Genomic DNA, 56,316 nt, shown 5'->3' with positions numbered 1-56,316 from the left:
ATCCTGTTTAAGAAACGAATAAATCATAGCAAGTTTCATTGTCTTCATCCTTAATTACGATGGTTTCTCACCCATATGCATAGCTGCTACTCCCCCTGTAAAAGACTTTACCTGAATGTGAACTAGCCCTGCATGTTTAAACATCTCAGCTAATTCATTCTTGCCTGGAAAATCTCTTGCAGATTCATGAAGCCAGCTATACTCTTTATAGCTACGAGCAAATAGCTTGCCAAACAAAGGCATCACATAACCAAAATAAAAATAGTACATTCTTCTAAATACAGGGTTAGTCGGTTGAGATGTTTCTAAACAAACGACTTTTCCTCCCGGTTTAACTACTCTGTACATTTCCTTTAAAACTTGTTGATAATCAGGAACATTCCGCAAACCAAATCCAATAGTGACAAAATCAAACTGATTATCTTCAAAGGGGAGACTCATAGCATTACCATGTTCAAATTCTACATGCTTTAAACGTGCAGCCAATTTTTTCTTTATCGCTACCGATAGCATATTCACACTGAAATCAAGCCCTATTGCTTTACCTGTCGATCCTACTTGATCAGCTAAGGACATAGTCCAGTCTCCTGTACCACAACACACATCCAGTGTATAGTCGCCTTCTTTCACGTTCATTCGTTTCATGACATCACTTCGCCACAAGCGATGCTGTTGAAATGAAATGATAGAGTTCATCGCGTCGTATCTGTTATATATCTTCTCAAAAACGTGGTGCACACGCTCTTCTTTAGACTGTTGGTACTGCATTTCTTACCCTTCCTCTGCCAGATGCGTTTTATAGAATCTATGGTATATAGCGGAATCTATATAGCTTTTTAACCAGTTGAAATGAAGAGGGAGCTGAGAGACCCTTATTTCTATTTTTGAGATTTGATTGTGAATCAACTGTTCAAGGTTAAACATCAGCTGACTGTTCGTCTCAAAAGAATCTGGTTTGTTAATCAATAATTGGATGACCGGAGAAAAACGTCCCTCTTCATAACTGCTTTTCTCTTCCATTAGGCGTTTAGCAAAAAGCCAGTCTCCAGCCATATCATTAATCGTCGTTTTCTGTACGTAATGAGCAACGCGCTGGATGAGAAGTGATTCGATCTTCTTTAATGAAGTGAAAAACTCTTGAAAAGATTCAACATCTTTATAATAAAGATCCATCTTAAGCTCATTAATTTCTTTGATTGCACCTGCAAGCGTACGAACCATAGGTATATCATTTAGTTGAGACAATACATAGTAATAGAGACCGCTGTAATAATCACCCGCTAACACAGTTAGCTGTCTCGTTCGGACCGTTTCATACTCATCTTCTTCGTCTGAGAGTGTGACAAGATCATGAGTGTCAAGTGCGATTTGAACAAGCATTGTCGTAACTATATAGCTTTCTTTCTTCCGTGCAGAGAGAGTTGTGTGATCCATAATGGAGATTAATATAGCAAGCTTGTCCTCATCAATTATGGGATCTGCTATATACTTAGCCAAAAAAGGATGGCGAACCTTGGCAGCTATTGTGTTTTTTAACTGATCGATACGCATTTCTGATAGATTCACCTTTCATCACCTAATCCCTTTCTTCTGCACGTCTAAAATACAATTATTATAGCATAAAGAAATGCTTAATGCGTAGTATGTTATGTATTCAGCAGAGCCGCTTACTCTGCTTCATTTTTCATTTCGCCATGGCTGGTCTGAATCACGGCTTTTCCCCTAACCTTTACGGCAGATGTATGTTCAGTAAACTGAGCAATCATGACTTCATTTCGATCTAATTTTTCTGAGTGATGAAATCGTGTGTCAGTACCACGTGTTAAACCAATAACGTTCACTCCATCTTCTAAAGCTTTAATAACAAAGAAATCATTCTCTGATGCAGCCATAATAAGAACTCCTTTCCATTATCTTAACTATCTCTTACTCCCTTTATTATGTCAAAAATTCTACTTATTTACCATTGAAAAAGGGGTGCTTTTAAAAAGCACCCCTTGAGCCCTATGTAGCTATTATTTAACAGCATCTTTTAGGGCTTTACCAGGTTTGAAAGCAGGAACTTTGCTTGCAGAGATTTCAATCTCTTCACCTGTTTGTGGGTTACGGCCTTTACGAGCCGCACGTTCACGTACTTCAAAGTTACCGAATCCAATCAATTGTACTTTCTCACCATCTTTTAGTGAATCCATGATAGATTCGAATACAGAATCAACCGCTTGAGTTGCGTCTTTTTTAGAAAGCTCAGCTTTCTCAGAAACTGCATTGATCAGGTCTGTCTTGTTCATGACATTCACCTCCTTCCAAGAAGGTTGGTCTTTTAAGTGATTATTTCCACTTAAAGTGCCTCATAAGCCATCAACATGTGATGACAAGCCTTATATTAAACGACTTTGTAAGGAAATTCAATAGAGAAAACTTTTAAGAATGCCTATTTCTAGCGATTCCTTCCCATTTTCGGAAGTAATCCATGTCTTATTACGATAAACATCTCGTTTTAATAAAAAGCGCCGAAACCTTGATATATCAAGGTTTCGACGCTTTAATTACTTAAATTTCTCTTTTTATTTAGTTTACATAAACATACCCAGAAAAACTTTAATTTATTTTTCTAAAAAAAATCAAAACGGCCCTTTTAGGAGCCGTTATAAGATGATGGCAATCATTCCGCCGGATCCTTCGTTGATGATTCTTTCCAGCGTTTCTTTTAATTTGTATCGTGCATTTTCTGGCATTAAGGAAAGCTTAGCTTGAATTCCTTCCCTGACAATAGAACTCAATGAACGACCGAAAATATCTGAATTCCAAATAGATAATGGATCTTCTTCAAAGTCCTGCATTAAATAACGCACAAGTTCTTCACTTTGCTTTTCAGTGCCAATGATTGGAGAAAATTCTGATTGAACATCAACCTTTACCATATGAATAGAAGGAGCTACAGCTTTTAATCTGACACCAAATCGAGAGCCTTGACGAATAATCTCGGGTTCATCTAGTGCCATATCCTCCAGCGAAGGTGCTGCTATGCCATAGCCGGTTTGCTTCACCATTTGCAAGGCGTCTGCTACTACATCATACTCCCGCTTCGCATGTGAAAAATCCTGCATTATTTCGAGGAGATGGTCTTTCCCTCTGATTTCTTCGCCTACAATTTCTTTTAAAATATGATCATACAAATAGTCAGGAGCTTGTAAGTCAATTTCTGCAATGCCTTCCCCAAGGTCCATACCCGAAATATGAGCCCCTGTAATATGCTCATATTGTTCAAAGTTGCCAATCACATGATCAACATCACGTAAGCGTTTAATATCTTGAACCGTCTCCTCTATGGCTGTCTGCAGGTGCTTCCTTAGCCAGTGACGTGAATCAAGAACCATTACCCAGCTAGGCAGATTTACGTTAACTTCAAGTACTGGAAACTCAAAAAGTGCTTCCCGTAAGACGCTGTGTACATCTTGTTCTCTCATACTTTCTACAGATAAGGCAAGGACGGGAATATCATATTTCTCTTGAAGTTGATTTTTTAATCTTTCAGTTCGATCGCTATGCGGCTGTGCTGAATTCACCACCATAATAAATGGTTTACCTACTTCTCTAAGCTCTTCCACTACTTTTTCTTCAGCTTCTACATAATCTTCACGAGAAATTTCACCGATTGTACCGTCAGTTGTCACTACAATACCGATCGTAGAATGTTCTTGAATTACCTTTTGAGTTCCAATTTCTGCTGCTTCGTGAAACGGGATTGCTTCCTCATACCATGGGGTGTGAATCATTCGCGGACCACTTTCATCTTCATATCCTACAGCACCCTTCACGGCATACCCCACACAATCAACCATACGAACACGAACATCTAGATGCTCATCAAATTGAATGTTAGCTGCTTGATTAGGAACAAATTTAGGTTCTGTGGTCATAATTGTTTTACCTGCCGCACTTTGTGGCAGTTCGTCCATCGCTCTTTCTCTTTCAGAATCATCTTCCATATGTGGAATAACAACGAGTTCCATGAACTTTTTTATAAATGTAGATTTCCCTGTACGAACAGCACCTACAACTCCCAGATAAATATCTCCATTCGTGCGCTTGGAGATATCACTGAAAATATCAACCTTTTCCAAAAGATCCCCTCCCAGATAAATTTCACAAATTACAAGCTTGGACACTCTCATTCTATGACATGACCATAATGAATTATGCTTGATTTCGTGAAGTAATCTAAGTTTGCTAAAGTCCTAATAAAAAAACTACGCTTTTTGTAGGGAGGGAAACCTTCCTTTATTTGCGATATCTTGCTCCTACCCGCGCCCAGAAGTCATCACTTTTATTATGAATACTACTCTCAAACCATTTTCTCTACCTATTACACCAAGTGTATAAATGATGAGACAAAAAATGCTTGGAGAGAAACTTAATGTATCTCTCCAAGCTGAAAATTCTTTTACAAACCTTGCTAAATATTACTCAGATGTCTTAAACACAGGTTCCCCGTCTTCAATTGTATAAGCAGGAGAATATGCAGGAGCAAACGGTGTATGATCAGTTAATAAATAACGGATGTCATCACCTTCGTCGTAAGAGTGCTCTTCTTGATCTAATAATTGATATAATTCTTTACGGTAATCAACAAGAAGCTCCCCCCGTTCATTAATATAAACAGGAAGCTGCTGATCAGAATAGGGGCTGTCCACTGTAGGCGGACTTTCAAGCCCCATCTCTTCATATTTCAGATCGTAAACATTTTTAGCCACTTTATTATTAAGGGGTGGGTATTCATTCTCATTTTCGTAGAAATCCACTTTTAATTGCAGAGAACGTAAAGCTTCCGTCAACCGTAAATCAACTACTTTTACAGTCGGCTTCTCATCTGGGTGAACAATAATGTATTGATAATGTCCGCCATTTTCAAACGAATTACCAGGAGCTTCTCCGATCAATCCGCGTTCTCGAAGCTTAGAAAAGTCCACAGGATACTTCAAAAAAGGGGGGGTATCTTCTTCTCTGGTCTTAATAGGAAGCAGCCCGGACTCTTGTTCCTGGAATTGTATCACAGACGCTTGTACCGATTCTAGCTGTTCTTGGTTTGTCGCACTATTCTTGTTTAATTCTGATTCTGGATAAAGACATCCACTTAGTACAAACAATAGCAGAGGGATACTCACCCATTTCAGCAAATTCATGATGATCCTCCTTCTAGCCTGTCGGCCCGCTAAATACGATGTACAGTATAACCAGGCCGCCAAAGATCATAAATAGATATGCAAATACAGCGGTTATAATTGATACAATACCTGATAATTTAAAACGGCTGAGATAAATCAAACCGGTTGCAAGAAATAACGAGATGATTCCTGCAAAAGATATGTACATTTTCAGCATTGCTACTGACATAAAACTTCCTCCTAAATTCCCAATGAACACGATGGTATTATACCATAGGTGTCCTTTCTTAAGAAGTCAAAAAAAATCCGGAGCTTGATTGCCCCGGTTGACTAAATAATTCCCGTTAATAGCTCATACGTATTAATTGCTACGGATTATAGTATGCGCAATTTTGGAGGACTGTCTCCTTAAAACGCCTACATATGGTTAACCTTTAAAATATTTACTTAAAGTATTCATATCCAAAGGTATATTTTGATTTACAATGGCCTCAACAATTTTATCCTCTTTTTGTTTCGAAACAGGCTTATTAGCAACACGAGCTAGTTGTTTTACTAAGCGCCTTACCACTTTTTCATCGCTAAAGTCCGCATTTTTTACTGAATCAGCTACTTGATATACGTCCTCTGGGTTAATATTAGCTTTATTTTGCAAATGATCAAAAATGTTTTTTTGAAAATTACTCACTACCAATTACCTCCTCGCGCATTTTGTTCTTGGTAGTATATGCACGAGGAGAATAATGTGTTAGTTATTCATTTGATCATCAAGGATATTTGTTAGATCTTCCATTTCATGCCTTCTAATACGGGTCATAAGCTGCGTAACTACATCGCGGGGATCAGCATCCTCAAACAATATCTGGTATATTCCAGACGTGATGGGCATGTCAACTTCTTGTTTTTTTGATAACTGGAAGGCTGCTTTCGTCGTTCTTACTCCTTCTACCACCATCCCCATCTCTTCAAGGACTTGATCTAAATCGGCTCCCTTACCAAGTTTATTACCTGCTCTCCAATTACGACTGTGTGCACTTGTACAAGTAACGATAAGATCGCCTATACCAGTCAAACCCGAAAAAGTTAGTGGATTGGCACCCATAGACGTCCCTAATCTAGCAATCTCTGCTAACCCACGAGTAATAAGTGCCGCTTTTGCATTGTCACCAAATCCTAGTCCATCTGAAATACCAGCCCCAAGAGCGATAATATTCTTCAAAGCTCCTCCAAGTTCAACCCCCACCAAATCTGGTGAAGTATAAACCCTGAACTTTTCATTAATAAAGAGATCTTGAACTGTGGCTGCAACTTCTAAATTTTGAGAAGAAACGGTAACCGTCGTTGGATGTTTAAGGCTTACCTCTTCCGCATGACTTGGGCCAGACAATACAACAATATCCTTATAATATTTTTTGGGGACTTCCTCTGCGATAATCTCCGAAACACGTTTGTAAGTTTCCGGTTCAATACCTTTGGCGGCATGAGTGATGGTGACTTCTTGCGTTAAATACCCCACCAGTTCTTTACAAACTTCACGCATGGCTTTTGTAGGTACAACAAGCAAGATATGCTCGACCCCCTGTACCACACTTTCCATGTCAGAACTTGCGTGAATAGAATCGAGGATTTCAATCCCACTTAAATATTTTTCATTTTTATGGGTAGTGTTGATTTCATGAGCGTGTTCTTCGCGATGTGACCACAATTGAACTTCGTTTCCATTATCGGCTAATACAATAGCGAGAGCCGTACCCCAGCTTCCCGCACCTAAAACTGCTACTTTACCCATTTCATAGTCTCCTCTCATACTAGCTACGTTTTCTTGCAATAATTTTAATTGGAGTTCCTTCGAATCCAAACGCTTCTCTTATACGGTTTTCTAGAAAGCGCTCGTACGTGAAATGCATAAGTTCAGGTTCATTAACAAATACCACAAAAGCCGGGGGCTTAACCGCCACTTGTGTAGCATAAAAAATTTTCAGTTTTTGTCCTTTGATGGATGGAGCAGGATTCATAGCAAGTGCATCCATAATTACTTCATTTAAAATATTTGTTTGTACTCTGCGGGCATGATTCTCACTTGCTTCAATAACCTTAGGCAGAAGCGTGTGAGTCCTCTTCTTAGTTTTTGCCGACAAAAAGGCTATTGGCGCGTAATCTAAAAAGCGGAAATTAGAGCGCACATCGTCTTCAAATTCCTTCATCGCTTTTTCATTAGATTCTACAGTGTCCCATTTATTTACTACAATGATGACAGCTTTTCCAGCTTCGTGGGCATACCCGGCAATCTTTTTATCCTGTTCTTGTATACCGGTCTCCGCATCAATTAAGCTTAAAACAACATCTGATCGTTCAATTGCTTTTAACGCCCTCATAATGCTGTATTTCTCCGTAGACTCGTAAACTTTTCCTCTTTTTCTCATACCCGCTGTATCGATAATAATAAAATCACGATCATCTTTTGAGAAAGGCGTATCAATGGCATCTCTTGTTGTACCGGCAATATCACTTACAATTACTCTCTCTTGACCTAAAATACTGTTAACGAGTGATGATTTACCAACATTTGGCCGCCCAATTAAACTGAAACGGACAATATCATCATCAACTTCTTCAATTTCACGTTCAGGAAAATGTTCGATTACAGCATCAAGCATATCTCCTAGACCGAGACCATGAGTACCCGAGATTGGATAAGGTTCCCCGAATCCTAAAGAATAAAATTCATAAATATCTTCTCTCATCTCTGGATTATCTACTTTATTCACTGCGAGAACCACAGGTTTATTAGATTTAAACAAAATTTTAGCTACTTCTTCATCGGCTCCTGTAATTCCATCTCTTCCATTTACCATAAACACAATCACATCAGCTTCATCGATAGCTACTTGAGCTTGCGCTCTCATTTGAACTAGTAGCGGCTCATCCCCTAATTCAATACCGCCTGTATCAATTAAGTTAAACGTAGTATTTAACCACTCAGCCTCAGCGTAAATTCGATCTCTTGTCACTCCAGGAGTGTCTTCAACGATTGAGATACGATCTCCTACTAATCGATTAAATATAGTGGACTTACCAACGTTTGGCCGCCCTACTATGGCTGCTATAGATTTTCGCATGAAAGGATCATCCTTTCCCTATCTTATTTATCAGTTATTGAGATTTCTATTATACATGCAAATAAAAAAATACTGCTGTTCTTTGGAACTGCTAGTTCAAGCATACTTCCATAAAGAATAGCAGAAATGACCTAACTTATTTATATTAGCAAATTCCTTAGCCATATACAATTTAATTTTTGTTTACTATAACGATGAAACTTTAGGCATCCCTTTCTTTTTCCTTTTTACGCGCCTTGAAACTTTCTTAACATAGGCTATCCCATTTATAGTAAATATAGCCATCATCCCTTTAAATAAAGTAATATGAAACTCAATGAAATCAGGCATAAAATCTAAATACAAAACATGGCTCACTGTGTAAGAAGTAATTACCCCAAACGAATTCATGAGTATCCATAATCCTAGCTGACTGTTTAAAGAAAACCCCAAATAATAAATAATACCCACTAAAAGCAAGGTGCTTAATTGGACACCGGGGAAAAGGTACCACACAGGATTACTTAATAAAAACAATTGATAGATCGACCAGCAGCAGGTGAAAAGGATCGGCCATAAATGTTGAAAAATTGACCGGGATTCTGCCCATAAATAAACACCAAAAAGAGACTGAATAAAAAAAGATATCCAAAATGGTCTCTGACCTTCTATGTAGTTCGTAATCATAATCATTTGAATTAGAACAAAGAGAAGTAATGCGTTTTTATTACTCGATTTCGCATTTAAGAAGAACGCAATAATAACGAAAACTACCCATGCATACCAATAGTAAGTGCTAGCCATAATGTCCTCTCCTTACTTCCATTATGGCTGTTTGCTCTTCTGTTTAAACATTAATTCGTTGCTGTGCCCACTCTTTCGTAGCTCCATTTAAAGTAAAAGCAGCGGTTCCTAATTCTTCAACATTTTTAGAATTTGTTAACATCATTACCATTTTTAATTCCTTTTTAATATGTTCTATTTGTTCAATTAAAGATTCATATCCTTCCTCTACCAATACTTTTAGCAATACGCCGGCCATGCCAAAGGATTTGGCACCTAGAACAATTGTTTTGGCACCATCAACCCCATGACGTATACCTCCTGAACCTAAAATTGTAAGGTCGTAATCTTCTTCTAATTGTTTTGCTTCTAAAAGAGACATTGGTGTAGGTATTCCCCAATTATCGAAGGAAGCAAAAGGCTTAGTACGTCGCATATTTTCAACTTTTGAGAAGTTCGTGCCCCCTCTTCCTCCTACATCTATATAACGGACACCCAGTTCTATAAGCTTTTGAATGGCTTCGCGAGACATTCCATAACCAACTTCTTTAACTATAACAGGCACCTCTGATTGGTTAACTATAGTCTCTATTTTATGTAAACGCCCTGAAAAATCACGGTCTCCTTCCGGCATTATTAATTCTTGAAGGGTATTCAAATGAATTTGAAGTGCATTTGCATCAATCATCTCTACAGCTGATTTGGCTTGTTCAAGAGAAGCTTCACTACCCACATTTGCAAATAGGACGCCTTCTTTATTTTCTCTTCTAGCGATTTCATAGCTTAATCTTTCAGAAGGATCTTTTATAGCTGACATTTGTGAGCCCACTGCCATACCGATCCCGGTTTCAGCAGCGGCTCTAGCTAAATTGCGATTTATTGATAATGTTTGTTCTCCGCCGCCGCCAGTCATTGCATTTACAAAAATAGGAGAACTTAAAGTAAGTTCTCCCACATGTGCGCTTAAATGAAGTTGATCAAAGTTTAAACCAGTTAAACTTTGATGCACAATGTTTACATCATCAAAGTGATTATAAACATTATGTTCATGACTAAGTGCGTGGCGGATATGATCGAGCTTCCTTTTGGCCCTCGACATAACCATCACCGCCTGTTATTTTTTGTATTTATCTAATTGATCGCCAATCATATCACTAAGAGAAAATCCAGCATTGTCTTCCTCTTTTTCGTACTGTTTTACTTCTTCCCTGCTTTGTTCACGCTCAAGTTCTTTCATGCTTAACGACAACCTTTTCGCATCTTCATCAACATCAAGAACTTTAACACTCACGGTTTGTCCTTCTTCTAATACTTCACCAGGCGTTCCAATATGGCGATTAGAAATTTGGGAAATATGAACAAGACCTTCGACACCTGGAAAAACCTCAACAAACGCACCGAAGCTTACAAGACGGCGTACTGTTCCTTCTACTACTTCACCAGACTGAACGCGGCTGGAAATATCATGCCATGGTCCAGGCTGAGTAGCTTTAAGAGATAGGGAGATTCTTTCATTATCACGATCAACTGACAATACTTTCACTTTTATGGTCTGACCTTCTTCTACCACATCTGAAGCTTTCTCGACGTGTTCATGAGAAAGCTGCGAGATATGTACAAGACCGTCAATACCACCAAGGTTAACGAAAGCCCCAAAGTCAGTCAGTCGTTGTACTGTTCCCTCAATTACTTGTCCCTCTTCAAGTGATTGAAGAACTTCTTGCTTTTTAGAAGATTCTTCAGCTTCTACAACTGCACGGTGTGAGAGAATCACGCGGTTCTGGTCGCGATCCAGCTCTACCACTCTCAGGGTTAATTCTTTACCTTTATAATTTTCAAAATCTTCAACATAATAAGTTTCAACTAAGGAAGCGGGAATGAAGCCTCGCAGTCCGATATCTACTACAAGTCCACCTTTAACAACGTCTTTAACTTCAGCAGTAAAAGTTTCACCGCTTTCATATTTATCTTCAAGGTCCTGCCAAGCGTTATCAGCATCTACAGCCCTTTTGGACAGGACAATCTCATCATCTTCTACCTTTTTCACTTGAAGTTTAAGTTCGTCACCTTCGCTAACGACGTCTGAGGCTTTTTCTACATGCAGACTGGATAATTCACTAATAGGAACGATTCCTTCAACTTTATATCCTACATCTACAAGGACTTGTTTTTCTTCAATTTTCACGACTTTACCAGTCACGATATCCCCTGCAGAAAATTCTTTCATACCTGATACTTCATGGTTCATTTCATCCATGCCAAGCTACCTCCTTCAATTTCCGACACAACCTAATTACAGAAATGCCCTTTTGTCTAACTTCTAATATTTGAAGCGGTTTGTCAAGTATTTACCCTTTTTCGCTGTGGATTTTATGCAATTGTCTGATTTCTTCCATAATTAGATCTGTAACGACTTGTGCAGATGCTTTTTCATCACGATAAGGCTGCAGATCAATTGGCTTTCCATAAGCTACTTTAAGCGGTTTAAACTTGCGGTACGGGCCAATAATCGCACACGGGACAATTGCCGCTTCTGAACGAAGAGCAAAGAAACCTGCTCCAGCTAGTCCTTTACCAATTTCTCCGTTCCTTTGTCTAGTACCCTCTGGGAACAATCCTAAAGCATGATTTTGCTTAAGAATATCTAGTCCTTTACGTAGAGCGTTACGATCTCTCATTCCTCTTTTGATTGGAAACGCATGCACTCTTTTCAAAATTCCCCCAATAAGCTTGTTTTTAAACAATTCTTCTTTAGCTAAGAAATAAATATTTCTGTTATTTGTAATACCTACAATAGGAGGATCAAAATTTGAAATATGATTACTGCAAATAATAACTGGCCCATCTTTTGGAATGTTCTCTCTTCCTACCACCTTTATGCGGTAAAGAGGATAAAAGATAATAGCACAGAGAGCTTTTCCAAATTTATATAAATTCACGTATACTACCTCCCTGCCTGCTCAACTATGTGAATAATTCTATCAACGACTTCTTCAATCGACAACGAAGTTGTATCTACTTCTATTGCATCTGCAGCTTTCACCAAAGGCGCTATTTCCCGTTGTGAGTCGATCTCATCTCTTTTTCGTATCTCTTCCATTAATTCATTCAAGTTAGATGAAAAGCCATTCTCTATATTTTCTTTATGACGACGTTCTGCTCTTTCTCTAACAGAAGCGATCATAAAAATTTTCACTTCTGCATCGGGAATGACATGCGTGCCAATATCACGTCCGTCCATCACAACTCCTCTTTGTTCTACAAGGTTTTGTTGTCTGGTTACCATTTCTTTTCTCACTTTAGGGTGCTTTGCTACGTAAGAAACACTAGATGTTACTTCATGTGTACGAATATCTTTAGTAACATCAAGGTCATCCAGTTTTACATGTTGTCCATCCGCCTCTTGAACTAGTTCAATACTCGTTTGTTTGAGAAGCTCCTCAAGAGCTTCTTCCTGATTAAGATCGACTGCATGCTTTAAGGCTTTCAATGTAATCGCTCGATACATAGCACCTGTATCTATATAAATATAAGATAATTGTTCAGCAACCTTTTTAGCGACTGTACTTTTTCCTGCTGCTGCTGGTCCATCAATAGCTATGGCGAGTTTACGTGTCATCTTTCTTCCTCCAATATTTACAATGCTACATACGAAAACGCACCATTATATAAGAAAGCGCGTTTTGTTTCCAACCTTTGAAATTGTTGTATTTATGTACACCGTTTTCTATAATACACTCGTAAAGAATAACATAAAAAGCTAATCAATATCTATACAAATCGCTATAGTCTTTTTGTTTTACGCATTTGCATTTGTTGTTCAAAACAATATTGAATGATGAGTTGACGAAACTTTTCATTAAGTTCAACGAACTCTACCGAAACAGCGGAAACATGACTTTCTTTATTGAATGAGGATCTTACGACAGATCCAAGCACATCTATATAATAGTATTCTCCACTATTCATAGGTAGGACTAGGGTAAAATCAAATAATTGATTATTAGTTAATGAAGTGCCATTCGGCTCATAAATTGCCATGCCGCCTCCACTAAGATCACGGGTTACCGTAGTAAACTGTACTGGGCTATTCCTTCCCTTTACGGCAACATTAATTGCCGTATCTATTCGAACATACTGCCTTCTTTGAACTCTAACCAGTTCGTCTTCCCCTGGAAAGCTAAGCACAAGGACAGGGATATTTTTTTTTCGACGACCAAGCACTTCTGTTTCAAACCAATATGCGGATCCGTCCTCCCCTAAAAAACTTGCTTGAAACTGAGCACCTTCAAAGAAAAAAGCGGTTTTCTGGGTAATAAGTTTCACGGGGTAATCAATAAAGATTTGTTGATCTGCATGATCAACTAACCTGCATTTAAATTTTTCTATGTCTTCTTGTTTTTCTGCATGTAATTCAAGAGTGATTGGTGTTCCCACTTTCAACATGGTTTCCCCTCTTTCCTTTTCACATATAAGTAATTATTTTTCTTAATTATCTCAAAAATAAGATAGTAAGAAAAGCATAGAACTTTAGATCCATAAACTTGACCAGTTATAAATTTGATTTATACGCTTTCTTCTTTATATACGGAAGCGTTTAAGTTTTAATGAAAACTAAAAAAGCTGCGAGAAGCAGCTTTTTAAGATATATCTGTATTAAATTTAGCCTCACTAGTGTTTAACGTTTCTACTTTTTCTTCTTCTCCATTATCGGAATTTATAAATATCCGATAAGTTTCATCATCTTTTGTCGTTAAAAATTCATAGCAGAGGACGAGCTCTTGAGCATCATTTTCTATAACGGCCAAATAGTTCTCTTGCACTTCCAGATTAGGATTAATCATCTCTTTCGCTTCTTCTTCCGAGAGAACAGGCTCTTCATTAATCGATTCGTTTGGACGACTATAATACTGAAGAGCATCCAGACCTAGCATTTCGCCATTATCTAAAGCCACTTTCACTTGAACAGTGCTTGGATAATAACGGATATCGTCCTCGGTATATACATACCTAAAAACGCCTACATTATCATATTGACTGCTTTCAATCAGTTCCATGTTTTCTAAATCAAGTTTATCCACATATTCTTTAGCTTTATTAGAAGCTTCATTTAAACTAATCTTTGTATCTTCTACATCCCTTGCTACCATGATAGTCAACGGATACCCACCTTGCTTGGACATGTCCATGTACCCGTTTTTCTTATCTTTATGAAAAGAAGCCGTTACTGTTGGTATGTCAGCCCCCTTACCAGAGTCAGTAATCGTAAACTCAGAAGGATCTACTTCGCCGAACCACTCCTGAGCAATCTGGATGGCTTTATCTTTGTTGATCTTTTCCCCTTTTAAGTGAGAAAGATCTTTCTCATCAGGTCTAGAAGATATGCCTGTCTCCATATTTGTCTGCTGATATCCATCCACGGATTTCTCTACCGTTTTAAAACCATTAATAATCGTGTTGTCTCCAGTTTCATCATTGGTGGCTAATGCTAGTTCTACATCCATCCACCTAAGGTTGTCTTTTAAAACCATATTTTGAACTTTTCTAAGTTCATTTTTTATATCACCCGATTGCTTATATAATTCTTCTAACCCTGCTATTTCGTCTTCGGATAAAGGCTCTTTATCTAAATCCCTGATCGCCGTATTATAAGCAAAGTCTCCAATATCAAATAAGAATTCTTCCGTTTTATTAAAAGGAAGAAGCGTTAATGGTAATTGACCAACATCAGAGCTTGCTTCAGAAGTAATTCTCCAGATTTCAGCCATTTGTGGAGAAAGTTGCTTCCTTGTGTTCATAGCGAGTGTTGCCCCAATTTTATCATGAAGAGTATCCACATCAGAAGTCAACTCATGAAAAGCGCGCTGATAACTGTTCTCTGCTTGAATAAGTATCGCATTTTTATCCTGATGCTCTTTGTACGCAAATGCCGCAGCCCCAATGACTAAAAGTGTTAATAACGAAATCGTAATCCAGCGAAACATCACTCCACCTCCTATTTACAAAAGATATGTTTTCCGATTTTCTTAATTTGCGGCCTAGACCAAATCCAACCTGAAGTGGCTGTATTTGGATTGAAGTAATAGGTTGCATTTCCTGAAGGGTCCCAGCCATTAATCGCGTCAATTACCGCTTTTTCAGCTGTGTCATTAGGAGTCAGCCAAATCTGACCATCGGCCACCGCTGTAAATGCTCTAGGTTCAAAGATTACACCTGAGATTGAATTAGGGAAGGTAGCACTGTCTAAACGGTTCAGGATAACTGCCGCTACGGCAACCTGGCCTTCATAGGGTTCACCGCGTGCCTCACCATAAACCGCGTTCGCCATTAACTTAATATCGTTTTGAGAGTAACCTCCAGGGACATTAACGGCCGTTGGTTCTGAAGGAGTGGTCTCCTGTCCCCCCTCACCACTGCTTTGGCCTTGACCTTGCTTATTCGTTTGACCCTCTCCTGAGGGTAAGTACTGTTCATATCCTTTTGAAGCTTTAACTAGTTTGTTTTTCATTTCCGGTCCTACTAGACCGTCAATCTCCATTCCAAACTCATATTGGAAATTCCTTACTGCCCAGTAGGTACTCCATCCAAATACACCATCTACTTCTTTGCTGTAAAACCCAAGATGTTTTAACCTCGCTTGAAGTTCTATCACATCTTGACCAACTGCTCCCTGCTGTATTACCTGATTTGTAAAGGCATGAATCTTACCACTATGATTCATTTCAGGCACAGGTAATATTAGAAGCGTGAATAATAAAGCAAACATTACAGTTTTCTTCCTAGCCATCTCATTTACACCCCTGACCCATCTTTTATTTATAGAGGTAGTTTTGTACAAATAGAGAACAATATACATAAGCTAATAAAAAAGCCGCCTCAAGAAGGCAGCTAATGATCAGGATCCGGGGATAAAAGATTATCATGATGCTTATTAGCAAGGTTAATTTTACGAACACTTATTAACCATAAAAAAATCATGAACGGAATAATCAAGTATAACCAAATCGAACTGACGATAAAGTAATCGTATAAACTATGTAAAACTACTGGAATAATTAATGCTAAAGAAATGGAAAGCCGCCTATAACGCAAGGAAAACTTAGCTTTACCCATGTAAAAACCCATGAGCAATCCAAATAAAGCATGAGAAGATACAGGGAAAACGGCTCTGAGCAGAGCAATTTCTATTCCATTAGCGAATAGATAAATAATATTTTCTAATGTAGCAAAACCTAAACTTATAGCCACCCCATAAATAATGCCATCATAATGGTGGTCAAAGTCAGCGTGCCGATAGGCTACAAACAGAAAGAAAAACCATTTAAAAAACTCTTCTAATAACCCCGCTAAAAAAATTGACTTCATTATAGGCGACTGGAATATGGCTTCGCTTTCAAAAGCGTACTGAATAAACATAAGCGGGAAGACTAGAATAGCTCCTAAAATAAACATCCTTATAATGAGAGGAAGAGGTTCTAATTCAATACGTTTACTTAAATAAATAAAAGTCATCAATGCTACTGCAGGTGCGACAGCAGCTGTTAAAATGGCCAATGGTCATCTCCCCCTTCTCTTTTCTTCCGCTGAATTTCATCGTATCATGGAAAGGTAAGAAAAGGAATATTTGAACTAGCAGGAGGTTCTTATGAAAACAATTTTAGTAATACATACTGGTGGAACAATTTCTATGAAAGAAAATAAAGAGACAGGCGAAGTAAATACAGGGGATCAACACCCTTTAGAGGAGATCACTTCATTTTTAAGTGGAAGCACAAAGATCGAAGATGAAATCTTATTTTATTTACCTTCCCCTCATATCCGTCCTGATCACATGTTAAAACTAGGGCAATTCATTCATGAAAAATTAGCTGCTCAACATTATGACGGAATCGTCGTTACTCATGGAACAGATACTCTGGAAGAAACAGCTTATTTTTTAGATCTGTTTTTACAAACAAGAAAGCCTGTTATTGTCACGGGGGCTATGAGGTCAAGTAATGAAATTGGCTCAGATGGCCTTTACAATTTATTAAGTGCGATAAAAGTAGCCAGCTGCGATGAAGCTCAAGATAAAGGAGTGCTTGTCGTGATGAATGATGAAATTCATACTTCACGCAATGTAACGAAAACATCGACAAGTAATGTTGCAACGTTCCAAAGTCCCCAATATGGCCCTATTGGTATTACGACAAAAAATGAAGTTTTCTTTCATCATAAATCAACAAGTCACGATTCTTACCCTATTCAGCAGCTTACAAAAAAAGTTGTCCTTATAAAAGCTTATGCAGGTATGGATGGCTCTATTATAGAAGCCGCACGAAAGAGCGGTGCTGATGGAATGGTTATTGAAGCGCTGGGGCAAGGAAACCTTCCTCCGGAAACAATTCCGTCTATTAAAGAGACCATACAAAAAGGGCTCCCTGTCGTTCTCGTTTCTAGATGTTATCAAGGTATCGTCCAAGATACCTATAGTTACGAAGGTGGAGGGCGCAGGCTTAGAGAAATGGGAGTCATTTTCGCCAATGGCTTAACAGGTCCTAAAGCAAGAATTAAACTAATGGTTGCTTTAGAGATGACGAATAACCCATTAGAATTAAATCCTATGTTTGGTTATTAGGAGGCTGGAACAAAACTGAATAAGGCATAAAATAATCCGAACGATTTTATTAAAATCAGTTCGGATTATTTATGTGCCAAGGAAGGAGTTTACCTTTGCCCCGTCAAAATACTTCGCGTTCCATGGTCACGGCCTCAGTTTCTTTTTACGCACCGGGTACCAGATACCGAAATTCACACTTAGCACTTCGCTCTTTTAGGGCTTTTCGGTACCTGGTACCCTTATGAGTTTTTTATCGTTCGTTTCTTATATCCCAGCCCCTTCTTTATCACAAATGGAGCGGGCAATCTGCCCTCCATGGAACCGGCCGTTTTCAATAAATATTTCATTATTATTATATCCTGCTGCGATAACCCCGGAGATATAAATATCTCGAATATTCGTTTCCATCGTATTTTCATTAAATGACGGACGTCCTGTCTCCTCATTTATATCCACACCCATTGAGGTTAGAAACTGATGATTTGGACGGTAACCAGTCATTGCAAAAACGAAATCATTACTCAATCGTTTTTCTTCGCCCTTACAAGTATAAACGACTTCTGTCTCAGTGATTCCCTTTAAATGAGCACAGAATTCCATACTTACGATTTCTTTTCTCACTAAAGCTTCAAATTGAGGCAGAATCCAAGGTTTTATACTCTTTGAATAATCTTCTCCTCTGTATAAGACAGTAACATTTGCTCCAGCTTTTACAAGTTCTAACGTGGCATCAGCAGCGGAGTTCTTCCCGCCGACGACGACCACATTTTTATTAAAATAAGGGTGAGCTTCTTTAAAGTAATGCATTACTTTATCTAATTCTTCACCCTCAACACCTAAAGGGTTCGGTTGGTCATAATAACCTGTGGCTACAATCACATATTTCGCATGGTACAGCTTGTCTTCATGATCATTTTTTAAAGTCTTGAGATAAAATCCATTTTCTGCTTTCGTAACATTCGTTACTTTTTCAAAAGAATGGATGCGTAATGTTTCGCGTTCAGCTACAGCACGATAATAAGCCAATGCTTCGTTTCTTACAGGTTTTTGTCTTTCTGTAATAAACGGAATCTGCCCAATCTCTAATTTTTCACTAGAACTGAAAAAAGTTTGATGAGTTGGGTAATGATAAATCGAATTTACCACATTACCTTTTTCTATAAGTAAAGCATCGATACCTAATTTTTTTAATTCTATTGCTGCACTCATTCCACAAGGACCTGAGCCAATAATGATGACTTTTTCTTCTAGCACCTTCGTCACTCCTCTTTATTGCCAACACGTAAAAATCTCCTACCATATAAATGATAGGAGATTTAATCTTTAGAATCAACCTATATCCATCCTCTAAACCTAGAGGCCTCAGCCATTTTACGCACGCCCACCATATAAGCAGCAAGCCTCATATCAACCCGTCGGTTTTCTGCTGTTCTAAAAACATTATCAAAGCCTTTAACAATAACTTTGTGTAATTTCTCTTCCACTTCTTCTTCCGTCCAATAATATCCCTGGTTATTTTGAACCCACTCAAAATAAGAAACTGTAACGCCACCTGCAGATGCTAATACATCTGGTACAAGCAGTTTACCACGGTCAGAAAGAATTTTTGTAGCCTCTAAAGTAGTAGGTCCGTTTGCTGCTTCCACTACAATATCTGCTTTTATCTTGCCTGCGTTCTCTTCGGTAATTTGGTTTTCAATCGCTGCTGGCACTAAAATATCACAATCGAGTTCTAATAACTCTTGATTTGTAATTGTATTCTTAAACAAGTTAGTAACCGTACCAAAACTGTCTCTTCGATCAAGTAAGTAATCAATATCTAAACCATCAGGGTCGTGCAATCCTCCATGAGCATCGGAAATACCTACTACATTTGCTCCTTTATCGTGCATGAACTTTGCTAAAAAGCTCCCTGCATTGCCGAATCCCTGCACAACCACACGTGCACCTTCGATTTGAATCCCTTTCTTTTTAGCAGCTTCTTCTATGCAGATCGTCACCCCTTTTGCCGTTGCGGATTCTCGACCATGTGAACCACCTAAAACTAAAGGCTTCCCTGTAATAAATCCAGGATTATTGAATTCATCTATTCGACTATATTCATCCATCATCCAAGCCATAATTTGCGAATTTGTAAACACATCAGGGGCGGGTATATCTTTAGTCGGGCCTACAATCTGACTAATCGCTCTTACATAGCCTCGACTTACCCCTTCTAACTCTCTAAAAGACATGTCTCTAGGGTCACACACAATACCGCCTTTACCGCCACCGTAAGGCAAGTCTACAATTCCTGCTTTTAAGCTCATCCAAATAGATAGTGCTTTTACTTCCTTTTCAGAAACGTTCGGATGAAACCGCACGCCCCCTTTAGTGGGACCGACCGCATCATTATGCTGAGCTCTAAAACCGGTGAAGATTTTTATAGAATCGTCGTCCATTCTAACAGGAATTCTTACTGTCATCATTCTTACAGGTTCTTTCAGCAGATCGTAAACCTCATTAGGATAACCCAATTTATCCAGGGCTTTTTTCACTACTTTTTGCGTGGATTTTAAAACGTCTAACTTATCATTTTGATCATTTGTATTGACGTCAGCTTTATCGGCTACCATCGATTTACCTCCTATGTGAAACCAGTCGCTAAGGGTGCTCTTTCAGTCAATAGTATACACGTAACCTATCGTTATGCCTAGCTTTCTCTCTTATTTTTTAAAAAGAAATGAAAGCGATTACAAACCCTGACTCTTATTTGGTAAAGATAAATTAACAAATTGCTCAACCAAGTCATCGTAGCTCCATCCGACTACTTGAGCGGAATCTGGAAAAAGGCTTGTAGGTGTCATACCAGGTAATGTATTTACTTCTAATATAATAGGTGTATTATTCTCATTAATAATAAAATCTACTCGGGAATATACGCTGCATCCTAACAATTGATGAGCTTGAACTGCATAATTCTGTAATTGTTCTGTTAATTCGTCAGAAACCTTAGCCGGGACAATATGTTCACTGCCACCTGGCTTGTATTTTGAATCGAAATCATAATAATCACTTTTTGGAATAATTTCGATCACAGGCAATGCTGTCTCTTCTCCTTGCTTACCGACTACAGGTACGGTAACCTCCCTGCCCCTTACGTATTCCTCTACTAAAATGACAGTATCGGATGCAGCCGCGACTTCTATAGCTTTATCAATTTGACTATCTTCTTTAACGATTGTCAGACCTAATGTAGAACCTTCTTGATTCGGCTTTACAACAAAAGGTGTAGTAAAGCTTGCTTTAACTTCTTCTGCAATTACTGAATAGTTCTCGTATCTGTTTATTTCATAAGAATGGCTTAAAGCGGTAGGAATGTCATTTGTTTCAAAAATTTGCTTTGACTTCGCTTTATCCATAGCTAAAGCAGAAGAAAGTACTCCTGAGCCCACATACGGGATATCGAGCATGTCTAACAGCCCTTGAATTCTTCCATCTTCACCAAAGCGGCCGTGCAGGCCGATAAACACTAAATCCACCTTCAAGTGAATGAGTTGTTCTATTTTGCTTGGATCAAAATCAATTCCTATTACTTCATGTCCTTTATTTTTTAAAGCCTGAATAATTCCTTTACCTGTTGATAAAGATACTTCTCTTTCTCCGGAGACTCCCCCGTATAACACTGCAACTTTCATGCTATGAACACTCCATTCTTCAGTCCAAAGTTTCACCTTATTTTAACACGTTCTTTACCCCGCTTCTAATTTAAATCAAACAAAAAGAACGAAAGCATGTGCTTCGTTCTAACTTTATCTTATGATGGGGAAAAGTATTGTTTAATAATTTGTATTGCATTTTTTTCCATGATGGGCTGACCATATTCAATTAAACGATGAGAAGTAACCGCTGAGGCTGAGGAAAATTCAGATAATAAAGCGATAACTTGTTCGGCATCTAAGTGAAAAATAGATTCGTCGTCAAGCACCATGTAATAAAGGTCATTGTAAAGGTACACATCCCCCTGACGCACTTCTAAAGCAAACAAGTGCAATCCCGCCTGAATAATATCTTCAAAGTCATCAAATGCAAATATCATCTCTTTACTTTCATCTAAAGTTACTTTCATTTCAATATAACCATCATCTTCGTCTATTTCTTCCTTAGATTTCGTTACAACTACGAGCATTCCTTGTGCCTGCAGCAAATACACTTGAACGAGAAGCATCCCATTTAATTCAACACCCAATTCTACACCGGCGTCATACATCATATCACTAAATACACGGTGCACCCTTGGAAGATCACTCCAAAGTTCTTCCTTTGTCAAGCCTCTGTCTAACAAATCATCAAAGGTTAAGAAGATTTTAAATTTCTCGTTAGACATTCTTTCGACTCGCATGTATACGCCCCCTTTTTATTAAGGATATCTGTTATCTATATCTTATGATGACCGCTCTAAATATGGCACTTATTTTAGAATTATATCCGCGATTTCACTGAGGGGCAATCATTTCTTAATTTACTATAGACTTCTCTGAAGCCAGCTTTCCCATTCGTCCTTAGTACTCCCGACAATATAGGGCTGAAGCCTTTTTCTATCTAATTCTGGCAAAGTTTCATAAGCATATCCACCTAGTCCGATTCTTAAATCTGCGTACTTCTCGTCTAAATCTTCAACCAGTCTGATGGCCATAGCTATATTTTTTTTCATTGTACAGGACATGAACACAAAGGCAGGTTCAACTTCATCAATTACTACCTCAATATCTCCTCCGGCAATGCTTTGTCCCAGGTATACAACTTCATATCCCCTCCGCTTTAAAAACAAGGCAAAAATTAGCAACCCTAACTCGTGACGTTCGTTTGGACCGCACAAAAGTAAAGCTTTTGGTTGAATACCTTCGATAGGCACAGCTAACAGCAGCATCCCCATGCGAGAACGCAAAAAGTTGCTGGCAAAGTGTTCATGTGCACTCGTGATTTCATTATTTTCCCACATATCCCCTATTTTGACTAATAAAGGCCCTATCATATCAATGGCTACCGTTTCAGGAGTAAATAAACTAAAAGCTTCGTCAAGCTTTAATTGGGCAGCACGTTCATCGAAAGATAACAAACTTTGAAGCAGGTGATCTCCAGTGGCAGATAAATGATTCTTTTCTTCTTGAATTCGTGGAGGCTCAGAAAGGCTTTCACTGTTTTCCAACAAGGAGACCGCTTGAGATATCGTAAACCCTTTATTAACTTTATCTATAAGCCATTTTAATGTTTGAATATGATCGTCAGTATATAAGCGATGACCAGCGTTGTTTCGTGCAGGCCGGATAATTTGGTATCTACGTTCCCAAGCTCTCAGTGTGCCCGCTTGAATGCCCAGCATATTGGAAACTGCTTTAATATTATATTTCGCTTTTGGTGTTGGCATTATCTTCCCTCCACTAGAAGGTTTTACATTAATTATAGTGTTTGTTTTATCATTGTGTAAAGTTTGTATATTCTTCGTATAACACCAATTCAACCGTGTCCTTGAATTAAGTCTTAAACCGAATAGGACAAGTTTTTACATCATATGGTGAAGGTATGACTGTTAAGAAAGGTGATGGATATGTATACCCCTATAAAATGGTATCATCCGTATGCTAGCACAGCTGATCCTTGCCCGCCGATCGAATGGAAGTATTATCAAACGCCTCCGAATTTATATTTAGGTTTTCAGCCTACTGGTCTTCCTCAGTTTCCTTTGAAGGAAGCACTATTTAAAGGAACTTTGTGGCCGGTTTTATTTGATCCGTACCCGACGCCGATTCGAGGTGAAAGCAAGTGAAGCCGAGTCGAGAGCAAATGAAACAAATGGAACAAATCCAACAAGTAGATTTCGCGTTAGTCGAACTCACTTTATATTTGGATACACATCCACAAGATTATAACGCCATACAACAGTTTAACCAGTTAGCAGCACAAAGTAAACAATTAAAGTCACAGTATGAACAGCAATTCGGACCGTTGAGGCAGTTCGGAGGAAGTTTTTCCTCCTATCCATGGAGCTGGAACGAGCCCCCTTGGCCCTGGCAGATGTAAATATTAAAAAGGAGGATCCTTATGTGGTATTACGAAAAAAAGTTACAATATCCGGTAAAGGTAAGTGAGTGTAATCCGCGATTAGCCAAGTATCTCATTGAACAATACGGTGGTGCAGATGGTGAATTATCTGCAGCCCTTCGATACTTAAACCAAAGATATTCAATACCAGATAAAGTGATCGGGCTGCTTACCGATATCGGTACAGAAGAATTTGCCCACCTCGAGATGATTGCTGCCATGGTTTATAAGTTAACGAAAGACGCTACACCGGAGCAACTCAAAGAAGCAGGTTTAGGAGCTCATTACGCCAACCATGATCATGCTTTATTTTATCACGATGCGGCAGGTAATCCCTGGACGGCAACCTATATTCAAGCCAAAGGAGATCCTATTGCTGATTTATACGAAGATATCGCTGCTGAAGAAAAAGCAAGAGCAACCTATCAATGGATCATCAATATGTCAGATGATCCATGCTTAAATGACAGTTTGAAATTTTTAAGAGAGAGGGAAATTGTACATTCCCAACGTTTTAGAGAAGCAGTGGAGATATTAAAACAAGAACAAAACCGCAAGCATATTTTCTAATAACAAGCCTTAAGAAAACTTATTCCACATTCCCACAGGATTCTAGCGGTTTTTTGAACTGATATGATATTTAATTTATGCTCCCTAATTGGGAGCTGTTTTATTTTATAGATATCTCCTCAATGTAAGAAACGGGATCCTCATTCTTTAGTTTATATTTGTCTACCCAGCTGCTCCAATAAGGATGAGTAAGAATCAGTAATATTAAGATTATAAAGATACCCAGTAAGCTCTTAAACCATAATAGACTAAACCTCCATCTTGCACTAGCTTTCTCCTTTCTATGTGTCTCAGATCGAGAAGGTAAGTCTAAAACTGTTTCTACTTTTTCACCATGTTCAGTCGTATCAATTTTGTCACTCACTGTTTCTCCCCCCATTTCGCAACGAAATCCACACGCCTAAAATAAAGTCGATGAGAAAATGAGCCGTGATGGTCACGAGTAAGTTCCCTGTAATTTCATACATGTAACCAAGAAAATAACTAACAAATAAAACAGAAATTAATAAAACCAATTTTTTCAAATACCTGAAATGTATGAGTGCAAATAAAGTGCTTGCTGTGAAATAGCCAAATGATGTCTGGATGACACCTCTAAATAAAGCTTCTTCACAAACCGCAATAAGCAGTGTTAACCAAAAAATGTTTAGTATGCTGTGATTTTGAAATACTTTTTGGTTAATTCCGCCATCATCGTAAAAACGTTCAGGAAGAAATCTCATTAGTGTGAAGTCAATAGATAAAATTAAAGCAGCTGGAAGCGCTCCTAACAATATAACCTCCGTTATTTGTATAGAAATAAGAGAAAGCCATGTTTTGAGCGGAGCTTGAAACAATATTAAACTCGCCAGGACAGCAACAAGTAATAAAATGATCTGAGTAATGATTAAGTGTTTGGTAATTTGACGAGTAGAGAGCTGGTTTATAAAATCACTTTGACTACGTTTCGTCATTGGTAGTCTCCTGAAGAAATAATGCTCTAAGCCTGTCTTGCCAATTTTCAATTGTATCCACTGAGCTTACACGCTCTTCATATATTTCGAGATCATCTATAGAAAAACCACAGTAATCACAGCACGTCACAATAGGTCTTGATATTTCATTTTGAAAAGGAGCGTACAACTGCTTTCGTCGACAACCACTACAATGAATCCAGTTGACCATCTGTTTATATTTATTATTTTTATAGAGCCATCGTTCTTTTAAGCGCTTGCTTATCTTAGCGCGTAATCCTATTAAATCTGGATGGCGTTGAATCATTCGATTACTTACTACATGATGGTATTCCAAATGATATTTCAGAAAATTCCATTGCGACTCTGCCAGTTGTAAAATTTCAGTCATCTCTTCATCTATGAGCAATTCGTTTTTATGTGCAAGCCAGCGCAATAAGCGCTCTACGTCCTCCTCTTGTGGCAGTTCCTTCTCTAAAAGCCTCTGAGGAAGCACCTGATCATTAGGGGTGTGCAGTACTAGACTTGCACATGGTTTTCCGTCTCTTCCAGCTCGACCGATTTCTTGAATAAATGACTCAATTTGAGTTGGAAAATGATAGTGAATGACTCTGCGAATATTGGGTTTGTTTACCCCCATGCCAAAAGCACTTGTGCAGCAAATAACATCAAGTTCATCTTTCATAAATTGTTGTTGGACAAGCAATCGATCCATGGTTTCCATCCCGCCATGATAAAAAGCAATTCGTTGATCGAGCGAAAGAGTCAATTCTGCTGCAACCTGTTCAGCTGCTTTACGGCTAGAAAAATAAATCATAGTCGGAGCGGGTTTGTTTGAGACAATTGACTTAATTCTTTCCACTTTCTCTTGGTGCCAAAGAACATCCTCCACCGCAAAACTCATATTTGATTTGTCCATTCTATAAATATGAGAAACCATGTCAAGCTTTTTCAGCTGACATTTAATATCTTCCTGTACTTCCGGCGTAGCAGTTGCACTTAGCGCAAGAATAGTAGGATCTCCAAATTCTTTTACCACTTGGCTTAACTTCAAGTAATCTGTCCTGAATTCATGTCCCCATTGGGAAATACAGTGTGCTTCATCAATAACAAACAATTCGACATATAGTTTTTTTAATTCATGAATAATTGTACGATTTTGCAGCATTTCCGGAGACAAGTAAATGAGACGATAGTTATGTAAAGATTGGAAAACTGCCTTTCTTTCTTTTAGCTCCATAAAGCTATTAAGAGCAACTACAGATTTAAAACCTTTAGCTTTTAATTGTTTAACTTGATCAACCATTAAAGAAATCAACGGCGACACTACAATAGTGGTACCTTTCTGCAGTAAAGAAGGTAACTGAAAACAAAGTGATTTACCGACACCAGTGGGAAGAATTCCTAATACATCTTTTCCCTCTAGTACATCTTCAATAATCTCCTGTTGTCCTTCTCTAAAACTCGAATACCCAAAATGCTGTTTTAAATAATCAAGAAGTCGATGGCTGCCCATGAGTATTCTTCTCCTTTTGTGCATAATTTGTTCTGGCAAGTACTAATCTCAGTTCGAAATAACTATATTTTTTATTCAATGATTCATATAAGTTTTTTAGTTTATTGGTTTTTAATTCATCTTGCATCCGGCCAATAGTTTGTTGATCCTCAATCGTTATAAAAGGTGTGATATCAAACGCCGGCATCACTAATGCGGCTTCTACCACGTGATCCTGTATGGTGCTCAATTTCAATCTTCGCTTTTTACAAATTTCTTCAAGCTCAAAACCTCGTCTGAGCCATTCATAGGTTTGTTTAGCCGAGTCAGTGATGAGCTCACTCGTCTGTAACCCTTCCATACCTAAAAAAAGAGCAGGATACGAGCCAGGATGTTTTATGACCTTCTGAAAGATATAAAACCATGTATGCCGAATATTTAAATCAACATTTTCTTTAATCATTTGATATTGTAAAGCTAGCTGCTCTCTCGTTCTTCCTGTCAAATTGCCGCCCGTTAACCGAGCTGTAAACAGTTCAGCTTCTTTATCATGGACAGTAAGTAGTAATGCGTTTATTTCTTCAAAAAGAGAATTTGCTAAATCGTTAAGACGATTCTCTCTATATTTTATTTTCACCCATTGCTGTATGGCTGAATCTTCTTCAATAGGAAGAAAGGATAAGTTGTTTATTTTAGTACAAGTGACGGTTTGAATAAGCAACCGTAACCTTTTTTCGAATATAGTTACGTGGCGATGATACACCATACCGTTAAAATAGTGGTTCTTATTAATAATAGAAGAAGATAAGTGATTCACGCCCGCATCTTTTATTACTGGCATACCTTCTTCGTTTACTTCTATCCATCCCTTATTAACCATCTGCTCCATTACATTATTTACTTGTTCTTTATTCAGTTGGGGGTATACACCAAATAAGCGGTCTAATTCATAGATTCTAGCATCTTGTAATGTTTGTGAAGAGCGCTTCCCTTGAATCAAATGATAGACACCTGAAATAGAACGCTCTCCTCTTAACGAAAGAATACATTTCAACAAGATTGCTTCAAACATGTAACGTCCTCTTTTCCTTAGGTATTGAAATGTCTCGTTTACCAATTTACAATAAACCTATGGCATTGATCCTCTAAGTCAATCTTCATGAGGTAAAACATAAAGGAGGTTCATGAATTTGGCTAAATATACGATAGTAGATCAAGACACTTGTATTGCATGCGGGGCCTGTGGTGCAGCCGCTCCAGATATATTTGACTATGACGATGAAGGGTTAGCCTATGTCGTTCTAGATGAAAATAAAGGCTTGGAAGAAGTTCCAGAGTATTTGGAGGATGACATGGAAGATGCTTACGAAGGTTGTCCAACAGACTCAATCAAGATTGAAGAGAAGCCCTTTAACGGAGATCCGCTGAGATTTGAGTGAACGAAAAAGTCCCTTTCTTTAGAGAGGGGTTTTTTTACTGCTCCCACTCATTAAAGCCCAGTCTTTTTATGACCTTTATAGGTGAATCTTCCAGAGCCGTTCTTAATATCCGGCTCTCAGAGAACAAAGCACATACCGTGACAGCTGTAGACCAACCTGCTACTAGTCGACCTTTTTCAATTTGAACAAGCGTTTTTTTCGACAGTCCGATCATTTGGGACATAGAGCTTTGGGTAAAGCCTGCCTCAACCCGTACAAGTTTTAGTTTGAGCGAAACTATTTTTCTTATCTCGCAGCGATCCATTCTTACCTTCTCCTTCTTAACTCCTTTTATTTTATCAGATACGCTTCTATTATTCTATGGATCATAAAAAAGGCCGCCTCTAATGGGCAGCCTTCTGCGAAAGATTTCTTTTTTGATACCGGTTAAATAAGGTACCTAGAACAGGTGATAATAGGGCAATGAATACGGTATTAGCAATCGCGTGATTAACATCCATAGGAAGACCAGCTAAATAATATCCCCAGAATGGCTGGCCTGCCGTGTACATTGTCACTGATATCATAAAACCAAAAAAGATTCCGCTAAAAAAACCGTATACGGCTAAGCACCATAATGGAATGGTAGACCAATACTTACCTAGCAACCCGGCAATCATTCCTATAACAGACCATGAAACGACTTGCCAAATCGACCATATTCCCATCCCTAAGATAATATTCGATAAAAAAGTGGTTAAAAATGCCATAATAACAGCCGCAAAAGGACCTAGCCAAAATCCCGTCAATATAACAATAGCTGTAACGGGCTGAATATTGGGTAAATGACCCATTGCTATTCTTCCAGCGACTGCTAGCGCAGCCAGCATTGCGATTAACGTAATTTTATAAGTCTTCATTTACATCATTCCCATGATTGAAAATCGAAGTTAATTTCGTCTCCTTCTTCCACTTCATATTCATTAGCTCCTACTGAAGCTTCTTCCCCGTTTATCGTATACATCCATGCTTTTTGTTCTCCATCTTCAGCACTTATACCTTCAATACTATTAATAAAACCTTCTTCTTGCTCAATTTCATAATTATCTTCCATAACATCCATTAGAATTGTGCCTTCTTCCACCGAATGTTCTTCTGTAGAAATTACCTCTTCCCCTTCATCTTCTGAAACTTCCACTTCAATAGTAACTTCTTCCTGCTGATTCGCTTCCTCTGAAGGCTCGTTACTCGTCTCTTCTTCTGCCTGACATCCTACTAAAAAAGCAGCAGCTACGAGTGAAAACAATAATGCTTGAATACTTTTTCCCATTGTTGATCTTCCTTTCTATAATTACTGTTTCAACGCTTTTATAGATATGTACAACGCTAAAAAGCCTGCCCTTTTCGACAAAGGGCAGGCTAAAGACAAACCAAGTGGAATAAATCATAAATTCATACCTTATGGCTGCCTCAAACGCTCAATCCCCGAAGCCTTGAAACGAGTGATCTTGGCAGGTCTACTGACTTGTGTGTCTTTCTACTAAGAAACCTTCCCATAATAAAGTTACAGTGGTTATTTCCGTTCGTCTACACTTACAGTTGCGAGGACAGCTCTGGAATTACACCAGATTCCCTTTTCAGCCTAGTTCAGGCACCAACATCATGCTATGAAGTTCTTTATCTAGATTACATGAACCTGTCGAGAATAGCAATCTAATTTTCTGAATCATCCTTTTCATTAGGAATTTGCACAGTAAATGTTGTTCCTTCATTTATTTTACTATGAACTTGAATATTACCTTTATGAGCTTCCACAATATTTTTGGCAATGGCCAGCCCCAGCCCTGTACCCTTTTGCGAGGATTCTCTCTTTCGGGATTTATCCGCTTTATAAAATCGCTCAAATATAAATGGTAAGTCTTCATCAGGAATTCCATATCCTGAGTCAGTCACTTGTATAAATAATTCCTTGTCTGTTTTCACATCCACTGACACGTAGCCCTTTACGCTTGTATGTCGAATCGCATTATCTATCAAATTCGTTAATACTTGCTCGATACGGTCAGCATCAATTCGTATAAAGGGTTCATTTACTGATATATGATGCTCAAGCTTTACTTGTTTCTCATCAGCTAACCCTTTAAATTTGCGTAAAACCTTTTCAACAAAAGGTTCAACTTCTATTTCTTCTACACGCAAGGAGATGTGACCGGCTTCCATCCTGGCCAGATCTAACAATTCATTAACTAACCTGCCTATTCTGAGCGATTCATCGTGAATAATAGCAGCCAGTTCATTTTTATCTTCTCTTGATTCAGCAATATCATCTACGATTGCTTCACTATATCCTTGGAGCATAGAAATTGGAGTTCGCAGCTCATGAGAAACATTGGCAATAAAGTCTTTTCTTAATTTATCTAACCTTCGTTCTTCTGTCATATCACGAAGAACAGCTACAGCTCCTCTAATATGATTTTGATCATAAAGGGGAGTCATAATAATTACCCAGGAGCGCCCCTGTAGCATTACCTCTGTCATCTGCTCATGTTCTAATTCAATTACCTTCTCAAAGAGTTTCCTCATCGGAGAAGGCAAAGCTTTTCTAGATGATTCATCTTCTATTAATTGCTCTTCATTTTCAAATGACCAAGCATCTAAATATTGATCAGCTGGAGGATTAGAGACGAGAATATCTCCTTGTCGATTCATAGTGAGTACACCATCTGCCATTGAACGCAGAATGCCCGAAAGCTGTTCCTTCTCATGATTCAGTGCATCAATATGGAATTTCAACTGTCTTCCCATTCGATTAAAAGCCATGGCCAATTCACCAATTTCATCATGAGTACGAATCGGTATTTTTGTATTAAACTCTCCTTTTGTTAATTCAAGAGCCCCTTTTCGCATTTTGATTAAAGGAGAGGTAATCCTCGTTGACAGAAAAAAGGCAAAGATCGTTGTTAAAATAATTGCAATCCCAGCTCCCAAAAAGATGATTTTAGTCGTTTGCTCGGAAGTTTCTTCAATTGTATTTAAAGACTGATATACAAAAACAGCCCCTTCTTCCTCATTAAGGGGGGTGCCAACGACTAATAATCCCATTTCCGAACTGCCTACATCAGCCACTTTCATTACTTCTTCACGATCCCTCACTACAGTAGCTAATTCTGCATCATCCATAAACCAATTATAATCTAGTTGAGGTAAAGCAGAATCATTTGAGGTTGAAGTCATTAAATCTTCTTCCCCATTCGTAATAACTATCTCACTAGACGGGTCCTTAATTAAATCTGTCATTGAGAGAATTAATTGTTCTTCCTCGTATTCAGAGACCACATCCGAAACTTTAGCTGCATCTTGTAGAAGCTCCTTTTCAGCCTCCAGCACATGATAATTTTCAAAGAACTCTAGTAAAAGGACGGTTAGTATAAACAAGACAAAGCATACAAGAAGTAAAATAGTGAACCAGAGCTTGCCTACAACACTTCGCCAAAACATTAGTCCCCACTAACCTCGAATTTGTAACCTACCCCCCACACAGTTACGATCATACCTGCCGCTTTAGAGGACACTTTGCTTAATTTTTCTCTTAACCTTTTGACGTGTGTGTCGACTGTACGTAAGTCACCAAAAAATTCATACTGCCATACTTCTTTTAACAATTGTTCACGATCAAATACTTTATCAGGTGACTGTGCCATATAATTCAATAATTCGTATTCTTTAGGGGTTAGGGAAACTTCCGTCCCTTCTGCCGTTACTCGGTGGGCATCATTATCAATCGTCATATGTGGAAAAACCAGTACATTTCTTGCAGCTGTATCCGTTTCAAGAAACTTCGTTGAAGAAGCCCTGCGCAAAAGCGCTTTCACGCGTAATACGACTTCCCGCGGACTAAAAGGCTTTACAATGTAATCATCTGTGCCCACTTCAAATCCTTGTACACGATTAGCTTCTTCGCCTTTAGCAGTCAGCATAATTACAGGAGTAGCTTTCTTTTCACGCAGCTCTTTACATACTTCCACCCCGTCTTTCCCTGGCATCATAATATCTAATAATATGACATCATAGTCCTCGTTAAGTGCTTTACTAAGGGCTTCATGACCATCCTCAGCTTCATCAATTACATAGTTTTCTCTTTCTAAGTACATCTTTATCAGCCGGCGAATACGATCCTCATCATCTACGACTAAAATTCTGGCTTCCTTATCCATCTGTTAGCCCCCTCAAATAAACTTCTTCTTCCTTATTATAATAAATGGCAGGTGGGATAAACAAATCCTACCTGCCACATAACTATTATGCATAAGAATGTAAACCCGAAATAATTAAATTAACCGCGAGCAGGTTGAACATAATAATCGCGAAACCTCCAACGGCTAACCACGCAGATTTCGTTCCTTGCCAGCCCCTTGAAAGGCGTAAATGTAAATAAGCGGCATAGAAGAAGAATGTTATCAATGCCCATACCTCTTTAGGGTCCCAGCCCCAAAAGCGGTCCCATGCTTCCTGAGCCCAAATCATTGCAAAGATAAGAGCTCCTAAAGTAAAGACAGGGAAACCGATGGCTACAGCTCGATAACCAACTTCATCAATAATCTCAGGGTTAGCTTTTTTCAATAGCGGCTGTAGTACTGAGCCAATACGTCTTCTAAACAGCAAGCGCAGTAGACCGTAGATAACTAATCCACCTAACAGCGACCAAATCATTGTATTAAATTTAATAGAAGCATCTACACCACGCATCCATTCAGGTGATAAAAACAACGGATTCATTGCATCCTCTGTAAGTAATTCTCCATCATAAGGCCCTGCAATAGCAGGCATTTCATAAGTGACTTCTACTGTTTGACCTTCTATTGGTGCTTCAAATGATGCTTCATAGTTCAATGCGCTGAAAACCGAAGATAAAACAATAAAAGCAAGCGTAGTTGCTACCATGTAAATGACAAACTCAAGCCAAAACGTTTGTTTTGTCTTCTTCGTCTGGTCTACTTGACGTATCAAGAAGATTAATCCAGCAACAAAGCTGATTGATAAAATAGCCTGTCCTAGAGCAGCCGTCGTTACGTGAATATATAACCAGTGTGACTGTAAAGATGGCACCAGCGGCGAAATCTCAGTAGGAAACATACTGGCAAACGCTATAACTATAAGAGCAATAGGTAAAGCAATAACACCTAATATATTAATCTTATAGATGAAATACATAACGATAAACGCAAAAACGAGCATCATCCCAAAGAACGTAATAAATTCAAACAGATTACTAACAGGGGCGTGTCCCGCGGCACCCCATCTTGTGAAAAAATAACCCAATTGTGTTAAAAAACCAATAATCGTAATAGTTATTGCAACTTTACCTACTAAACCAGTTTCTGTATTTTTTTTATCTCGAATAGTGCCCGCAAAGAAAAATGTAGCAATCAAATAGATAAAAAAAGCAGCATAAAGCAAGTTACTGCTAATGGAACTTAAATCACCCATGGCCTTTCCTCCTTATTTGTATCATACAGGCTAACCTTTTAGTTCTTGTTGATCGGTTGGAGAATTGACTCCAGTATCTTCGATCACCTTGTCTATCTCCCTCTTTAGGGCTACCCAGTTTTTGTTCGTATGACCAGCAATCCAAACTCCATTTCCTTTAGGTTTTATCCAAATCCTGCGGTGGTTCCAATACATGCCTTGAATAACACCAATCATGAATATAGCCCCTCCTAAAGCGATAAATGGAAGAGTATAATCTTTTCTTACGGTTAGTCCTGTAACATCTCTTACCTCAAAGTCTACTAAACCAACTTTATGCTCATTTTCTCCAGATCCATCAACATTTGCTCCAATTCCAGCAAAACTTACTTCAGGCTCTGATTCTCCAGGCGGATAAACATTAAACACAAACGCCGGGTTTTTAGGAAACTTAGATTTTGACACAGGCTCACCATCATCTAACTCATATTCAGGAAAATAAGAATCGAGCACAACTCTATATCCATCGTCTAACTCATATTCAGACTGAGGATCGCTTAAATCCACTGTAAATTCCCCATATGTGGTATCCTCGTCATTCATATCATGTAATTTGAAGGTCATATCTTTAAATTCATTTTGTTGATAACTGGCTTGATAAAGCGTGTAGTTCTCAAACTTTATAGGATGATTCACTCTCGCTTGATCTTGCTGAATTTCTTTCAATTCGGGGTCGGTTCCTACCACAATGTCATCCGTTCTTTCATAAATCGTCGCATTTGTTTGATATGTCTTAGGTACAGGCTGGCCGTTTCTCTGAATTGCTTCTTGGAAACGTTCATCATTTTCATCATAGTTTTCTAATATGAACTCTTCATTTTTAATGTAATACTGACCATCTGTCCCATTAATAACTTTTGTTTCTCCCTCTCTCACCCAGATGAAATCATCGGTATATAGAGCGGGAACAAATCTAAGTAAAGTACCAAGCAAAAAGATAATCAACCCTATATGGTTGACATAGGGCCCCCATCTTGAAAATCGATTCTTTTCGGCTAACAAATTACCATTATCTTCACTTACTTTAAATCGATGTTTCTTCAAATTTTGTTTAAGTAACTCTATATCCACTTCAGTTGTTTCTGATTTCCCAAAGATCCGCTGTTTTTTTAAGAACAAGTCATGGCGTTCAGGCTTTTGAGTTCTTAACGTTTTATAAAGTGGAATAAATCGGTCTAAACTGGCAATAACAATCGAGATGCCGATCAATGCGAGCAGTATCATATACCACCAAGAGGTATATAAATTATGAAACCCTAATTGATAATAAATTTGACCTGCCAAACCATATTGATCTCGATAGTGTGTGGCAGCATTTGAACCTGGAGGAATATACATCTCCTGGGGGAAAATGGTGCCCACTGCAGATGCAATTAACGTTATTACAATCAACCATACACCGACTTTAACTGAGGAAAAAAAGTTCCATACTTTATCAACAAACGTTCGATTATACGTTTGTGAACGCCTGGCACTCCCATCATATCTCATGTTTAGCAGCTGCTGGTTCTCGTTCCCATTTAGATGCTGGTTGTCTTCAACGGGTTTCCCGCACGACTCACATAGCACCGTTCCCTCAGGGTTCACATGTCCGCATTCACATGTAATCTTCTTCATATTAAAACCTCACAATTTGATCCGAACTTAACTCTCTGGTGTAATTTCATTCAGATAGCCTTCGAGTCTGTCTAAGGTTAAAGGACCGACTACCTGTTCTTCTACTTCCCCTTCAGGGTTAATAAATAATGTAGAAGGCAATTGCCCCACATTATATTCATCCATTACCTGCCCATCTTTATCGTGTAAAATAGGAAAACTCAGTCCATACCGATCAAGAAATCGTTGCACAACAAGGTCTGTGGAGTCGAGATTAATCGCCAGTATTTCTACACCTTGTTTCTTGTAGTCCTCGTACAGTTCTTCCATGTATGGCATCTCATCTTTACACGGCTCACAATACGTCGCCCAAAAATTAATCATGACACCTTGCCCTTCATAATCACTTAAAGATACCGTTTCTTCGGTTCCAAATTTCTTCAGCTTGAAATCCGGCGGCTCTTCACCTTCAGCCACCACGCTTTTATCGCTGTTGTTGTTAGATATAAGCGCAAATACAATAAGTCCAACCATGACAGCCAGCATGACTGAGCGAAAAACAAGCCGTTTCTTTTTCTTTTTTAATGTGCTTCCCTTCATAGCTTTCACTCCCAGACCATTATATCATTGATGAGCTATGGAAATTTTGAAAATTATTTAACATTTTCTTCAGCTGCTTGACGTAATTGTTTTACTTCATGAGGTTTTAATGGTCGACAATCACCTGCGTTCATGCCGTGTAAAGAAATACTTCCAAAGCGTTCTCTCTTCAGTTTATCTACAGGATACCCTAACGCGTCAAACATTTTACGTACTTGACGGTTTTTTCCTTCATGCAGAATAAGTTTTACAATTGCCGTATTCTTTTTGGAGTCAGTTGACATTATTTTCGAATGCACAGCCTTCATATATTCCCCATCAATGGTTAAGCCCTTTTTTAAATTTTTTAACTCGTCTGCAGATGGAATCCCTTTAGTCTTAGCTATATAAACTTTGTCAATTTCATGACTGGGGTGCATCAGCAAATTTGCAAACTCTCCATCATTTGTGAGGAGAAGAACACCTGAGGTATCATAATCCAAACGCCCGATAGGAAAAATTCTTTCTTCTACTTCCGGTAAGTAATCGGTTACTACTTTACGCCCTTTATCGTCTTTTACACTTGAAATAACGCCTCTGGGTTTATAAAGTAAATAGTAGACAGGGACTTCTTTTACTAAAGGAACTCCTTCAACTTCCACATCATCGTTCGGACTAACTTTAGTGCCTAATTCCTTGACTACATCACCATTTACTTTTACTTTGCCTTGTTTAATCATTTCTTCTGCTTTTCTCCGTGATGCGACCCCTGCATGGGCCATCACTTTTTGCAGACGTTCCAATTTGGACATAGGAAAGTCCTCCTAATTCTTTTTATCGTAAACATCAGGAAGCCACGCTAGGAAAGTCCAGCGCGGCTTAATCTCGTCACTATTATACATACTTTAACACAAATTGCACAAAGATATTATTCGATTAGCTAAATAAAATAATAACAATTACTATAGAGGCTATTATACCAACCAAGTCGGCTAGAAGTCCAACCTTTAAAGCGTCCCCCATTTTTCGAATTCCTACCGCTCCAAAGTATACTGTAATGATATAAAGTGTCGTATCTGTGCTTCCCTGCATTACAGACGCCATTTGCCCAATCAGTGAATCAGGTCCAAACGTGCGGATGAGTTCCGTGGTCATACTTAAAGCAGCTGTTCCAGAGATGGGGCGTATCATCGCTAAAGGTAAAACTTGTTCTGGAACACCAAGCATCGTCATTAAAGGTTTAAATATGCTGAGCAAAGCATCCATAGCACCAGAAGCTTGAAAAATAGCAATAGAAACCATCATTCCTAATAAAAACGGTAAGAGGGAGACAGCAAGCTGTACACCTTCCTTACTTCCTTCTACAAACACTTCATATGCCGGCACGCGTTTAATGGTAGCTGTGACTAATATAATGAGTATAATCGCGGGGATTAGCCAGACACTCATCATATTCGCCCTAACCTTTGGCGTCGATAATAAAAGAAGCGGTCAATTAAAAGCGCAGCAAAAGTAGATATTGCAGTAGCAAGAACAGTTGCTCCAATAATACTAGTAGGATCAATAGAGTCATACTTCATACGAATGGCGATCACAGTAGTTGGCACAATCGTTAATGATGACGTATTAATGGCTAATAATGTGATCATGGACCTGCTCGCTTCATTATTGCCCGAGAGCCGTTTGAGTTCCTTCATCGCTTTAAGCCCCATGGGTGTTGCAGCATTTCCTAAGCCAAACATGTTAGCCGTCATATTTGATAATATATATCCAATAGCAGGGTCATTTGAAGGAACTTCTGGGAAAATTTTTTTGACAATCGGTTTAAATAGCTTTGCCAACCCTTTTAATAGACCTGCCTCCTCAGCTATTTTCATTAATCCAAGCCAAAAAACAAGTACCCCTAATAAACTAAGAGCAATCATGACGCTTTCATCAACAGCTTCAAAAATAGCTTTATTTACTTCGTTCATGGTTCCATTAAATCCAGCATAAATAATACCGCTGCCTGCCAAAATCACCCAGATTAAGTTGACCATGGCTCCACCCCCAACATTCGTCTGAAAAATGATAAACTGCTAGGCAGCCAAGGTTGTACGGGACGTTTAGACAGCACAAACGATTCAGCCACTAATTGATCATTTAATCGATAGGCTCTAACGCCTTCATACGAATCATCAAGTGTATTAGGTTCATAAACGGCTGTGATTTGATTTTTTTCTTGCTGCGTTAATGGAAGATGAATATCCTTTGGAAGATAACTGCGTTTGCCATGTACCTTAGTATAGCCTTCTTCCTGTAACTTATAGGTTTCAAAATTTTCAAATCCCCACTCATACATCCGCTCATGATCGTTCCAATCGCTTGGTGCATTTAACGTTACAGCTATTAATTCCATTCCATCCTTTTCAGCACTGCTTACCAGGGTTCTTCCCGCTCTTTTTGTAAATCCTGTTTTACCACCTGTCGTGTGGTCGTACAACATGGTTAGTAACTTGTTTTTATTCTGCCAGGAATATGTACGATTTTCAGATTTGTAAGAAGTACTTCCTGTTACCTCTCTAAATGTATCATTTTTCATAGAGTACGCCATTAAAAGGCCCAGGTCATAGGCGCTTGAGACATGATTCTCCCCATCCAGTCCATGTGGATTTTCAAAATTAGATGATTCCATGCCAAGCCAAGCTGCTTTTTCATTCATTAGATAAGTAAATCCTTCAATACTTCCTCCCACATGTTCCGCTATAGCTACTGCAGAATCATTTCCCGAACGCAGCATTAACCCATAAACCAAGTCTTCAAGCTTTATTTTTTCGCCCTCTGTTAAATAAATAGATGATCCCTCTGTGCGTATGGCACTTTCACTTACAATTACCTCTTCGTCCATCTTACCGGATTCGATAGCAATGATAGCTGTCAGAATTTTTGTAGTACTCGCAATTAAAGAAGGAGTATAACTATCTTTTTCAAATAATACTCTGCCTGATTGTGCATCCATAAGCACAGCGTGCTCTGCAGAAACATCTAATCGAGGTGAGGAATAGGCATGCTTCGGTTTTATCATACATACGCAAATAAATACGATGAGTATCGTATAAATGATCGTTTTCAAAAGAGATCTTCCTCCAATCTTCTACTCTTGCTTATCCTTATGCAAAAGAGTACAAGCTTATGAAAACGAAAAAAACTGCGAGCAATATTCGCAGTCTTCTGAGTGAAAGGTAAAAGCAGATAAACAATCGGTTAAGATTGGTTAAAAAAAGCTAAAGTGGATTCAAGCTCGACTTCTCCAAACTCCTGGATGTCCCGATATAGGTTTTGAATGGCGTGCAGGTTAAGGTCCTCAAATACGAGTAAGATTTCTTCTTTTTTTAATAAAATGCTTTGTCGATGTTTGTATTCAGGATATTTAATAAGGCAAGCTAATGAAACAATCGGTACAATGGTTTCTTTAGGAATTGAAAATCGATTTGTAATTTCTTCTTGTGTACTTTCTGGATATCTTACTTCAAATGATTCTTTCTTACCTTTATCTTCGTAAAAAACAATAGAAGAACATATAGAAACATCATTCTTGCTGCACTCACCATAGACCTTAATAAATTTTAAAATACTTTTCCCTCCGTTCTAAGTTTCACCGTTAAAACGTTAGCTTTCTTCGTCAGAGAAGTTTTCAAAGAACAAGTCAGCTTCATCTTCTACATTCTCATCTTCACGAAAATCTTCTATTGGTGGCAGCTCCTCAATTGAAGATAAGCCAAAATAGGTAAGAAAAGCAGTTGATGTTCCAAATAACACAGGCCGGCCAACCGCTTCTTTTCTCCCTCTTTCTTCAATTAAACCTCGATTTACAAGTGTCTGTACAGCACGATCACTTTTAACTCCTCGAAGTTCATCAATCTCAATCCTAGTGATAGGCTGACGGTACGCAATAATAGCTAATACCTCAAGGGATGCTTGGGAAAGTCTCGTGGATCCTTTCGTGTTGAGCAATTGATCATAGTAAGCTGCATGCTCTGGTTTAGTAGTAAGATGAAGAGTACCATTTGACTCCATCATTTTGATTCCACGTCCTGGACTTTCATAGTCTTTATAAAGAGAGGCGAGCAGTTCATTAAGCGTCCGAGACGTACAATCTATTATTTGAATTAATTTATTTTTGGATATTCCTTCTTCACCAACAGCAAATAGCAGACCTTCTATAAGTGCTTTTCTTTCGTTATTATTCATTATGTTCCTCCATCGATCTAACATAAAACCTAAGTACTGAATATATTTCGCCAGTTTTATTAAACATCTTTATCTTTCGGGTTCTTTTCTTCGAACGTACGAAAGATCATTAATTCATCAAAATGATTAGATTGCGTACAAACAATATCATTGCTTTTCATTAACTCTAATATCGCGATAAATGATACAACTACGTGAGACCTCGAATGTTCTTCAAACAAGTCATAAAATCGAGTGCCCTCTTTTGAAATCTCAACTTTTTTAAGAATGTCATCCATTCTTAATTGAATAGACACTTCATCCCGTTTTATTTTTGTTTCATTAGTTGTATTTTGCTTACTATTTTTTAATAATCGTTGAACAGCTTCTACCATTTCAAAAACAGAGGCTTCTCCTTCGGTAATTGGTACTTCATCTTCTTCGTTATGTTCAATAACCATTTGAGGACGTGTGTATATTCGATTTTCTTCTAACTCTTTATTCTTTAAATCTTCAGCTGCTTTTTTATATTTTTTATACTCGATAAGTCTATTAATTAATTCTTCCCGGGGGTCCTCAACTTCTTCATCTACAAACTCATCATTCAGCGATGGAGATGGTAGCAGCATTTGGCTCTTGATTGCTAATAATGTAGCTGCCATTACCAGATACTCGCTTGCAACATTCAATTCTAATTCTTGCATCGCATGAATGTAATTCATATATTGCTCTGTTATAGTTGAAACTGGGATATCATATATATCAATTTCATATCGATTAATTAAATGAAGTAAAAGGTCGAGCGGGCCTTCGAACCCTTCGAGTTTAACATGATAACGATCTGTCATAGTATTCTGTCCTTTGTCTTCAGAAGTTTGCTTACTGCAATAATAGTATCAGAAATTGGGCAAACCGTTAATACGATCTCGCAAATTAAGAAGGGAGTAGGAAAATGTACCCTAAGTATTACATTGAATTTCTCGCTCATTTTCACGGAACTCGTGATTACTTTGAATGTCACGAGGTATTAGAGGAATACTGGAAAGAGGTGGAAGCGGGCTGTCGAAATTCAGTGTGGGTTTTATTTATTCAATTTGCTGTTTCGCTCTATCATTATAGAAGAGGAAATTTAAAGGGAGCCTTTATTCTTATCAATAAGGCAATCGAAAAACTTGCTTCTAACTATGAACGCATCTATTCACTTGGGATAGACGCCCAAGAATTTCAAAAGTTGGCTTTTTCTATAAAAAATAACATCGAAAGAAATAAACCTTATAAAAGCGTAATGCTGCCAATAAATGACCCTGAATTACTCAATAATGTACAAATGTTATGCATGAATTGGAATGTTCCATATGGCCAGCCTAGTGATTTAAATCATGAGGAATTAATTCACCGACACAAAAAATGGAATAGAACTTAAAAGGAGACGCCCTAGTTTAGGCGTCTCCTTTTATACCTTTGATGAGGAGCTTTCCATTTCACATTTTTCACAAAAAGCTTCCGTAGTTTCATCTGGTCGGACCTGATATTCTTTTTCCAATTGCTCCTGTAGAGCTAATATCATCTTCTTCCCTATCCCTAAATTACGGTGAGAAGGATTAACAGAAACATGCTGTACATAAGCTACTTCACCTTCTATACGGACACCTACAGTTCCGAGTATATCTTCCTCTTTCCATAAATAAAGGTGCCAGTTCGGATTCTGTTCGTACTCCTGTATAGTGTTTTGAAGCCTCCGTACATCTTTACACTCAGGCATAAAAGATAGAAGACCCATTGCAATTTTTTCAAATGATTTTTTAAATCGAATTAACATAATAACCCCTCGTATTGCTCAATAAAATTTTGTGAACCGATTCATACGCTAGTGATTACATGACTATACCGAACCAATAATACAATCCCCAGGAAAAACTCATAATGAATAATATCGTAAAAAGGATCCAATTTCTCTTTTTCATCGCCAGCCCCCACTATCCTTCATTCAAGCCTAGGCAATAGGATACTGTAAAACTAGTTAAGATTCAACCCAATATTTGTTTAAATTCTTCAAGATCAGATAACCGTCAGATTTACGGTCACCAATCCGAAAAGGAATAAGGTTTACAACGGCCAGATAAAGATTAAACAAGAAAAATAAATGAATCACTTCTATTTCAATATTAATAGGGATAATAAGCGCTAGACCAAAGGTGATACCATTTGCTAAAGGTCCCCCACTGCTTATCAAGACTTTCTGTAAATTGGTGAAATCAGGTTCCTTTACATTTATGGAGTAGCCTCCAATAAAAAATAGACTACCTATAATTATGTGCAATTTTTGGAATTTAATACGTATTATAGAACGTCCGGTTCCAACGGTCAATACCGCATAGCGAGCTCCACATAGAGCTCCTGCTAAAACATGACCAAGTTCATGTATAACTAAAGTCAATGGGGCAGCAACCAACACTAAAAAGAATAATGATTCTATCATGTTAATAATCGATATAGACTTTTATTTACTCTTCTTTAACCCTTACTCGCTGCATCACATCACCCGGGCGTACACGGTCCACGGTTTCAACACCCTCGATCACTTTTCCAAAAACCGTGTGTCTGCCGTCTAAATGAGGCTGTGGTGAATGACAGATAAAAAATTGACTGCCTCCTGTATCTTTTCCAGCATGAGCCATTGAGAGAGTTCCCCGTTCATGTTTATGAGGGTTTCCTTCGGTTTCACACTTAATGGTATAGCCAGGCCCTCCTGTACCGTTTCCATTCGGATCTCCACCCTGAATCACAAAATCCGGAATAACACGGTGAAAGGTTAACCCATCATAAAATTCGCTGTTAGCAAGCTTTTCAAAGTTTTCAACTGTGTTAGGAGCTGCTTCATCGTAAAGTTCAACTTTTAGTTGTTCACCATTTTCAAATTCAATCGTTGCTTGTTTCATAATTTTTCTCCTCCTGCTTCGTATAAGATAAGTCTAGTCTTGTTATTTCCTCAAAGTCTTCCCGTCTCACAACAAGTTGATGCTCTCCGTTTTCAACGAACACTACTGCCGCTTTACCGAAGCGATTATAATTATTAGCCATAGCATACCCATAAGCACCTGTACTAAATACAGCCATTAAATCATGGGGTTCAACTTTAGGGAGCTTCACATCCCATAATAGCATATCTCCCGATTCACAGCACTTACCAGCAATAGCATATTCCATTTCAGCACGTTCGTGCATTTTGTCAGCTAGAACGGCATCGTATTTAGCTTGGTATAGGGCTGGTCTTATGTTATCAGTCATTCCGCCATCTACAGATACATAGGTCCTTACTCCCGGAATATCTTTAATGGAGCCCGTCGTGTATAAAGTAACTCCTGCATCTCCTACAATAGCTCTACCTGGTTCTATCCAGATTTCAGGCATCGGATAATTAAGCTTCTCAGATTGAAGTTTCACTTCATCTATTAAGGCAATAGCATATTGATCGAGCTCTAGAGGGTCATCTTCTTCTGTATATTGAATTCCAAAACCGCCGCCAAGGTTTAGAACATCAGCATTATAGTCAAAACGCTCACGCCAGTCTTTCATTGTATTAAACAGTTTTTGTGTAGCCAAAGTAAAACCGCTTGTTTCAAATATTTGTGAGCCTATATGACAATGCAGGCCTTTCACAGTTACTTGATCGTTCGCGTTTAATAGTTGAAATGCCTTTTCAGCTTGACCACTAGATAAGTCGAAACCAAATTTGGAGTCTTCTTGCCCAGTTAGAATATAATCGTGGGTATGAGCTTCAATTCCAGGAGTTACGCGCAGGAGTACATCCATTGATTTTTCTTTTTCTGCTAATACGTCAGTTAACAGTGCGATTTCATAAAAGTTATCAACCACGATACAGCCTATATTATACTCTACGGCCATTTGAAGTTCTGCAAGGCTCTTATTATTCCCATGCATGTGAATTTTCTCTACTGGAAAGCCCGCAAGTATGGCAGTATGTAATTCACCTTCAGATACTACGTCTAAACTTAAACCCTCTTGATCCGCTACCTCTAACATAGCAATAGATGAGAAGGCTTTACTTGCATAGGCTACTTGCGCAGGGATATTATGATTCTTAAATGTTTGAACAAATGCTCTTGCATTTTGCCGAATTCTTTCCACGTCATATACATATACAGGGGTTCCATAAGTTTTTGCAATCACAGAAGCAGGGATCCCTCCAATAAGAAGCTTACCTTGATCATTGATTTCACGCCTCATGTTGCTCCGCCTTTCCAAAATGTAAATTATATTAGTATTTCGTAAATTTTAAATGATTAGTTTCCAACACAAAAGAAAATGCTCCTTCTTAGTAAAGGAACATTTAAAATTATATTAAATTTATCACATGTTGAAAAAACGGGCAATTATCTTTGTCTATGATTATTTTGAGGATGTACAATACTTGGTCTAATTTTGCCTAAAGGAACAGACATTCTCACTAATATTTGGCCAAACGCTTTGGCATTAAAAGGTAAGAAAGGCCATAGATAAGGCGTATTAAGAGAATTCGTTCGAGCTAATAGCAGGATATACAATGTACACCCTATAACGAAGCCGCTCAACCCGAACAACGCTGCTAATCCTAAAATAATAAGACGAGACATTTTGTTGGAAACGGAAAGTTCATAACTCGGTGTAGCATAAGAGCCAATAGCACTTACCGCTACATACAAAATAACCTCCGGTACAAATAAGCCAACATCAATTGCAATTTGACCAATGAGAACAGCAGCGATTAAACCCATAGCTGTAGAAAGAGGTGTAGGAGTATGAATCGCAGCAATTCGTAACATCTCGATCCCTAAGTCAGCGATGAGTAATTGTATGATGATGGGAAGCGTACTTTCTTCATTAGGTCCAATAAAGTCTAAAGATTCTGGCAAAAGATCAGGCTGGATAACAAACAACATCCATAGAGGCAGGAGAAATACAGAAGAAAATAACCCAAAGAACCTCACCCATCTAATAAAAGTACCCACCGCAGGTGACTGGCGATACTCTTCGGCGTGCTGGACATGGTGAAAGTAAGTAGTTGGCGTAATAATCATACTAGGAGAAGTATCCACCATAATAATGACGTGCCCTTCTAACAAGTGAGCAGATGCAATGTCCGGCCTTTCCGTATATCTTACTAAAGGGAAAGGATTATATCCTTGCTTAACTAAAAACTCCTCAATAGATTTATCTGCCATAGATAACCCATCAATATTAATTTGCTTTAATTCATCTTTAATTAATTGAATTAACCCAGGATCTGCCACATCTTGGATATAAGAAATACAAATATCTGTTTTTGATCGTTTCCCAACTTGAATAAGCTCATTTCTTAATCGGTCATCCCTTATTCTTCTTCGGGTGAGGGCTGTGTTTTCTATAATATTCTCCGTATATCCATCACGAGACCCTCGGACGACTTTTTCAGTATCCGGTTCTTCAGGTGTTCTACCCGGGTATGCCCGAACATCAACTATAATAGCTTCTGCTTCACCTTCTACAAAAATGGCAATTAGACCAGAAAGGACTTGGGTTACACACTTTTCAATTTTGTCTTCAACTTCTACCTGCTGATGTGCCAGATCATTATAAATATGCTTAAAAGCCGACTTCTTATCTCTTGTACCTTCATTTAGTTCAAATAACTGCCTCAAAAGATTTACAATAACAGGAGACTCACAAAGACCATTTACATAATATAGGTCTACTTCATGACCTAAAATGTTTAAGGTTCGGCAGCCAACGTCGAAGGATTTGCCAATGCCCAACCTTTCATACATAATGGAACGGTTTTGTTCAATTTTCATAACAATCGGCGTATCTTTTTGAGCTGGCATATGAAGAGATCTCCTTTCTATCCAGTTACCCCTTAGGTTTAAAAATAACAGCTACAATAAATCCAAATAATATAGCAGATGCAATACCAGCTGACGTCAACTCGAAAATTCCAATTGCTATTCCGATAAATCCATGTTCATCAGCTTGTTCCATCGCTCCATGTAAAAGCGAGTGTCCAAAGCTTGTAATCGGTACAGTGGCTCCCGCACCGGCAAACTCAATTAAATTATCATACAGATCAAACGCATCAAGAACGGCGCCTGCCACTACAAAAGAAGACATGACATGAGCTGGTGTCAGTTTTGCGATATCAAGAAGAAGTTGACCAATGACACATATCGATCCACCCACTAAAAAGGCCCATAAAAAAGTCATTCATATCCCTCCTCTTTCGCCAATACGACTGCGTGAGCGATACCAGGAATAGATTCTTTTTGCTGCAGCATCATTGGACTCATAAGGGCTCCAGTCGCTACCACGAGGATACGTTTGTAAGTACCATCTTTTAATCCATTTAAAAGTTTGCCATAAGTAACTACGGCCGAACAGGCACATCCGCTGCCACCGCTGAATACTGGCTGCTCACTATGATAAATCAGCAATCCGCAATCTTTGTGTACTTCCGCAATATTATAACCGTCGTCCTTTAGCATATCCCTTACAATAGGTGATCCTACAGCTGAAAGGTCGCCAGTGGCAATGACATCGTAATCACCGGGAACTCTCCCCATATCTTCTAAATGGGTTTTTATCGTATCCCAGGCGGCCGGTGCCATTGCTGAACCCATATCAAATGGATCCGTAATTCCGTAATCCATCACTTTACCTATCGTTGCCGCTTCTATTTTTACAGCAGAGGGTTTAGAAGATAGTAAGGCAGCTCCGCTTCCTGTGACAGTATAAGTTGCTGTATTCGGTTTCTGCCCGCCATACTCGGTTGGATACCTGAACTGACGTTCTGCTGTCGCATTATGTGAACTTACAGCAGCAATAGCTTGTTTTGCATATCCACCGGAAATTAAAGCAGCTCCTGTAGCGAGTGTTTCCATTGAAGTGGAGCACGCCCCAAACATGCCAATAAGAGGAATGCCTAAATGACGAGCAACATAGTTTCCTGTAACATTCTGATTTAGTAAATCTCCTGCTAAGAACAAGTCTATATTCCTTTGATCCACTCCAGCTTTTTGTAAGGATTGGTTGACGGCCTCCAGCATTAATCTTCTTTCCGCCAGCTCCCAATTATCTTCATTACAATGGAGTTCGTTGTAAACTTTATCAAATGTATCTTTTAATGGTCCCTGTCCTTCAAGTGGTCCTACAGCAGTACCTGTTGATTGAATATATACAGGTTTTGTATAGCCCCACGTCTGTTTTCCAATTTTAGTCATAATGCTCCCCCCTTAAAATAATGCCTGCCAGGTAAACCTGATGACACCAAGAACATAAGCTGCCACAACGCCAAACACAATTACTGACCCAGCCAATTTAAACAAGTTAGTTGCTACTCCAAGAACAAGTCCTTCACTTTTGTGTTCAAGGGCAGCGGAAGTAATCGAATTCGCAAACCCTGTTACAGGAACAGCAGACCCTGCTCCTGCGAATTGCCCTAACCGGTCATACACACCAAATCCCGTAGCTAATGCCGCTAAAAGAATTAATGTGGCTACGGTTGGATCTCCTGCATCTTTTTCTTTAAACCCAAACCAATGAATGTACATTTCAGAGAGCAGTTCACCTAGGACGCAAATTAGCCCTCCTACAATAAAAGCTTTAAGAGCGTTTATAAAATATGGAGGCTTGGGTTGATAACCTTGACTTGTCTTTTTATATTCCTTTGAATTAAAACCTGACATTATTACCGTCTCCTTCATCTTACAAATAGGATCCATTGAAACAGAGACCCCGCAATTTTCCCTAGAGATAGAGCCATCAACAATATAAACAAATAATTTTCAATTCCAATTCTTTTAAACAATAAAGGAAATACATTTAATACTTCAGTTAGAGCAGCAGCAAGCATACCAACAAACACTCCGTGGAGCAGTCCCCAGAATATTAATCCAATAACAGGAAACGTAAAGGAATGGTCTCCAAACGAGAGATAAATTCCAAAGAAAACTCCCAGTATTATAGCAATTTCATAATAGATGATTTTAGATTCTGTATGGCTGAGCTGCATAAGTCTCGGAACGATGCCAAGTACAGTAATGAAAGCTACAAAACCAGCACCTACGGCTATTCCTGATGCAAGCCCTATCAATGACTCAACTATCCTCATCCTTTTGCTCCACCTTATTTTCATGAATAGCTACATAATGATCTAGATCCTCTTGGTATTTAAATACTTCAATTTCCATAGGGTTAGGCTCTTCATTAAATTTTTTGGAAAACCAATGGTTAAAGAATAATATCATTCCTATCCCCAGTCCTACAGAATAAGGTACTTGTATCCATAATGGGTGCTTTTCTTCTTCTCCTGTCAGCATGTAATGGAGTTTTTGCTGTACAGACTCCATGGCAACATCATAATGAAAATTCATTATGGCCATGGCCGCCCCTATGAAGAGTAATAACCAAATAAACAAAACAACTAAAAGCGGAGGTTTTTTCTTCTTTCTTTCGATGTGAACAACACATTGATTAGGTCCAAGAATCTCCACTTCTCTTTCCGGGAAGCGAGTAACGATTTGATCAACTATAGAATAGCTGTCAATAACAATAATGTTCTTATCTTCCGCTTTAATTCTATGGAGAATCATGTTTTCAATGGTTTGTTTCTTTAACAAAGTGCCTGTTACTTTTGCTACATCATAAAGGCGAATTTCTTCCTTAACAGGAATTCGAATGGATTGCTTCATACGCACATAAATAGGTGTAGTCATACGATCGCCGCCTCTTTAGAACTCAACGTTAGTATGTGATATATTTACAATTTCATACAAAAGAAAAAACTACGCTGGGTGCGTAGTTTTCGTTAGGAAGAGTCACTCATTGACTCTTTCATTTGTTCTAATATTTTCTTTTCCAATCTGGACACTTGTACTTGTGATATTCCGATCCGCTCTGCCACCTCGGACTGGGTCTGGTCTTTAAAATACCTTAAATAAATAATCAGGCGCTCTCTTTTATCTAACGTGTTCATCACTTCGTGAAGTGTTAAATGTTCGAACCACCGGGAGTCTTCGTCCGCAATTTGATCCACAAGGGTGATAGGATCTCCTTCACTTTCATAAACTGTTTCATAAATTGACTGCGGTGAACGACCTGCATCTTCCGCTTGGATAACTTCTTCAGTTGTCAACTCAAGGGATTCGGCCAATTCGTTAATAGTCGGAGAACGTCCGTGTTCTTTAAGCAGTTCTTCTTTTTTTACACGGATTTTGTGATACGTTTCTTTTAAGCTCCGGCTTACTTTCACGCTTCCATCGTCGCGTATAAACCGCTGAATTTCTCCAATAATCATCGGTACTGCATACGTGGAAAATTTCACATCAAAACTTAAATCAAATTTATCGACAGACTTCAATAATCCAATACAGCCTATTTGATATAAATCGTCTGGGTCATACCCGCGCCTTAAATACCGTTGAACGACTGACCAAACGAGACGTGTGTTTTTTTCTACCAAGAAGTGACGAGCCTCCTGATCTCCCGCCTGACTACGTTTAATTAACTCACGGACTTCCTTGTCTGATAAACGTTCCTCTTTAGTTTCTGTTTTGATATTCATGGTCCCGGCCCTAATTACAAATGGCCTTCGTTGAAGTCAACTGCTTTGATAACGTAATTTTCGTTCCTTTATTTTCCTTAGATTGAACGTCTACTTGATCCATGAAGTTTTCCATAATTGTAAAACCCATACCAGACCGTTCCCACTCAGGCTTGGAGGTGAATAATGGTTCTCTAGCGACCTCGATGTCTTCTATTCCTTTTCCAAAGTCTTCAATAATAATTTCAATTTGAGACTGATCTATAGAACATTCTAGAATTACTTTCTCCTCTTCGTTTTCCTCATAGCCATGAATGATAGCATTCGTTACAGCTTCTGACACAACTGTTTTAATGTCCGTCAATTCATCAACCGTAGGGTTTAAAGGGCTAATAAATGAGGCTACAGCCACACGTGCCAATGACTCATTTTGACTTATACTTGAGAATTCGATCTTCATATGATTTTTCATGAAGCCACCCCCAGCATATGCAAAGCAAAATCTTCATTATCAGCAAGTCTGACAATTTTAAACATACCTGAAAGATCAAACAAACGACGCACCTCTGGTGAGACTGAACAAATAACCATTTCCCATCCCGCTGCCTGTATTTCCTTATAGCGGCCAAGCATTACTCCTAATCCAGAGCTATCCATAAAAGTAAGCTTTTCTAAGTTTACAATGACGTGTCCTACATTGTTCTGAGCAAGCTGTGCTTGCCATTCTTCTCTTAAGTTTGTGGCTTCATGGTGGTCAAGTTCACCTTCAAGTCGAACAAGTAGTACGGATTCCTTAACGATAAAATTTACAGAAAGACTCAAGTGTAGTTCCTCCTTATCAATTAGAGTCACTTAGTCTTTTCGTAAAGAAAAGCTCAATTTCCTGCTGCAAAACAAAACTAGTGATGAATCGCTAAAACTTCTCAAATCCTGCTAAATTTCTAAATGAACGTTCCCACAACTCAAGTAAGTTAGCTTTATTCATGGGTTCGGCTGCTTCGAGTCTCACCTTGGATATCTCTTCCTTTCCATTGCTGACTGTCAGCCATCCAAGATGATCACCTTTTTTAATTGGTAATTCCACTGCCTCATTCATGGTTACAGAAGTTGTGTAATTTCCTTTTGGTTCATTTTTTCGTTTTAACACCACTACATCTTTTTCAGGTTTGAGTGGAAGCGTATGAGGAGTCCCTCTTGGGTTGGTTATTTGATGAAGAATATCATCTTTAGAATGTAGCCGTTCCCCTTCATACTGACCAAATCCATAGTCTAACAAGCTGGTGATCGCAGCATTGCGTTCTATTGGTTTTTCAGCTCCCATTACCACTGCAATCATGTGAAGGTCATCTTTTTTCGCAGTAGCAGTCAAACAATACTTTGCTTTTTTCGTAAATCCCGTTTTTAACCCGTCCATGCCCGGGTATGATTTAATCAGTTTATTCGTATTAACAAGCCAAAATTCATTTTCTTTGCCTTTTCTTAAGTAATCGTCGTATATACTTGTATAATTGGTAATGTCTTCATGCAAAAGTAATTCTCTAGCCATTACCGCCATATCATTTGCTGTACTATAATGATTATCCGCCGGCAGACCTGTTGGATTCTCAAAGTGCGTATTTTTCAAACCTAATTCTTTTACTTTATCGTTCATCATTTTCACAAATTCTTTTTCACTTCCCGCAATTCTTTCCGCAAGGGCAACACTAGCGTCATTCCCAGATGCAACAGCTACACCTTTTAATAAATCATCGACTGACATTTCTTCGCCTTCCTCCAGAAAGATCTGAGAACCGCCCATTGAAGCTGCGTATTCACTCACGCGAATCGTTTCGTCTAAAGAAAGCGTTCCTTTGTCAAGCTCTTCCATAATCAGCAGTAATGTCATGATTTTGGTCATACTCGCTGGCGGCAATTCTTTATCTGCCTCTTTTTCAAACAAGGTCATCCCGCTGTTCTTTTCCATCAATATAGCTGATGGGGCACTCTGTGCGATAGATTTGTTATTATCTTCTGCATTCACATAAGTCGGGTAAAACATAGAACAGATAACACTAAGGGTTAATAGTAGGCTTATAAACCTATGCATAATGATACCTCCTGCATCTTTAAGTGCTCCTATTTTCCCCTTAACTATCGGTTCTATACCAAAAATAAGGTAGACTCCCACGAAAAAAAGAACCCCACCTCGTGGAGTTCTTTCTTCTTCATTATTTAATTACTTTATGAATTAATGTCGGTGTGTCTACTTTAAGATCTGTAATCTGGTAGGCCTCTTTCACTTTTTGGATAGAATCCTCAGCTTGCTCGTTATCGCTATGAAGAACAACTAAGGCCTCTCCAGCACGCACGGGGTCGCCTATTTTTTTATTTAACGTAATTCCTACCCCATGATTTATGATATCATCCTTTGTTGCTCGCCCTGCTCCTAAATACATAGCCGCAACCCCAATGGATTCTGCATCTATTTCAGCTACATATCCACTGCGATCAGCTTTCACTTCAATTTCATAGGCAGCTTTAGGAAGCAAACTTAAATCATCAATCATGGATGTTTCCCCATGCTGGGCTTCAATGAAGTTACGGAAAGCACTAAACGCTTTGCCGTTTTCTAAGTTCTGCTCCAGTGCTGAATAAGCTTGTTCATAGGTATCAAAAACCTCTGCTAAAACGGTCATATGAGAAGCTATTTCTAATGATAACTCTCTTAAGTCTTCAACCTTTTTACCTTGAAGAATTTCAGCAGCTTCTCTAATTTCATTCGCATTTCCTACTTCAAAGCCTAAAGGTTGATTCATATCACTAATAACTGCAACAGTGTTGCGTCCTAAGTTATTTCCGATGTTCACCATCTCGCGGGCAAGCGCTTCTGAATCCTTAAGTGTTTTCATAAAAGCTCCGCTTCCCGTTTTAACATCTAAAACAATACTGTCTGCACCTGAAGCAAGTTTTTTACTCATAATGGAACCTGCAATCAGCGGCAATGAGTTCACTGTACCTGTGACGTCACGTAAAGCATAGAGTTTCTTGTCTGCGGGTGCTAAATTACCGGTTTGACCTGCGACAGCTAATTTATGAGTGTTCACATTTTTAATGAACTCATCTTTCGTCATTTCAATCTGCAATCCCTTTACCGCTTCAAGCTTGTCCAATGTTCCTCCTGTGTGCCCCAATCCTCGACCAGACATTTTGGCCACAGGAACGCCTGCTGAAGCAACGAGAGGACCAACAATAAAGGTAACCTTATCTCCTACGCCACCAGTAGAATGCTTGTCTACAATATGTCCGTGAATCGCTGACAAGTCAATCGTTTCACCAGAATCCACCATCGCTTGTGTTAAGACCGCTGTTTCTTCTTGCGTCATCCCTTTAAAATATATGGCCATTGTTAGCGCAGAAGCTTGATAATCAGGGATCTCACCTTTTGTATAGCCATCTACAAAAAAATCGATCTCTTCTTTTGTTAGTTCTCCGCCATCTCTCTTCTTAATAATGATGTCAACCATTCTCATCTTATACGCCCCCTTAGTTTATGCCGGCAAAGTTTTAAGTAAATCTTTTACAAACCCAAGAAAATCTTCTCTTACACGTGCAGTTGTCTCAATAACTTCATCATGCGTAAGGGGCTGGTCCAGTATCCCTGCCGCCATATTTGAGATACATGAAATCCCAAGGACGCGTATACCTGCATGATTGGCTACGATTACTTCGGGAACCGTTGACATTCCAACAGCATCTCCACCAAGTGTACGCAGCATCCGTACTTCCGCTCCCGTTTCGTAAGCCGGTCCTGTATTCCCTACGTATACGCCTTTTTGAATTTGCAGGCCAAGGCGCTCTGCACTGTTCTCAGCATGTTGAATTAATGCTCGATCGTATGCTTCAGACATATCCGGAAAGCGAGGGCCTAAATCCTCATCATTTGCTCCCATTAGTGGGTTATCCCCCATATTGTTTATATGATCTGTGATCACCATAAGATTTCCAGGGTCGAATTCTTCATTAATTCCACCCGCAGCGTTAGTTACGAACAATGTTTCAATCCCCATTTCTTTCATTACGCGCACTGGGAATGTTACTTGTTTCATATCATAACCTTCGTAATAGTGAAAGCGGCCTTGCATGGCCAGAACTTGGCGGCCTTGCAATTGCCCAACAACCAGCTGCCCTTTATGCCCTGATACGGTGGATTCAGGAAAATGGGGAATCTCATGGTATGGTATTATCGTAGGGTTTTCTATTTCCTCAGCTAAAACGCCTAAACCTGACCCCAAAATTAATCCAACTGTTGGCTCGTTATTAATTTTATTCTGAATAAATGTTGCTGCTTCCTTACTTTGTATTGCCATTTTTATCTCCCCCTAGTTAATATCTTTTAGAAAACTCTTCCCGTGTGCAGGCATTTTAGCAGAAAAATTATCTGAAATTGTTGCTCCTATATCGGCAAAAGTTTGGCGCTGTTCTAACTCTTTACCTTCCTTAATTCTATTATGATAAACGATCAATGGAACTAGTTCCCGAGTGTGATCTGTCCCATGGTGAATTGGATCATTTCCGTGATCAGCTGTAATAATTAACAAGTCATCATCTTTTAACTTTTCTAACACCTCCGGCAAGCGACAGTCAAAAGCTTCAAGCGCTTCGCCATACCCTTGAGGATCTCTTCGGTGACCAAACTTCGCATCAAAATCTACAAGATTTAAGAAATTTAGGCCTTTAAATGATTTATCCATTGATGACACAAGTTGATCCATACCATCCATATTATCCGATGTGCGTATGGCTTCAGTAACCCCCTCACCATCGTATATATCTGAGATCTTTCCTAATGCAATGACATCTAAATCAGCATCTTCTAAATGATTCATCACAGTTTCACCAAAAGGTTTAAGTGCATAGTCATGACGATTTGAAGTGCGTTCAAAAGCGCCCTGTTTTCCTACAAAAGGCCGGGCGATAACACGACCTACCATATACTTTTCATCTAGTGTTAGTTCTCGAGCATATTCACAAATTTCATACAACTCTTCGGGCGGAATCACTTCTTCATGAGCCGCAATTTGAAGAACAGAATCGGCAGAAGTATAAATAATTAAGTCACCCGTATTCACATGATGTTCACCTAACTCTACTAGAATTTCAGTACCAGAAGCCGGTTTATTACCTACAATACCTCGACCGGTTTTCTCTTTAATTTTATCTAGCAGCTCATCAGGGAATCCTTCAGGGAAAGTACGGAAAGGTTGTTGAATATTCAATCCCATGATCTCCCAGTGACCAGTCATTGTATCTTTCCCATTCGATGCTTCTACCATCGTCGTATAGTGAGCACGAGGACTCTCTGCTTTTTCAATGCCTTGTATTTGGCGGATATTACCAAGACCCAGCTGAGCCATATGGGGCATATTTATACCATCCATATGTTCAGCAATGTGCCCCAGGGTATTGGCCCCCTTATCATCAAATTTTTCAGCGTCTGGAGCCTCCCCAATACCTACTGAATCCATAATTATTAAAAATACTCTTTCAAAAGTTTTCATAACGATACCTCCTAATGTTTACTTTCCCTAAGCTTGCAAAATATAGTCTAAAAATAATAGTTGTAGGATGTCCGACAACTAAAAACAAAAAGAGACTACGCCCTTGGATGATACGAGCGATAGACATCTTTCAATCGAGTTTTAGTAACATGAGTATAAACCTGGGTCGTGGAAATATCAGCATGGCCTAGCATCTCTTGTACAGCTCTTAAATCCGCTCCATTCTCTAGTAAATGCGTTGCAAAAGAATGTCTCAAGGTATGCGGTGTAATTTCTTTTGTTACTCCCGCCTGCCTGGCAACCGCTTTCAATATCTTCCAAAAACCTTGTCTCGATAAACGGGAACCATGTTGGTTTACAAATAACTCTTCCGTTTGTTTCCGCTTGACTAATTGTGCTCTCGGACCATTGAGATAGGCTTCAAGCGCTTCTTTAGCTAAATCTCCTAGCGGTATAATTCTTTCTTTAGACCCTTTCCCCATGCATCGTACAAAACCCATCGTTAAATGTAAATCACTTACTTTTAAAGTAATAAGTTCAGTGACGCGTAATCCTGTCGCATATAGTATTTCAAGCATTGCTTTATTTCGATACGTTAAAGGATCTTTAGCTTGTAAATTTAACAGCTTGTCTACATCATCTGAAGATAAGACTTTAGGCAGCTTTCGTTCTTTTTTTGGCGTTTCTATATGTAGGCTTGGGTCCTGGTTTGTAATTTTTTCGCGAACTAGAAATTGATGAAAAAGACGAATTGAAGATAAAAATCGAGCCACAGTAGCCGAAGACCGGCCTTTATCATTTAATGCATGCAAATACTTCATAATATGAGTCCGCGCCACTTCATCCCAATCATCTACATTCAACTCTTGTAAAAATAAATGGTATTGATTTAAATCTCTCTTATAAGAATGAATGGTATTTTGGGATAACCCCCGCTCTACAGTTAAATAATGAAAAAAATCTTCTAAAGCAAATTTCATTCCGTCTACTCTCCTAATTGAAAGAAAATCGATAAACGATTCGACCAACCTGCACCGACGGGATTGATTACCTTGACAGCTGCACCTTCTGGCGGGTCATACCGATGACTTCTTTCATGCTGATCGTGAATGACGCGTAAAGCTACATAAAATACA

The 56,316-nt window shown here is 38.7% G+C and carries 68 protein-coding genes and 1 riboswitch (2 of these 69 only partly in view); of the genes, 6 read left to right on the top strand and 62 right to left on the bottom strand.

Features of this window, described 5'->3' with window-relative positions; all coding sequences use genetic code 11:
- The 20 genes from hepT to prsW form a co-directional block, all read right to left on the bottom strand.
- Window positions 1–39, bottom strand: the start of a protein-coding gene (gene hepT, locus ACGTNH_RS10145) for a heptaprenyl diphosphate synthase component II (RefSeq protein WP_394586595.1). Its footprint begins 930 nt before the window's first position; 39 of the gene's 969 nt are visible here — the first part of the coding sequence; it begins with the start codon at window positions 37–39; its stop codon lies beyond the left edge, outside the window.
- A 15-nt stretch (window positions 40–54) separates the two neighbouring features.
- Window positions 55–768 (bottom strand): demethylmenaquinone methyltransferase, encoded by a 714-nt coding sequence (locus tag ACGTNH_RS10140; RefSeq protein WP_394586594.1) that lies wholly within the window; start codon window positions 766–768, stop codon window positions 55–57.
- Between the two features lie 3 nt (window positions 769–771).
- Window positions 772–1,566, bottom strand: a complete 795-nt coding sequence (locus ACGTNH_RS10135) for a heptaprenyl diphosphate synthase component 1 (RefSeq protein WP_394586593.1) — start codon at window positions 1,564–1,566, stop codon at window positions 772–774.
- Window positions 1,567–1,667: 101 nt separating this feature from the next.
- Window positions 1,668–1,892, bottom strand: coding sequence for a trp RNA-binding attenuation protein MtrB (gene mtrB, locus ACGTNH_RS10130; protein ID WP_188375855.1), 225 nt, complete (start codon window positions 1,890–1,892; stop codon window positions 1,668–1,670).
- 123 nt (window positions 1,893–2,015) lie between these two features.
- Window positions 2,016–2,288, bottom strand: coding sequence for a non-specific DNA-binding protein Hbs (gene hbs / locus ACGTNH_RS10125; protein ID WP_082233987.1), 273 nt, complete (start codon window positions 2,286–2,288; stop codon window positions 2,016–2,018).
- A 357-nt stretch (window positions 2,289–2,645) separates the two neighbouring features.
- Window positions 2,646–4,124, bottom strand: coding sequence for a stage IV sporulation protein A (spoIVA, locus tag ACGTNH_RS10120; RefSeq protein ID WP_394586592.1), 1,479 nt, complete (start codon window positions 4,122–4,124; stop codon window positions 2,646–2,648).
- A gap of 339 nt (window positions 4,125–4,463) precedes the next feature.
- Entirely contained in the window at window positions 4,464–5,183 is a 720-nt protein-coding gene (locus tag ACGTNH_RS10115) for a YphF family lipoprotein (RefSeq protein WP_394586591.1), read from the bottom strand.
- Window positions 5,184–5,196: 13 nt separating this feature from the next.
- The gene (locus ACGTNH_RS10110; protein WP_394586590.1) at window positions 5,197–5,394 is read right to left on the bottom strand and encodes a DUF2768 domain-containing protein; all 198 of its coding nucleotides are present in this window, start codon (window positions 5,392–5,394) and stop codon (window positions 5,197–5,199) included.
- Window positions 5,395–5,592: 198 nt separating this feature from the next.
- Window positions 5,593–5,853, bottom strand: coding sequence for a stage VI sporulation protein F (locus ACGTNH_RS10105; protein ID WP_394586589.1), 261 nt, complete (start codon window positions 5,851–5,853; stop codon window positions 5,593–5,595).
- 60 nt (window positions 5,854–5,913) lie between these two features.
- Complete coding sequence (locus ACGTNH_RS10100) at window positions 5,914–6,954, bottom strand: NAD(P)H-dependent glycerol-3-phosphate dehydrogenase (protein ID WP_394586588.1); 1,041 nt, start codon at window positions 6,952–6,954, stop codon at window positions 5,914–5,916.
- Between the two features lie 19 nt (window positions 6,955–6,973).
- A complete protein-coding gene (gene der / locus ACGTNH_RS10095) occupies window positions 6,974–8,284 on the bottom strand; it encodes a ribosome biogenesis GTPase Der (protein ID WP_394586587.1) in 1,311 nt (436 codons plus the stop codon).
- Window positions 8,285–8,470: 186 nt separating this feature from the next.
- Window positions 8,471–9,067, bottom strand: a complete 597-nt coding sequence (locus ACGTNH_RS10090) for a YphA family membrane protein (protein ID WP_394586586.1) — start codon at window positions 9,065–9,067, stop codon at window positions 8,471–8,473.
- A 43-nt stretch (window positions 9,068–9,110) separates the two neighbouring features.
- The gene (gene fni / locus ACGTNH_RS10085) at window positions 9,111–10,145 is read right to left on the bottom strand and encodes a type 2 isopentenyl-diphosphate Delta-isomerase (RefSeq protein ID WP_394586585.1); all 1,035 of its coding nucleotides are present in this window, start codon (window positions 10,143–10,145) and stop codon (window positions 9,111–9,113) included.
- 15 nt (window positions 10,146–10,160) lie between these two features.
- The gene (rpsA, locus tag ACGTNH_RS10080; RefSeq protein WP_394586584.1) at window positions 10,161–11,303 is read right to left on the bottom strand and encodes a 30S ribosomal protein S1; all 1,143 of its coding nucleotides are present in this window, start codon (window positions 11,301–11,303) and stop codon (window positions 10,161–10,163) included.
- Between the two features lie 91 nt (window positions 11,304–11,394).
- Window positions 11,395–11,985 (bottom strand): lysophospholipid acyltransferase family protein, encoded by a 591-nt coding sequence (locus ACGTNH_RS10075; RefSeq protein ID WP_394586583.1) that lies wholly within the window; start codon window positions 11,983–11,985, stop codon window positions 11,395–11,397.
- 5 nt (window positions 11,986–11,990) lie between these two features.
- Entirely contained in the window at window positions 11,991–12,665 is a 675-nt protein-coding gene (gene cmk, locus ACGTNH_RS10070; RefSeq protein ID WP_394586582.1) for a (d)CMP kinase, read from the bottom strand.
- A gap of 164 nt (window positions 12,666–12,829) precedes the next feature.
- Window positions 12,830–13,492 carry a flagellar brake protein gene (locus tag ACGTNH_RS10065; RefSeq protein WP_394586581.1) on the bottom strand — a complete coding sequence of 221 codons (663 nt, stop codon included), beginning with the start codon at window positions 13,490–13,492 and terminating at the stop codon, window positions 12,830–12,832.
- Between the two features lie 194 nt (window positions 13,493–13,686).
- The gene (gene ypeB / locus ACGTNH_RS10060) at window positions 13,687–15,030 is read right to left on the bottom strand and encodes a germination protein YpeB (RefSeq protein ID WP_394586580.1); all 1,344 of its coding nucleotides are present in this window, start codon (window positions 15,028–15,030) and stop codon (window positions 13,687–13,689) included.
- An 11-nt stretch (window positions 15,031–15,041) separates the two neighbouring features.
- A complete protein-coding gene (gene sleB / locus ACGTNH_RS10055; protein ID WP_394587689.1) occupies window positions 15,042–15,767 on the bottom strand; it encodes a spore cortex-lytic enzyme in 726 nt (241 codons plus the stop codon).
- Window positions 15,768–15,934: 167 nt separating this feature from the next.
- Window positions 15,935–16,600 (bottom strand): glutamic-type intramembrane protease PrsW, encoded by a 666-nt coding sequence (gene prsW / locus ACGTNH_RS10050; RefSeq protein ID WP_394586579.1) that lies wholly within the window; start codon window positions 16,598–16,600, stop codon window positions 15,935–15,937.
- 91 nt (window positions 16,601–16,691) lie between these two features.
- Between prsW and ACGTNH_RS10045 the strand changes: the two genes are divergently transcribed.
- Window positions 16,692–17,663, top strand: coding sequence for an asparaginase (locus ACGTNH_RS10045; RefSeq protein ID WP_394586578.1), 972 nt, complete (start codon window positions 16,692–16,694; stop codon window positions 17,661–17,663).
- 246 nt (window positions 17,664–17,909) lie between these two features.
- Here the strand turns inward: ACGTNH_RS10045 and ACGTNH_RS10040 are convergent, their stop codons facing one another.
- From ACGTNH_RS10040 to ACGTNH_RS10020, 5 genes are all read right to left on the bottom strand, one after another.
- Window positions 17,910–18,899 (bottom strand): YpdA family putative bacillithiol disulfide reductase, encoded by a 990-nt coding sequence (locus tag ACGTNH_RS10040; RefSeq protein WP_394586577.1) that lies wholly within the window; start codon window positions 18,897–18,899, stop codon window positions 17,910–17,912.
- An 80-nt stretch (window positions 18,900–18,979) separates the two neighbouring features.
- On the bottom strand, window positions 18,980–20,260 hold the full coding sequence (locus ACGTNH_RS10035) for a Glu/Leu/Phe/Val family dehydrogenase (protein WP_394586576.1): 1,281 nt from the start codon (window positions 20,258–20,260) through the stop codon (window positions 18,980–18,982).
- A gap of 117 nt (window positions 20,261–20,377) precedes the next feature.
- Window positions 20,378–21,322, bottom strand: coding sequence for a D-alanine--D-alanine ligase (locus tag ACGTNH_RS10030; RefSeq protein WP_394586575.1), 945 nt, complete (start codon window positions 21,320–21,322; stop codon window positions 20,378–20,380).
- A 119-nt stretch (window positions 21,323–21,441) separates the two neighbouring features.
- On the bottom strand, window positions 21,442–22,026 hold the full coding sequence (locus ACGTNH_RS10025; RefSeq protein ID WP_394586573.1) for a genetic competence negative regulator: 585 nt from the start codon (window positions 22,024–22,026) through the stop codon (window positions 21,442–21,444).
- 123 nt (window positions 22,027–22,149) lie between these two features.
- Window positions 22,150–23,052 (bottom strand): MerR family transcriptional regulator, encoded by a 903-nt coding sequence (locus ACGTNH_RS10020; RefSeq protein ID WP_394586572.1) that lies wholly within the window; start codon window positions 23,050–23,052, stop codon window positions 22,150–22,152.
- Window positions 23,053–23,232: 180 nt separating this feature from the next.
- On the opposite strand from ACGTNH_RS10020, the gene ACGTNH_RS10015 reads away from it, so the two are divergent.
- Genes ACGTNH_RS10015 through ACGTNH_RS10005 form a run of 3 tightly spaced genes read left to right on the top strand, consistent with a single transcriptional unit; the run spans window position 23,233 to window position 24,296 of the window.
- Window positions 23,233–23,451, top strand: a complete 219-nt coding sequence (locus tag ACGTNH_RS10015) for a spore coat associated protein CotJA (protein WP_394586571.1) — start codon at window positions 23,233–23,235, stop codon at window positions 23,449–23,451.
- 17 nt (window positions 23,452–23,468) lie between these two features.
- A complete protein-coding gene (locus ACGTNH_RS10010) occupies window positions 23,469–23,705 on the top strand; it encodes a spore coat protein CotJB (RefSeq protein ID WP_394587688.1) in 237 nt (78 codons plus the stop codon).
- Between the two features lie 21 nt (window positions 23,706–23,726).
- Complete coding sequence (locus ACGTNH_RS10005; protein ID WP_188375832.1) at window positions 23,727–24,296, top strand: manganese catalase family protein; 570 nt, start codon at window positions 23,727–23,729, stop codon at window positions 24,294–24,296.
- A 100-nt stretch (window positions 24,297–24,396) separates the two neighbouring features.
- On the opposite strand, the gene ACGTNH_RS10000 is transcribed toward ACGTNH_RS10005, so the two are convergent.
- From ACGTNH_RS10000 to ACGTNH_RS09985, 4 genes are read right to left on the bottom strand one after another with little or no spacing between them, the layout of a single operon-like run.
- Entirely contained in the window at window positions 24,397–24,660 is a 264-nt protein-coding gene (locus ACGTNH_RS10000; RefSeq protein ID WP_394586570.1) for a hypothetical protein, read from the bottom strand.
- Window positions 24,653–25,249, bottom strand: coding sequence for a CPBP family intramembrane glutamic endopeptidase (locus tag ACGTNH_RS09995; RefSeq protein WP_394586569.1), 597 nt, complete (start codon window positions 25,247–25,249; stop codon window positions 24,653–24,655). Before ACGTNH_RS09995 ends, ACGTNH_RS10000 begins: the two co-directional genes overlap by 8 nt.
- Window positions 25,236–26,765, bottom strand: coding sequence for a RecQ family ATP-dependent DNA helicase (locus tag ACGTNH_RS09990; RefSeq protein ID WP_394586568.1), 1,530 nt, complete (start codon window positions 26,763–26,765; stop codon window positions 25,236–25,238). Before ACGTNH_RS09990 ends, ACGTNH_RS09995 begins: the two co-directional genes overlap by 14 nt.
- Entirely contained in the window at window positions 26,743–27,816 is a 1,074-nt protein-coding gene (locus tag ACGTNH_RS09985) for a YpbB family protein (RefSeq protein ID WP_394586567.1), read from the bottom strand. The genes ACGTNH_RS09990 and ACGTNH_RS09985 overlap by 23 nt, the downstream gene beginning before the upstream one ends.
- A 118-nt stretch (window positions 27,817–27,934) precedes the next feature.
- Between ACGTNH_RS09985 and ACGTNH_RS09980 the strand changes: the two genes are divergently transcribed.
- Window positions 27,935–28,183, top strand: a complete 249-nt coding sequence (locus ACGTNH_RS09980) for a ferredoxin (protein ID WP_394586566.1) — start codon at window positions 27,935–27,937, stop codon at window positions 28,181–28,183.
- A 34-nt stretch (window positions 28,184–28,217) separates the two neighbouring features.
- Here the strand turns inward: ACGTNH_RS09980 and ACGTNH_RS09975 are convergent, their stop codons facing one another.
- The 14 genes from ACGTNH_RS09975 to ACGTNH_RS09910 form a co-directional block, all read right to left on the bottom strand.
- Complete coding sequence (locus tag ACGTNH_RS09975) at window positions 28,218–28,487, bottom strand: helix-turn-helix transcriptional regulator (RefSeq protein ID WP_394586565.1); 270 nt, start codon at window positions 28,485–28,487, stop codon at window positions 28,218–28,220.
- Window positions 28,488–28,566: 79 nt separating this feature from the next.
- Window positions 28,567–29,082: an ECF transporter S component gene (locus ACGTNH_RS09970; RefSeq protein ID WP_394586564.1), complete on the bottom strand. Its 516-nt coding sequence runs from the start codon at window positions 29,080–29,082 to the stop codon at window positions 28,567–28,569.
- A 5-nt stretch (window positions 29,083–29,087) separates the two neighbouring features.
- The gene (locus ACGTNH_RS09965) at window positions 29,088–29,492 is read right to left on the bottom strand and encodes a DUF4430 domain-containing protein (protein ID WP_394586563.1); all 405 of its coding nucleotides are present in this window, start codon (window positions 29,490–29,492) and stop codon (window positions 29,088–29,090) included.
- 163 nt (window positions 29,493–29,655) lie between these two features.
- A riboswitch (cobalamin riboswitch) is annotated at window positions 29,656–29,836 on the bottom strand.
- 39 nt (window positions 29,837–29,875) lie between these two features.
- A complete protein-coding gene (locus ACGTNH_RS09960; protein ID WP_394586562.1) occupies window positions 29,876–31,660 on the bottom strand; it encodes an ATP-binding protein in 1,785 nt (594 codons plus the stop codon).
- The gene (locus ACGTNH_RS09955; protein WP_394586561.1) at window positions 31,660–32,376 is read right to left on the bottom strand and encodes a response regulator transcription factor; all 717 of its coding nucleotides are present in this window, start codon (window positions 32,374–32,376) and stop codon (window positions 31,660–31,662) included. Before ACGTNH_RS09955 ends, ACGTNH_RS09960 begins: the two co-directional genes overlap by 1 nt.
- Window positions 32,377–32,461: 85 nt before the next feature.
- Window positions 32,462–33,649: a c-type cytochrome biogenesis protein CcsB gene (gene ccsB, locus ACGTNH_RS09950; RefSeq protein ID WP_394586560.1), complete on the bottom strand. Its 1,188-nt coding sequence runs from the start codon at window positions 33,647–33,649 to the stop codon at window positions 32,462–32,464.
- A 30-nt stretch (window positions 33,650–33,679) separates the two neighbouring features.
- Window positions 33,680–35,305, bottom strand: coding sequence for a cytochrome c biogenesis protein ResB (resB, locus tag ACGTNH_RS09945; RefSeq protein ID WP_394586559.1), 1,626 nt, complete (start codon window positions 35,303–35,305; stop codon window positions 33,680–33,682).
- A gap of 27 nt (window positions 35,306–35,332) precedes the next feature.
- Entirely contained in the window at window positions 35,333–35,884 is a 552-nt protein-coding gene (gene resA, locus ACGTNH_RS09940; RefSeq protein ID WP_394586558.1) for a thiol-disulfide oxidoreductase ResA, read from the bottom strand.
- A 53-nt stretch (window positions 35,885–35,937) separates the two neighbouring features.
- The gene (locus tag ACGTNH_RS09935; protein ID WP_394587687.1) at window positions 35,938–36,666 is read right to left on the bottom strand and encodes a pseudouridine synthase; all 729 of its coding nucleotides are present in this window, start codon (window positions 36,664–36,666) and stop codon (window positions 35,938–35,940) included.
- A gap of 133 nt (window positions 36,667–36,799) precedes the next feature.
- Window positions 36,800–37,315 carry a spore maturation protein gene (locus ACGTNH_RS09930; protein ID WP_394586557.1) on the bottom strand — a complete coding sequence of 172 codons (516 nt, stop codon included), beginning with the start codon at window positions 37,313–37,315 and terminating at the stop codon, window positions 36,800–36,802.
- Entirely contained in the window at window positions 37,312–37,902 is a 591-nt protein-coding gene (locus ACGTNH_RS09925; protein WP_394586556.1) for a nucleoside recognition domain-containing protein, read from the bottom strand. Before ACGTNH_RS09925 ends, ACGTNH_RS09930 begins: the two co-directional genes overlap by 4 nt.
- Window positions 37,890–38,975 carry a D-alanyl-D-alanine carboxypeptidase family protein gene (locus tag ACGTNH_RS09920; protein WP_394586555.1) on the bottom strand — a complete coding sequence of 362 codons (1,086 nt, stop codon included), beginning with the start codon at window positions 38,973–38,975 and terminating at the stop codon, window positions 37,890–37,892. Before ACGTNH_RS09920 ends, ACGTNH_RS09925 begins: the two co-directional genes overlap by 13 nt.
- A 536-nt stretch (window positions 38,976–39,511) precedes the next feature.
- Window positions 39,512–40,093 (bottom strand): SMC-Scp complex subunit ScpB, encoded by a 582-nt coding sequence (gene scpB / locus ACGTNH_RS09915; protein ID WP_394586554.1) that lies wholly within the window; start codon window positions 40,091–40,093, stop codon window positions 39,512–39,514.
- Window positions 40,094–40,152: 59 nt separating this feature from the next.
- Window positions 40,153–40,920 carry a segregation/condensation protein A gene (locus tag ACGTNH_RS09910; RefSeq protein ID WP_394586553.1) on the bottom strand — a complete coding sequence of 256 codons (768 nt, stop codon included), beginning with the start codon at window positions 40,918–40,920 and terminating at the stop codon, window positions 40,153–40,155.
- A gap of 104 nt (window positions 40,921–41,024) precedes the next feature.
- On the opposite strand from ACGTNH_RS09910, the gene ACGTNH_RS09905 reads away from it, so the two are divergent.
- Entirely contained in the window at window positions 41,025–41,495 is a 471-nt protein-coding gene (locus ACGTNH_RS09905; protein WP_394586552.1) for a DUF309 domain-containing protein, read from the top strand.
- Window positions 41,496–41,525: 30 nt separating this feature from the next.
- On the opposite strand, the gene ACGTNH_RS09900 is transcribed toward ACGTNH_RS09905, so the two are convergent.
- The 19 genes from ACGTNH_RS09900 to ACGTNH_RS09810 all read right to left on the bottom strand — a co-directional run.
- On the bottom strand, window positions 41,526–41,891 hold the full coding sequence (locus ACGTNH_RS09900; RefSeq protein WP_394586551.1) for a GNAT family N-acetyltransferase: 366 nt from the start codon (window positions 41,889–41,891) through the stop codon (window positions 41,526–41,528).
- A gap of 201 nt (window positions 41,892–42,092) precedes the next feature.
- The gene (locus ACGTNH_RS09895) at window positions 42,093–42,551 is read right to left on the bottom strand and encodes a site-2 protease family protein (RefSeq protein WP_394586550.1); all 459 of its coding nucleotides are present in this window, start codon (window positions 42,549–42,551) and stop codon (window positions 42,093–42,095) included.
- Window positions 42,552–42,576: 25 nt separating this feature from the next.
- Window positions 42,577–43,011, bottom strand: coding sequence for a peptidylprolyl isomerase (locus ACGTNH_RS09890; RefSeq protein WP_394586549.1), 435 nt, complete (start codon window positions 43,009–43,011; stop codon window positions 42,577–42,579).
- Entirely contained in the window at window positions 42,992–44,320 is a 1,329-nt protein-coding gene (lysA, locus tag ACGTNH_RS09885) for a diaminopimelate decarboxylase (RefSeq protein ID WP_394586548.1), read from the bottom strand. The genes ACGTNH_RS09890 and lysA overlap by 20 nt, the downstream gene beginning before the upstream one ends.
- A 146-nt stretch (window positions 44,321–44,466) precedes the next feature.
- On the bottom strand, window positions 44,467–45,933 hold the full coding sequence (locus ACGTNH_RS09880) for a spore germination protein (RefSeq protein ID WP_394586547.1): 1,467 nt from the start codon (window positions 45,931–45,933) through the stop codon (window positions 44,467–44,469).
- Between the two features lie 25 nt (window positions 45,934–45,958).
- The gene (gene spoVAE, locus ACGTNH_RS09875) at window positions 45,959–46,309 is read right to left on the bottom strand and encodes a stage V sporulation protein AE (RefSeq protein ID WP_394586546.1); all 351 of its coding nucleotides are present in this window, start codon (window positions 46,307–46,309) and stop codon (window positions 45,959–45,961) included.
- Complete coding sequence (spoVAD, locus tag ACGTNH_RS09870; RefSeq protein WP_394586545.1) at window positions 46,306–47,322, bottom strand: stage V sporulation protein AD; 1,017 nt, start codon at window positions 47,320–47,322, stop codon at window positions 46,306–46,308. Before spoVAD ends, spoVAE begins: the two co-directional genes overlap by 4 nt.
- A gap of 12 nt (window positions 47,323–47,334) precedes the next feature.
- Window positions 47,335–47,787, bottom strand: coding sequence for a stage V sporulation protein AC (spoVAC, locus tag ACGTNH_RS09865; protein ID WP_394586544.1), 453 nt, complete (start codon window positions 47,785–47,787; stop codon window positions 47,335–47,337).
- Window positions 47,788–47,801: 14 nt separating this feature from the next.
- Window positions 47,802–48,212 (bottom strand): stage V sporulation protein AB, encoded by a 411-nt coding sequence (locus ACGTNH_RS09860; RefSeq protein ID WP_394586543.1) that lies wholly within the window; start codon window positions 48,210–48,212, stop codon window positions 47,802–47,804.
- The gene (locus ACGTNH_RS09855; RefSeq protein ID WP_394586542.1) at window positions 48,199–48,816 is read right to left on the bottom strand and encodes a stage V sporulation protein AA; all 618 of its coding nucleotides are present in this window, start codon (window positions 48,814–48,816) and stop codon (window positions 48,199–48,201) included. The genes ACGTNH_RS09860 and ACGTNH_RS09855 overlap by 14 nt, the downstream gene beginning before the upstream one ends.
- A gap of 92 nt (window positions 48,817–48,908) precedes the next feature.
- Window positions 48,909–49,664 (bottom strand): RNA polymerase sporulation sigma factor SigF, encoded by a 756-nt coding sequence (sigF, locus tag ACGTNH_RS09850; RefSeq protein ID WP_394586541.1) that lies wholly within the window; start codon window positions 49,662–49,664, stop codon window positions 48,909–48,911.
- A 10-nt stretch (window positions 49,665–49,674) separates the two neighbouring features.
- Window positions 49,675–50,115, bottom strand: a complete 441-nt coding sequence (gene spoIIAB / locus ACGTNH_RS09845; RefSeq protein WP_394586540.1) for an anti-sigma F factor — start codon at window positions 50,113–50,115, stop codon at window positions 49,675–49,677.
- Entirely contained in the window at window positions 50,112–50,465 is a 354-nt protein-coding gene (spoIIAA, locus tag ACGTNH_RS09840; RefSeq protein WP_394586539.1) for an anti-sigma F factor antagonist, read from the bottom strand. Before spoIIAA ends, spoIIAB begins: the two co-directional genes overlap by 4 nt.
- Window positions 50,466–50,556: 91 nt before the next feature.
- Entirely contained in the window at window positions 50,557–51,729 is a 1,173-nt protein-coding gene (locus tag ACGTNH_RS09835) for a D-alanyl-D-alanine carboxypeptidase family protein (RefSeq protein WP_394586538.1), read from the bottom strand.
- 121 nt (window positions 51,730–51,850) lie between these two features.
- On the bottom strand, window positions 51,851–53,152 hold the full coding sequence (locus tag ACGTNH_RS09830; protein WP_394586537.1) for a pyrimidine-nucleoside phosphorylase: 1,302 nt from the start codon (window positions 53,150–53,152) through the stop codon (window positions 51,851–51,853).
- 18 nt (window positions 53,153–53,170) lie between these two features.
- A complete protein-coding gene (locus ACGTNH_RS09825) occupies window positions 53,171–53,989 on the bottom strand; it encodes a purine-nucleoside phosphorylase (RefSeq protein ID WP_394586536.1) in 819 nt (272 codons plus the stop codon).
- 12 nt (window positions 53,990–54,001) lie between these two features.
- The gene (deoB, locus tag ACGTNH_RS09820) at window positions 54,002–55,180 is read right to left on the bottom strand and encodes a phosphopentomutase (protein ID WP_394586535.1); all 1,179 of its coding nucleotides are present in this window, start codon (window positions 55,178–55,180) and stop codon (window positions 54,002–54,004) included.
- Window positions 55,181–55,275: 95 nt separating this feature from the next.
- Window positions 55,276–56,160: a site-specific tyrosine recombinase XerD gene (gene xerD / locus ACGTNH_RS09815; protein ID WP_394586534.1), complete on the bottom strand. Its 885-nt coding sequence runs from the start codon at window positions 56,158–56,160 to the stop codon at window positions 55,276–55,278.
- 5 nt (window positions 56,161–56,165) lie between these two features.
- Window positions 56,166–56,316, bottom strand: the 3' portion of a protein-coding gene (locus ACGTNH_RS09810) for a DUF4227 family protein (protein WP_394586533.1). Its footprint extends 68 nt past the window's final position; the window shows 151 of its 219 coding nt (coding positions 69–219); its start codon lies beyond the right edge, outside the window; the stop codon is at window positions 56,166–56,168.

The sequence above is a fragment of the Halobacillus sp. B23F22_1 genome (assembly GCF_043497005.1).
Taxonomy (GTDB): Bacteria; Bacillota; Bacilli; order Bacillales; family Halobacillaceae; genus Halobacillus_A.
This window is presented reverse-complemented; position numbering and strand designations above follow the sequence as displayed.

What these genes read in the sequence shown, in the direction of transcription:
- ACGTNH_RS10140 (WP_394586594.1), bottom strand. Translation starts at nt 768, where the DNA reads ATGCAGTACCAACAGTCTAAAGAAGAGCGTGTGCACCACGTTTTTGAG.
- mtrB (WP_188375855.1), bottom strand. Translation starts at nt 1,892, where the DNA reads ATGGCTGCATCAGAGAATGATTTCTTTGTTATTAAAGCTTTAGAAGAT.
- hbs (WP_082233987.1), bottom strand. Translation starts at nt 2,288, where the DNA reads ATGAACAAGACAGACCTGATCAATGCAGTTTCTGAGAAAGCTGAGCTT.
- ACGTNH_RS10115 (WP_394586591.1), bottom strand. Translation starts at nt 5,183, where the DNA reads ATGAATTTGCTGAAATGGGTGAGTATCCCTCTGCTATTGTTTGTACTA.
- ACGTNH_RS10110 (WP_394586590.1), bottom strand. Translation starts at nt 5,394, where the DNA reads ATGTCAGTAGCAATGCTGAAAATGTACATATCTTTTGCAGGAATCATC.
- ACGTNH_RS10100 (WP_394586588.1), bottom strand. Translation starts at nt 6,954, where the DNA reads ATGGGTAAAGTAGCAGTTTTAGGTGCGGGAAGCTGGGGTACGGCTCTC.
- der (WP_394586587.1), bottom strand. Translation starts at nt 8,284, where the DNA reads ATGCGAAAATCTATAGCAGCCATAGTAGGGCGGCCAAACGTTGGTAAG.
- ACGTNH_RS10090 (WP_394586586.1), bottom strand. Translation starts at nt 9,067, where the DNA reads ATGGCTAGCACTTACTATTGGTATGCATGGGTAGTTTTCGTTATTATT.
- fni (WP_394586585.1), bottom strand. Translation starts at nt 10,145, where the DNA reads ATGTCGAGGGCCAAAAGGAAGCTCGATCATATCCGCCACGCACTTAGT.
- rpsA (WP_394586584.1), bottom strand. Translation starts at nt 11,303, where the DNA reads ATGGATGAAATGAACCATGAAGTATCAGGTATGAAAGAATTTTCTGCA.
- cmk (WP_394586582.1), bottom strand. Translation starts at nt 12,665, where the DNA reads ATGACACGTAAACTCGCCATAGCTATTGATGGACCAGCAGCAGCAGGA.
- ACGTNH_RS10065 (WP_394586581.1), bottom strand. Translation starts at nt 13,492, where the DNA reads ATGTTGAAAGTGGGAACACCAATCACTCTTGAATTACATGCAGAAAAA.
- ypeB (WP_394586580.1), bottom strand. Translation starts at nt 15,030, where the DNA reads ATGTTTCGCTGGATTACGATTTCGTTATTAACACTTTTAGTCATTGGG.
- sleB (WP_394587689.1), bottom strand. Translation starts at nt 15,767, where the DNA reads ATGAATCATAGTGGTAAGATTCATGCCTTTACAAATCAGGTAATACAG.
- ACGTNH_RS10045 (WP_394586578.1), top strand. Translation starts at nt 16,692, where the DNA reads ATGAAAACAATTTTAGTAATACATACTGGTGGAACAATTTCTATGAAA.
- ACGTNH_RS10035 (WP_394586576.1), bottom strand. Translation starts at nt 20,260, where the DNA reads ATGGTAGCCGATAAAGCTGACGTCAATACAAATGATCAAAATGATAAG.
- ACGTNH_RS10030 (WP_394586575.1), bottom strand. Translation starts at nt 21,322, where the DNA reads ATGAAAGTTGCAGTGTTATACGGGGGAGTCTCCGGAGAAAGAGAAGTA.
- ACGTNH_RS10025 (WP_394586573.1), bottom strand. Translation starts at nt 22,026, where the DNA reads ATGCGAGTCGAAAGAATGTCTAACGAGAAATTTAAAATCTTCTTAACC.
- ACGTNH_RS10020 (WP_394586572.1), bottom strand. Translation starts at nt 23,052, where the DNA reads ATGCCAACACCAAAAGCGAAATATAATATTAAAGCAGTTTCCAATATG.
- ACGTNH_RS10015 (WP_394586571.1), top strand. Translation starts at nt 23,233, where the DNA reads ATGTATACCCCTATAAAATGGTATCATCCGTATGCTAGCACAGCTGAT.
- ACGTNH_RS10010 (WP_394587688.1), top strand. Translation starts at nt 23,469, where the DNA reads ATGAAACAAATGGAACAAATCCAACAAGTAGATTTCGCGTTAGTCGAA.
- ACGTNH_RS10005 (WP_188375832.1), top strand. Translation starts at nt 23,727, where the DNA reads ATGTGGTATTACGAAAAAAAGTTACAATATCCGGTAAAGGTAAGTGAG.
- ACGTNH_RS09995 (WP_394586569.1), bottom strand. Translation starts at nt 25,249, where the DNA reads ATGACGAAACGTAGTCAAAGTGATTTTATAAACCAGCTCTCTACTCGT.
- ACGTNH_RS09990 (WP_394586568.1), bottom strand. Translation starts at nt 26,765, where the DNA reads ATGGGCAGCCATCGACTTCTTGATTATTTAAAACAGCATTTTGGGTAT.
- ACGTNH_RS09985 (WP_394586567.1), bottom strand. Translation starts at nt 27,816, where the DNA reads ATGTTTGAAGCAATCTTGTTGAAATGTATTCTTTCGTTAAGAGGAGAG.
- ACGTNH_RS09975 (WP_394586565.1), bottom strand. Translation starts at nt 28,487, where the DNA reads ATGGATCGCTGCGAGATAAGAAAAATAGTTTCGCTCAAACTAAAACTT.
- ACGTNH_RS09970 (WP_394586564.1), bottom strand. Translation starts at nt 29,082, where the DNA reads ATGAAGACTTATAAAATTACGTTAATCGCAATGCTGGCTGCGCTAGCA.
- ACGTNH_RS09965 (WP_394586563.1), bottom strand. Translation starts at nt 29,492, where the DNA reads ATGGGAAAAAGTATTCAAGCATTATTGTTTTCACTCGTAGCTGCTGCT.
- ACGTNH_RS09960 (WP_394586562.1), bottom strand. Translation starts at nt 31,660, where the DNA reads ATGTTTTGGCGAAGTGTTGTAGGCAAGCTCTGGTTCACTATTTTACTT.
- ACGTNH_RS09955 (WP_394586561.1), bottom strand. Translation starts at nt 32,376, where the DNA reads ATGGATAAGGAAGCCAGAATTTTAGTCGTAGATGATGAGGATCGTATT.
- ccsB (WP_394586560.1), bottom strand. Translation starts at nt 33,649, where the DNA reads ATGGGTGATTTAAGTTCCATTAGCAGTAACTTGCTTTATGCTGCTTTT.
- resB (WP_394586559.1), bottom strand. Translation starts at nt 35,305, where the DNA reads ATGAAGAAGATTACATGTGAATGCGGACATGTGAACCCTGAGGGAACG.
- resA (WP_394586558.1), bottom strand. Translation starts at nt 35,884, where the DNA reads ATGAAGGGAAGCACATTAAAAAAGAAAAAGAAACGGCTTGTTTTTCGC.
- ACGTNH_RS09930 (WP_394586557.1), bottom strand. Translation starts at nt 37,315, where the DNA reads ATGATGAGTGTCTGGCTAATCCCCGCGATTATACTCATTATATTAGTC.
- ACGTNH_RS09925 (WP_394586556.1), bottom strand. Translation starts at nt 37,902, where the DNA reads ATGGTCAACTTAATCTGGGTGATTTTGGCAGGCAGCGGTATTATTTAT.
- scpB (WP_394586554.1), bottom strand. Translation starts at nt 40,093, where the DNA reads ATGAATAATAACGAAAGAAAAGCACTTATAGAAGGTCTGCTATTTGCT.
- ACGTNH_RS09910 (WP_394586553.1), bottom strand. Translation starts at nt 40,920, where the DNA reads ATGACAGATCGTTATCATGTTAAACTCGAAGGGTTCGAAGGCCCGCTC.
- ACGTNH_RS09905 (WP_394586552.1), top strand. Translation starts at nt 41,025, where the DNA reads ATGTACCCTAAGTATTACATTGAATTTCTCGCTCATTTTCACGGAACT.
- ACGTNH_RS09900 (WP_394586551.1), bottom strand. Translation starts at nt 41,891, where the DNA reads ATGTTAATTCGATTTAAAAAATCATTTGAAAAAATTGCAATGGGTCTT.
- ACGTNH_RS09895 (WP_394586550.1), bottom strand. Translation starts at nt 42,551, where the DNA reads ATGATAGAATCATTATTCTTTTTAGTGTTGGTTGCTGCCCCATTGACT.
- ACGTNH_RS09890 (WP_394586549.1), bottom strand. Translation starts at nt 43,011, where the DNA reads ATGAAACAAGCAACGATTGAATTTGAAAATGGTGAACAACTAAAAGTT.
- lysA (WP_394586548.1), bottom strand. Translation starts at nt 44,320, where the DNA reads ATGAGGCGTGAAATCAATGATCAAGGTAAGCTTCTTATTGGAGGGATC.
- ACGTNH_RS09880 (WP_394586547.1), bottom strand. Translation starts at nt 45,933, where the DNA reads ATGCCAGCTCAAAAAGATACGCCGATTGTTATGAAAATTGAACAAAAC.
- spoVAE (WP_394586546.1), bottom strand. Translation starts at nt 46,309, where the DNA reads ATGACTTTTTTATGGGCCTTTTTAGTGGGTGGATCGATATGTGTCATT.
- spoVAD (WP_394586545.1), bottom strand. Translation starts at nt 47,322, where the DNA reads ATGACTAAAATTGGAAAACAGACGTGGGGCTATACAAAACCTGTATAT.
- spoVAC (WP_394586544.1), bottom strand. Translation starts at nt 47,787, where the DNA reads ATGTCAGGTTTTAATTCAAAGGAATATAAAAAGACAAGTCAAGGTTAT.
- ACGTNH_RS09860 (WP_394586543.1), bottom strand. Translation starts at nt 48,212, where the DNA reads ATGAGGATAGTTGAGTCATTGATAGGGCTTGCATCAGGAATAGCCGTA.
- ACGTNH_RS09855 (WP_394586542.1), bottom strand. Translation starts at nt 48,816, where the DNA reads ATGACTACACCTATTTATGTGCGTATGAAGCAATCCATTCGAATTCCT.
- sigF (WP_394586541.1), bottom strand. Translation starts at nt 49,664, where the DNA reads ATGAATATCAAAACAGAAACTAAAGAGGAACGTTTATCAGACAAGGAA.
- spoIIAB (WP_394586540.1), bottom strand. Translation starts at nt 50,115, where the DNA reads ATGAAAAATCATATGAAGATCGAATTCTCAAGTATAAGTCAAAATGAG.
- ACGTNH_RS09835 (WP_394586538.1), bottom strand. Translation starts at nt 51,729, where the DNA reads ATGCATAGGTTTATAAGCCTACTATTAACCCTTAGTGTTATCTGTTCT.
- ACGTNH_RS09830 (WP_394586537.1), bottom strand. Translation starts at nt 53,152, where the DNA reads ATGAGAATGGTTGACATCATTATTAAGAAGAGAGATGGCGGAGAACTA.
- ACGTNH_RS09825 (WP_394586536.1), bottom strand. Translation starts at nt 53,989, where the DNA reads ATGGCAATACAAAGTAAGGAAGCAGCAACATTTATTCAGAATAAAATT.
- deoB (WP_394586535.1), bottom strand. Translation starts at nt 55,180, where the DNA reads ATGAAAACTTTTGAAAGAGTATTTTTAATAATTATGGATTCAGTAGGT.
- xerD (WP_394586534.1), bottom strand. Translation starts at nt 56,160, where the DNA reads ATGAAATTTGCTTTAGAAGATTTTTTTCATTATTTAACTGTAGAGCGG.